This window comes from Shewanella sp. SM71 (assembly GCF_025653905.1).
GTDB lineage: Bacteria > Pseudomonadota > Gammaproteobacteria > Enterobacterales > Shewanellaceae > Shewanella > Shewanella oncorhynchi.
Window position 1 is genome coordinate 1 of sequence record NZ_JAKKRW010000025.1, and the last position, 57,671, is coordinate 57,671.

Consider the following 57,671-nt stretch of genomic DNA (forward strand, 5'->3'; position numbering starts at 1 on the left):
GAAATCTGTTATTCCAAGGCGCCGCTATAAGAATACAGAAATCTGTTATTCCAAGGCGCCGCTATAAGAATACACCTCAAGAAAGAGTCGATTGGTGCTTATATCGGTATCGACATTTAGTGGAGAATGCTTTTGGAAGAATTAAGCACTATCGAGCAATATCAACAAGATATGACAAGCTAGCAAGAAATTACGCCAGTATGGTGTCACTGGCGTTTATGTTAATGTGGCTGCCGATGTATTGCTGAACAACATTTGTACAGCAAAGATCAACAGACCCTAGTCATTTTATTGATTTTAAATATTAAACGCCTCAACTTAGTTTGGGGCGTTTTTTTTATCATTTTAAGGTAGGTGGGGTTTGGGGTGAATTTAATACTCTGGATTGCCGAGGAAGTTAAGTGATGTGATTTAAGCGTCATTTAACTAAGATAGATTGATATTCATAGAGTTAGTTTGCATTCATTTTTAAATGCTAAAAATGTTGTACATTTTTACTCACAGAGTTATGCACATTGGTTAAGCCTGCGCTATATTTTGAAGTTCCCGTAGATGGTTTTGAAGCGTTTTACTGCGTTAATTGGCATGATTCATGTCTTTTATGAGGTTAAGTTGTTGTATATCGGTATTTATGGGCTGGGTTTGCTGTGTATCGATATGGCTTAATTGGATGCAGTGAAAGCGTTGAAAACCTGACTCGCACCTGCGAGTATCAAGCAGTTTGATTGACTTGCTAGCTCTCGTTAATCAGCCATCATTACCTCGGTCAGCTGTCGTCAAAGCTGCCGAGGTCAAGTTAAGTCGACCCCAGTCAATCTCCAATAGTGATTTGTTCTTGTTATGGTTATTTCTCAACCTATCTTTGATTATCGAGTAAGATATCCTTGGTGTTTCCTTTATTCTCGTAGCATGATCAGCTTGCAACTTGCGTAAAGCTTTAGAATATTTTCTGTAAGCCTAGGTTGCCTCAAAGAATCCTTGCAATGGGATGGCTTGACTGGATAGATGAGAAACAAGAAATGAGAGTGTGTGGATGAGATGGTATAAATGACGGCCCCTTTATATGCGATGCGAGATCATGTCAGGCGTCCAAGTGTCAATAAGTCGAGTGACCCAGCACCTCAGAGACGAAAGCGTGGTTTTCGTCGTTTATTGTCTTGGTTATTTAAGGGATTAGTTTGGGCATTTATTTGCTCAATTTTATTAGTGATCCTACTACGATTCGTCGATCCTCCTATGTGGACTTGGCGTATCGAGCGTGCCTTATTTCCACCTGCACCTATCGGTGAGATCAGGCATCAATGGCGCGATTTAGCGCAAATTTCTCCCGAATTACAATTGGCTGTGATTGCAGCGGAAGATCAACGTTTTGTTGAGCATACTGGATTCGATTTAGCCGCGATAAGTTCGGCACTGAAATACAATCAAAAAGGCACCAAAGTCCGTGGGGCAAGTACCTTAAGTCAGCAGGCGGCGAAAAACCTTTTTATGTGGTCGAGTCGCAGTTTCTTTCGTAAGGGATTGGAAGCTTGGTTTACGTTATTGATGGAGTTGACTTGGGATAAGTCGCGTATTCTTGAAGTGTATTTAAATATTGTAGAATTTGGCCCAGGCATTTATGGCGCCGAAGCGGCATCAAAGCATTATTTTGGAAAGTCAGCGGCAAAACTTACCCAATACGAGGCCTCATTACTCGCAGCCATTTTACCCAATCCTTGGCGCTATAAGGTGTCTCCACCGTCATCCTATGTGCAGCAGCGCTCAGCTTGGATCCGTAAGCAAATGCGTCAGCTAGGTGACGTCACGCTTAAAAAAGTCCACGAAGCACGATGACGCTCTGGTGAGTTAGTTTGAGTGAGATGAGCTTAATTTGTCATTGGGTTCTTTGCTTAATCGTCGATGACTTTGAGATGTTTTATTACCGAATTGAAATAAGATTGGAATCATGTTGAATAAACGTTAGTTCTAATACGTTTTTAATGCTGCGAACTCCTATCCTGTTCGCTTCTGTGTCGGTTTAATGTTAAATTATCGGGAATATTTTATACCTTAGTTTCGCTTAGCCTAAGCATTTTAAACTGGGTTTGTATTGCGTAGGGCTGAGTCGTTGCGTTTTCTGATTTTGCATTATCTGCATAAGGGATATGTAAGAGCGGATAAATATTTAAATACCTAAGGTGAGTTCTTTAGGTATTGTTTTCATAAAATTGAATGTCATTAAATGGAGTTTCTTAAATGAAAAAGATTGTGATTGCCGCGGCAATTATTGCAGCAGGTGCTGGTGGTTATTGGTATATGCAGAATGGCGCGGGTTCTAGTGCCTCTGCTAATCCTTTGCTCGACTATGTGCCTGCCGATACGCCGATATTTTCGGGCCAGTTAAAACCCTTCCCGTTAAAAGCGTATTTACAGTCTATTTCTGGAAATTATCAGCAATATCCAAGTAACACGCTTGATGAACTCGGTGTGCAGGATAGCCCTATGGGCAAGTTCTTCGTTAGCATTTATCAGCAGTATATGGATGGGATGAAAGATCCTGCCTTACTGTTAAAAACCTTCGGTTTCCCCGATGAAGTTAAACCTTATATTTATACTTTAGGTGCTTTGCCAGTATTAAAGATTGATGTTAATCAGGCTGAAGCATTTTGGGCTGTATTAGATAAAGCCGAAAAAGACAGTGGTGTAACCCACGAAATGCGTAAAGTGGGCGATGTTGATTATCGCGCTTATGCACTATCGGATGAAAGCTCAGCAGAGAAAGCTGAACTGCTATTTGCCCAGAAAGATGGCATATTAACGATGACTTTCAGCACCTCTATTACCGAGCCTGAGTTATTAGAAATGGCATTTGGTATTAAGAAGGCGCCGCAGTCATTAGCCGCTTCTGGCATATTAGAAGATATTATTAAGACCCATGGTTTTAAAGATGACAGCATTAGCTTTATTAACCATGTGGAAATTGTAAAGGCATTGACCTCTGCAGATAGCAATATGCTAGCTAAGCAACTGAATCAATTTTTTGCTGATGAAAGTGCAGGTGAAGATCCATTAGCTCAAATCAGAACACCAGAATGTCGTACCGAACTGACTGCGATTGCCGCTAACTGGCCGCGTACCGTTGCTGGTTTAACGGCGTTTTCTGTGACGGAAAAAGAAAGCCATATGGCGGCTTCATTTGTTGTCGAAACGAAGAATCAACCTATTCTTGCGGCAATGCAAAAGATGCGTGGTTTTATTCCATCGCATCTGGCGGATATCGACAGCACTATCTTCTCCATGGGAATAGGTCTAGATATCAATGAAATTACCCCTTCATTAACGGCTATTTGGGATGATCTGCAAAAGCCACAACTGACCTGTACACCATTGGCTGAGTTGCAGGCTGAGTTGAGCCAACAGAGCCCAGCTATGCTAGGCATGTTCACTGGTATGGCTAACGGTGTGAAAGGCATGAGCGTTTCATTGCTCGACTTTAAAATGAGCACACAAGATCAAGAGCCTAAGTTAGAAAGCTTAGATGCTTTAGTCAGCCTCAGCGCCGAAAACCCATCCATGTTGTTTAATATGGTCAAACCTTTCGCCCCTATGCTGGCTGAAGTGCAATTAGCCGATAACGGCGATGCTACTGATTTATCTCCAATATTGATGTTGCCTCCAGAGTTAGGTGTTAAGCCAATGCTGGCGATTAAAGGTCAACATTTAGTGGTGTATAGCGGTGATAAAGGCTTAGCTTTAGCCAACAAATTAGCAGGCGAGAAACTGTCAGCGAATGGCATGTACAGCTTGTCTGCTGATTACGGCAAGATGTTTACGCCAGTGCTAACACTGTTAGAAATGAGTGGTGAGCCGATCCCTGAAGAAATGCAAATGCTTAAAGATTACAACATGCGAGTTCAAATGAGCTTTGATGTGAATAAGCAAGGCTTGGTCATAGGTTCAGTCGCCAATTCTAAAGCGACTGAAAAGAAGTAATGCGTTAGTAAACTCATATTTGTTTAAAATGAGCCAGCAGATTGCTGGCTCTTTTTTTGGCTTAATTTAGCTTAGCTTGAGCCAACTTAGTGTGCTGTGCTGGCAGAACAAGTTGCGCTTTGGGCTTGGCGGAGCGCATTAAACTAACGAGCCCTTGCCATTGAATATCACTGTTCTGAGGGAGCAAAATATCCGGCTCAGTCCCGACACCCGACAGGAGTCTCCCCTGTGCATCATAGGTTAACGAACTGCTGAATCTTATGTTTAATCCACTGTTTGGCAGTTTGAAATGATACTGACGTGCAAAGTCGCCTGAGGTTTTTTCACCAATCAAATTTGCCCTAGACCAAGATTTAGTACGATAGGCAATCCACTCGCATTCTTGGCGACAATGGGGACTCACGAGTAGTGCTAAGCGATTTCGCCCTTCAGGAGCCACCGCAGGCTTAGTGCGAACATACCAAGGGCTGAATTTCTCTTTATCGACAGAGGGTAAGTTACGGGTGAGAGATTTGAGCCTAGGAGGACTGTACTCTAACGCATCCAGAGGCATAAAATTGAGCGGCTGTAGATAGTCATTTCTCAGCTCTGGTGAGCGGCGATAGTGCGCAAATCCCATCACGTTAGGTGTTAAAGTGTTATTTAAATCCGCATCTTGATATCGCGACAGCATAGTCAATAATTTCGGACTAAAACCACTGGCATCACGTAAATCAATGATTAGTAAGGGATGTGTCATGCCTTTGAGCAGTTCTTGCTGTTGTTCTTTATCTAATTCAAAGGCGTAGAGATCGCTGATCTTAAGTTTGACCGTCGTATTGTTGACCGTCTCTAATTGATTTGGCATGTCTTGAAATTCGGTGCGCTCAAATTGAGATAATTGGTTAATAAATTCGAGCACATTAATATCTTGAGTCTCGTCTTTTTCACTGATAGTTGCTAATTGAACTTGCGGTTTATGGCTTGGCAGGGCGAGAGTCACCTGCTGGCTTTGTAGGTCATCATTAATTAGCGTAATGACCACATAGGGCTTTATGCTGAGTCCTAAGTCTTCGCGCAGTAGGTTAAGTTTTTTCAGCCAAGGTAACTGCATTTCTTGACTCTGTTTTGCCGGCTCAGGTAAGTAGGCTTGGCTGGTCGCTACCCATTTGCTCATAGGTAAACCATCGATATGAGTGATAAAGGGGAAGTCGTTGTTGACTGGATTATTACCGTTATCCAAGGCTAACCATTGGTCGTTGACTGGCCTTAGCGTTAACGGGAGATCGCCGCTTTGATCATCGAAGTTATGCACTTGAGCGCCTGGATCTTTGAGGGTATTGAGTAATTTAGTGACTTCAGCAGCAAAGCGATCATTGGGAGTAATATCTTGATACTGTTCAACAATAAGGCTAGCCATAAATTTAAGCTGCGGGTTGGCTTTGTCGGCCGTTAAGGCATAAAACGCTGAGTGTTGCTCGATTTGATCCAATAAGGCATAGAGATCTTGGCGTACCTCTTGTGCATTTAGCACTGGTGCAGCGCTATCTTTTGGCACAGCGAAAAACGCGAGCTTAAGTAAGCTCGCGAAAATAATGACACTGAGTAGCATGACTATGCTGCGGTAGCTAAAACTCATATTCCTCCATGATGTTAAGGCGCGGCTTCAGGGCACAAAAAGGTGTGCGACTATCGGCTTAAATGCCATTCGGATCAATGTAAATCGTCCCGCTGAGCCATAAACCCAGGTCCATCTGAGCAATTTAGCAGCAGGTTTGGTAGATTAGCAGCAAATTATGGTCGATTTTTGTACTTAGTCACTTTATATACCCAAACAATCTTAAATAGCGGGATCAAGTGGGTATATCTTTCTTAAAGAATATCGTTGAGTGAAATTCCGATACCAATACGTTGATTGTGATAGTTGTAATCGATTAGGCTTTCGCCATAACCATTAAAGTATTGAGTATAAAAGCGTAAGTTGCCGACGATAGGATGACTCCAAGTCAGTTCTGCTGAGCCTCTGTCGATATCTTCTAGATTCGTTTTAACGGTTAAAGTGAATCTATGTTCATCGATACCATAAACGCCAATAAACTCTGCTTTACCTATATAGTCATCAATATTAGGGTTATCGTCGCCGCTGGCTTTATATGGATCTGTCTTTTCATCTTCAGGAATACGCCACCACACTTTGGTGGAGAAGGCGAGTGGGCCTGCATCAAAAATCATAGTGGCATAGAGTCGATTCCAACTGCGGGAAAGTGGCCCTGCTTTACCATTCGATTGATGTACGGCACCAAATCCCCAAAAGGAATTGGTCACACTGCCAATTTTCCAATCGTTATTAAACAGCATAAAGACTTCAGGTTCGTGATTGGTTTCCCTAAAAGGCGACGAAGTGTCTTTGTTATAAACCTGCCAATAGGATTGATTGGTGTAAGCAAAAAATAAATGGCCATTATCACCAAACACATTGTACCAAATAGGAAATTTAAAACTGATTTGGAACTTAGCCTCAAACTCATCTAAAGAATAGGGGTTGAGTATTGCATCTTCGGTGAAAGGTGCCATGTTGGGATCTGGGCTGTAGGTGACTGGTAAAAGGTAATTCACTTTATGTGGCGTAATCACAAAAGGTAGATCCGCCGTGGCAAGTTCATCTTTTACTCTTCCTTTGACTAATGATTCTTCGGCATTTACGTCCGTACAGGCTAATAGCCCTGCCAATGCAATACCTGAGTAAAGTGGTTTCATCTGCCCTCCTTGATGTGTTTATTTATTTGTCAGTCGTACTCAACAAAGATAGTTATTTCCAGCTTAACATTAGAAAGTGAATTTATGGTTATGGAAAAATCCTGTGTCACTTAATGACAAATCTTGTAGTCAGCCATTTTTAGTCCCATAGAGACATGTTTAGGTAGAATTTTTGGCAATAACATAGTGCCAAAATCATGCACTTAGCGGACAGAAATTATTTTGATGCAATTCGCTTAATCTTATTAAGTCATTTTTATTTCAATAGGTTAACCTGGATTTAGGGCATTTTTGATTTTGAAACCCAAGGTTTTCCCCACTTTAAGTGAGTGGTCACTCATTCTTTTATATCTAAATGATATAAAAACTAATAATTATCTATTTATTATGGAATATAAGACGCGCTATATTTCTACAGACTAAAGTGATCTTGGGGATTCTGATGGAAATTTTCTCTTTACCGGGCCAAGCGGCCAAAGGCAAAGTCTGGCTGGTGGGTGCCGGCCCCGGCGACGTTGAGTTATTGACGTTAAAGGCATGGCGCATCCTTAAAGCTGCTGATGCAGTGCTATACGACGCTTTAGTCAGCCAAGATATCCTCGATCTTATTCCCAAAGACGCTGAGAAGATTGCCGTAGGTAAACGTGCGGGCAAGCATAGCGCCGCACAGGACGAGATTAATCAGTTACTTGTCACTAAAGCCTACACCCGTAAAAATGTGGTGCGTCTTAAAGGTGGCGATCCTTTTATTTTCGGCCGCGGGGGCGAAGAGTTACAAACCTTAGTCGAAGCTGGGGTTGAGTTTGAAGTTGTTCCCGGCATTACTGCTGCCAGCGGCACGTCAGCCTATGCGGGAATTCCCCTAACCCACAGAGATCATGCCCAAGGCGTCACTTTTATCACTGGCCATTGTCAGTTAGAGAGTCGCCCTATGGATTGGCAAGGTTATGCTAATCCTAACAATACCTTAGTCGTGTATATGGGGATTCTGAACGCAGGCATTATTCGCCAAGGTCTAGTCGATGCGGGCCGAAGCCCTGAAACACCCGTGGCGATAGTGTCAAAGGCAACCACTAAAGAGCAACGTCGTTTTATCGGCCGTTTAGGTGAGCTTGAACAGCTTGCCGCCGATCCAGAATTACAAATGCCAGCTTTGATGATCATAGGTGAAGTCGTCACGCTGAGTGACACCTTGCATTGGTTCAAACCTGAAGCGATTGAATCGACTCAGGTCAGCGATGAACAGACTCAATCGGTTAGAGTCTCGGCCGTCGCGTCGATAAGCTAAGCCGCAAACAGTTAAAGCTATTAAGCAGTTAAACAAATTAAGCTAATCCATGCTGTGGTAACACGGCGAATTTAAGGTAACGGAGAATAGTATGGCCGGGCGTGAACTAAGCCACTTACAACAACTGGAAGCTGAGAGCATCCAGATCATTCGTGAAGTTGCAGCCGAATTCGATAATCCTGTGATGTTGTATTCCATCGGGAAAGATTCTTCCGTTATGTTGCACTTAGCGCGTAAAGCCTTTTATCCAGGCAAGATCCCATTCCCGCTGTTGCATGTCGATACAGGTTGGAAATTCAAAGAGATGATCGCGTTCCGTGATGCGCAGGCAAAGAAATTTGGCTTCGAGTTACTGACGCACATCAACCCAGAAGGGTTGGCGCAGGGAATTAACCCCTTCGACCATGGTAGTGCGAAACACACTGACATAATGAAAACCCAAGGTTTAAAGCAAGCACTTAACCAATATGGTTTCGATGCGGCTTTCGGTGGGGCTCGCCGCGATGAAGAAAAATCCCGCGCCAAAGAGCGCGTGTATTCCTTCCGCGACCGTCACCACAGATGGGACCCTAAAAACCAACGTCCAGAATTATGGCGCACCTATAACGGTGCAGTGAACAAGGGCGAAAGTATTCGCGTGTTCCCATTATCTAACTGGACTGAGCTGGATATTTGGCAATATATTTATCAAGAAAACATTGAGTTAGTGCCTTTGTACTTTGCAGCTAAACGCCAAGTGGTTGAGCGCGGTGGTCAGTTAATCATGGCCGATGACGAGCGGATGAAGTTAGCCGAGGGCGAGCAGATTAAAGAAGAAGTGGTGCGTTTTAGAACCTTAGGTTGCTACCCACTCACTGCCGCCATGTATTCTGAGGCCGACAGTCTAGAAAAGATTATTGAAGAAATGCTGTTAACCCGTTCGAGCGAACGTCAGGGCCGATTGATCGACTCAGATCAAAGTGCCTCTATGGAGCAGAAGAAGCGTCAAGGCTACTTCTAATCTCTACAGGGTTAACCCTATTTCGCGAAAGTGGCGCTAATCAGCGCGACCTTCAGCCAAGCAGATCAAGAGTGAGAATAAGATGGACAAAGCGGTCAATAAAACCAATCTCATGGCGGCAGAAATTACCCTCCATGGTGTGAAAGAATATCTAGCCCTGCAGCAGCACAAAGGCTTACTGCGCTTTTTAACCTGTGGCAGTGTCGACGATGGTAAAAGTACCTTAATCGGCCGTCTGTTACACGACAGCGCGCAGATCTATGAAGATCAATTAGCGAGCCTCAAGAGCGACAGCGCCAAGATGGGCACCACAGGTGAAACGATTGACTTAGCCTTGCTGGTGGATGGCCTACAAGCTGAGCGCGAGCAGGGCATCACTATCGATGTGGCTTATCGTTATTTTTCAAGTGATAAGCGCAAGTTCATCATCGCCGATACGCCAGGGCATGAGCAGTACACTCGCAACATGGCAACGGGTGCATCAACCTGTGATTTAGCGGTGATTTTAGTCGATGCCCGCTACGGCGTGCAGACTCAGACTAAGCGCCATGCGTTTATCGCGTCATTACTGGGTATTCGTCACTTTGTTGTGGCCGTGAATAAGATGGATTTGCTTGGGTTTGACGAGCAAGTATTCAACCGTATTCGTGCCGATTTTACGGATTTCGTTAAAGATTTCGGCAACCTCGATATCCACTTTGTGCCGTTATCGGCGCTTAATGGTGACAACGTGGTTGAGCGCAGCACCCAAAGCCCATGGTATCAAGGCGGTACACTGCTTGAACTGCTAGAAACCATTGATACTCAGCGTGAACTCAGCTCATTGCCTGTGCGTTTTCCTGTGCAATATGTGTCGCGCCCTCACTTAGATTTTCGCGGTTTTGCAGGCACTTTAGCCTCTGGCATCATCAATGTCGGCGACGAGTTAGTCGCTTTGCCATCGGGCAAACGCAGCAAGGTTGAACGTATTGTGACCTTCGATGGTGACATACAAGAAGCGGTTGCAGGCCAAGCTGTGACTATCACGCTGGAAGATGAAATTGATATTTCCCGTGGCGATTTACTGGCAAGACCGGATTCTGCCCCAGCCGTTGCTAACGTGATCAGCGCTGATATAGTGTGGATGGATGAAAAGCCATTACAACTCGGTCAGTTATACGACATCAAAGTGGCCGGTAAGAAGACGCAAGCTTCTGTGACTGCTATCGATTATGTGGTTGACGTTAATACCTTAGCACGCAGTGCGACGGACACTCTTGGGTTAAACGCCATTGCGCGTGTGACCTTAGAACTGACCGAAGACATAGTGTTTGATGCATATTCGTTAGTACGCGATACCGGCGGAATGATCTTAATCGACCGCCTGAGTAATGCGACGGTTGCCGCGGTTATGGTGGTGTCGGGTCAACATGTTAACAAGCAAACAGCGTCACAATTTAGTGCCTTTGAAGTCGAGTTTAATGCCTTAGTGCGTAAACACTTCCCCCATTGGCAAGCGATAGATATCACTAAGCTTGGAGCTTAATTTGTGAGTGACTTGTGGCTATTAGCGATTATTTTGTTAGGGCTTGTGGCTGGCTTAATTAGTGGCCGTATCAATCCAGCGGTATTGTTTTTATTTGCATTTTTGCTCTGTTATTTGCTTGGCATGGTTGCGCTCGATACCGCATTAACAAGCTTTACCAATATTGGCTTAGTCACGCTGGTCCTCTTGGTGTTGGCCGCGACTGCGTTAGAAAAAACGTCCCTGCTGGGAAAGTTGAGTCAAGTCATAGGTAATAATTCTTTGCCTATGACAATGGCAAAGCTCGGTTTTTCGACGGCTTTGCTGTCGTCATTTACCAATAACACTGCGGTCGTGGCATCACTGATTGGTGTTGTGCGCCGCAATCAGGCTCACGCGCCGGCTAAGTTATTATTGCCGTTAAATTATGCGGCAATTTTAGGTGGCACACTGACCCTGATTGGTACCTCGACTAACTTGATTGTGAACTCCTTTGTAGAAAACGCCGGCTTACCCGCCTTAGGGTTCTTCGAGTTTACGCCAGTTGCAGTGGTGATCGTTGTCGCGGGTATATTGTTACTGACCTTACTGGCGAACATTCTGCCCGACAGACGGGAAGAATCAGGTGAAGAAGCGCTGCCATATTTGCTCGAAGCCCATGTGGCGAAAGGTTCGTCCTTGGTCGGTCGCAGTGTGGTGGATAATAAACTTAGGGCGCTGAAAAAGTTATATCTGGTTGAATTAGAACGCAGTGGCATTTGTATTTGCCCTGTGCCGCCCCAGTTAGTGTTGCAAGCGGACGACGTGCTGCGCTTTAGTGGCGCGGTGGAATCGGTTGAGTTATTGCACCAATTCGATGGTTTAGATTGGTTTGGTAAACATCAAGCCAAAGGACAAAATTTAGTTGAAGCTGTACTCGCACCGTCGTCCAGTTTAGTGGGCAGTTCATTGAAAGCATCGCGTTTTCGTGAGCAATTTGATGCGGCTGTGATGGCCATTCGCCGCGGAAATCATCCGCTGAAGGGGGGACTCGGTGACATTATTCTGCAACCCGGTGATGTGTTGTTATTGACGCCAGGTGATGGTTTTAGCAATAGCGCAAAGCTGAGTTCAGAGTTTGCAGCGATCAGTGGTTTAGATTTGAATGTGCGTCTAGACAGTCGTCGTGGTCGTTGGGTATTGCTGGGCTTTGCGGCAACGATCATCCTGAGTGTCACTGGCATATTACCCTTGGCTAAAGGTTTAGTGATATTGCTGCTCAGTTATTTTGCCATAGGCGCAGTCACGCTAGCTGAGCTTAAACGCCGTTTCCCATTGGAATTAGTGGTGATCGTGGGGAGTGCATTAGGGCTTGCCAACTTGATGATGAGTACAGGCCTTGCGAACAGTTTAGCCCAAGGATTACTCTCAGTTATTAACGGTTATGGGGTATTTGGCGCTTTTGTCGGCGTGTATTTAATGACTTTATTGCTGACTGAACTGGTGACCAATAACGCAGCGGCGGCGCTGGCGTTCCCTATCGCTTACGCGATTGCGCTTAATTACGGTGTCGATGCAAGGCCCTTTATTATGGCCGTTGTCTTTGGTGCCAGCGCGAGCTTTATTTCACCCTACGGCTATCAGACCAATCTGATGGTGTTTAATGCGGGTAATTATCGCTTCAGTGACTTTGTCCGCCTTGGATTGCCGTTATCTGTGCTGTATTCCCTGATAGTGATATTTATGGTGCCGATCATCTTTCCATTTTAGTGATTAGCTTGAGTTTATTGTCCTTATGTTAGCGGTTAGTCAACATGGGGATTGAGGAGTTTTTATGACAAATATCGTGTGGCATCAACATCCTGTAGACCAAGCCGCCAGAGCCGAGCAGAAAGGCCAAAACCCAGTACTACTTTGGTTTACCGGACTTTCTGGCGCGGGCAAGTCAACACTGGCGGGGGCATTAGAGCGGGCGTTATTTGAGGCGGGATTCCACACTTATTTGCTCGATGGTGATAATGTGCGCCATGGCCTGTGTAAAGATTTAGGGTTTACGGTTGAAGACCGTGATGAGAACCTGCGTCGTGTGGGCGAAGTGGCTAAATTGATGGTGGATGCGGGGCTTGTGGTGTTATCGGCCTTTATTTCACCGACCCGTGAAGAACGTGATGGTATTCGTGCCCGTTTTCCTGCGGGGCAGTTTATTGAAGTGCATGTCGCTACGCCTTTGAGTGTGTGCGAGCAGCGTGACCCTAAGGGGTTGTATGTGAAAGCGCGCAGTGGCGAAATTAGCAATTTCACTGGTATTTCATCACCTTATGAAGCGCCATTAGCCGCTGAGTTAACCATAGATACCAGCAAAGGCGATTTAGTGACTCAAGTGCGTGCATTAATCGATTATTTAACGGCGATCAATGTTATTAATGCCGATAAGGCAAAAGCGCTAGCTTAACATTTAGCCCTTATCTTGCTTAAAAGGAGCCTTTAGGCTCCTTTGTTATTTCTGGGTTTTACTGCTTATACCATTGATTCATAATTTTTTATGGCGTGAGCATTATTCTATTTTAAAGTCTTTAGCAAATAAGAGCTGCAGAGCCTTCAAGTATTCTTGATCCGGCTTAGGCTGTACTAGTTGGGCGAGTTCATCACCAATCGGTGTTAAGCGATAATAGCTAAAAAGCAGATTACCGCTCTTGGGCGTAAGCTTCATTTGTATGCCTTGCAGGGCAAATTGAATCGGTGTTTTGTTATTGAGTAGGCCGGTTTCGAACTCACTGCTGTGAAGTATTCCCGCATCGACTAAGGTCAAAATACTGGAATAAGGTAGCCCAAACTGGGATAAGCCTAAATTGACTGAGGTGGTTTTACGGAAATACTGGCCAATCCCACCTGACAAGCGGTAGCCACTGATGAGTTTTAGGCGCTGCTCGTTATTTACCTTAGCCGCCATGCCAAGGGCTTTTTCAAGAATTTGTGCTTCCCTGTGAGTCAGTTGCTTGAGCAGCGCTAGGGTACGTAGACTGAAGTTTCCCGGATTCACTATCTCGCTCGACAATATCCGAGCCCATAAATCTTGCATCTTACGGTTATGGATTTGTTCCGCCATCAAGAAAAATTGATGGCTCCAATCGGGATCAAGATCGACCCCAGTGACATCTGAGTGGGTATAACTGAGGGCTAAGGCAAAAATGGTTTCCACATTGGCCTGATATTCGCTCGATAACTTGCGTGCTCTATGTTGAGCTCGCTCGGCTATTGAGGCGTTCGCAGGGCGATATTCTTGCTCACTGGCGAGCCCTAATTGGCGACCAAGTAGCAGGGCTTTTTTGCGAGCGGATACCTCGGATGCTGACTCGCCTTCTTCTGCCAACAGTAAAATATCTGAATCCTTCATCGCGTTATTTATCCTTGAGCCTGCACTGTGGTTGAGGTGTGGGCTTAGTGAACTCTTACATTCGGTTGTAGCTCACTTTAGATGATCATCTCTTTAGTTTGAGCATCTCGTTAAGCCAATTCTTTGGTTCGTTATTATGCCGTTTTATTTAACGACTTTAGCGATTGATTTCGCACTTTTAGTTGGCCAAGACCATAAGGTTTCATTACCCGGTTCAGGATGGCGCGGAACATTCAGCGCTAGTATTAACGAACATACGGCAAAGCCCGCCCCTATGTAAAATACAAAGGCGGGATCGGTTAACCATAATAAGCCCAAAAGCACAGGAATAATCACAGCCGCTATGTGGTTTATGGTGAAACTGACTGACATAGTGGCGGCAATATCTTTGCTGTCGGCGATTTTTTGAAAATAGGTTTTCATCGCAATTGCCATCGCAAAAAGTAAATGATCGATAACGTAGAGTGCTGCCGCCATATGGGCTTGTTCGACTAGGGCATAGCTGATAAAGACTAAGATGAGTCCGATATATTCCACAGTAAGCGCATTACGCTCACCAATACGTCCAATCAAACGACCAATAGCAGGCGCAAAAAGTAGATTAACGGCATAGTTGATTAAGAACAGCGCAGTGATTTCACTGACGCTATAACCAAACTTTTCAACCATCATAAAGCCCGCAAATACCATAAAGATTTGCCGCCTTGCACCTGAAAAAAAGGTGAGCAGGTAATAGAGCCAATAGCGTTTACGCAGTATGATTTTTTTGTGTTGTATTTCCGTTGTCTCAAACTTGGGGTAATACCATGTTATGGTTAGCACAATGATGAGACCTAATACGCCTATAATCAAATACATATGCAGGTAGTCTAGCTTCAACCAAGTCATTACTAGCCAAATGCTGGCATAACCGACTAAAGCGGCCGCCGAACGCCACGCCAGTGCTTTACCCATAAATCCAGCTGCGTCTTTTTTATCGACCCATTGCAGCGTTAGCGATTGGTTGATGGTTTCAAAATAGTGAAACCCGACAGACATCAACACAGTCGTTAGATATAGGCCTATGACCTGAGGAAAGAAACCTGTTACCGCTACGCCGATACATAAAATGGCGAGCGAGAGCAGGGCGAAGGCTTGTTCTCGAATGAGCAGCAGCACAAAAATTGCCGTAAAAGCCAAGAAGCCGGGGATTTCGCGCAGGCTTTGTAACATGCCGATTTCAGCACCAGTGAATTGGGCTTTCTCAATCACGAAGTTGTTGAGCAATGCCTGCCAAACGGCAAACACGAGCGACATAACAAAGGTCATCCACAGCAAGAGTGCTTTAGGATCTTTTGCTTGAATAGCTTTCATGGATAAGGGACTCAGGCGATAAGTGTTCAAATGCTAATGCTTTTTCCTTAGGTTGGCTATATAAGGTGTGACTTATCCCTTTCAATTTTGTAACAATGTTTAGGCGAATTAACTCCCTAGGTTACAAAGACGCTAAAGCGAGGATATACCTAAAGCGTTATTTTTGTGAGGCAGTTAAAACTACCGCATATACTTGGGGTGTTTGGCGCTAAGCCCGTGATCTATTTCATGTAAATTGGCGGGTAAATCACCTAGTATGAAATATCTTAATTGTCATTTTACTTTTGCATACCAAGTTAAATTCCACTGGAATGCCAATGACTCTGGGTGTCCATTGCTACTTTTAGCGCATTTAGTCTGAGCGTTGTGATGTCATTTGATATGCCAAACGGGCATAGAGAGTCGAAATTAAGTCGCCTGCACCGTCTTTTCTAGGCCGCTTATTGTTATTTTGCTTGGGATTAATCGAGGCTAAATTGAAAAGAATTCTTATCATTTACTCTAGTGTTCACGGCCAGACTCAAAAGATTGCTAAAAAGCTTGAACAGCAGTTAATGGCTTTGGGTAATGAAGTGGTTACTGCCGATATCAAGGCCGCTCCAGAGCTCACTGAGTTCGACAAAATCATCATAGGCGCCAGTATTCGCCATGGTAAACATAACCCAAGTTTGTACGAGTTTATTGAAAAGCATCAAGCCGTATTGACGGATAAGGTCAGTGGTTTTTTCTCTGTCAGTTTAGTGGCACGTAAACCCGAGAAAAACACCCCAGAGACCAATCCTTACATGCAGGCATTTTTAAGTAAAACCACTTGGCGGCCACAATTGTTGCGCGTTTTTGGGGGTAACTTGAATTACCAAGGCTATAACGCTTTAGATAGAAATATTATCCGTTTCATTATGTGGTTAACGAAAGGACCTACGGACCCTGTTACCAATGTTGAATACACGGATTGGCAGAAAGTGACTGAGTTTGGTGAGCAGATCCACAGCGCTTAAGCTTGATATCAAATTTCGGTGCTTCATTTAGCCCTATTCTATTCGCGCCCTGAAAGCTGTATGTATGCCTTAGTCACAAGGGCAAAGGAGCATTAAATATGATCAGTATGATGACTAAACTTCGCTCCTTGTGCCGAGTCATTATGGCGCAACTGCATGTGTGGATTGTCGTGTCGACTATTTTACTCGTGTGTTCCAGTCCGTGGATTTTTATGGGCCGACGGATACCCGATAACGCCAGTTTTTGGGATTATTTGCATGTATATTTAGGTTTAGCGTGCACTGTGCTTGGGATTCTTTTTTTACTCAGCAATACCTTGCGTGGCAAGTGGCACCAATACTTTGGCTGGTTGGCGGGCGATTGGGCACAGTTAAAGCAAGATATTGTTGGACTTGCTAAAAACAAATTCCCCGTCGCTGGTGGCAAAGGGCTGTTTAGTGCCATAGAAGGTATCGGCATGCTGTTGCTAGTGGCTACAGGGGTTACGGGCCTCGTTTGGTTTATCGTTCAAGGGACGCCAACGGCACTGACATGGCGTGGTTATCATCAAGTCTTTGCGCAGGCTTTTATTGGTTTCTTGATCCTACATCTCGTCTTGGCAGCGAGCCATATTCTTGATTTTATTCGGCAATAAACTGCAGAACCCATATTGAGCGCTTATATCGATAGCTTGGATTGAACACGCATAAAAATGGCCTCCTAATTTGGAGGCCATTTTTTATTTCAACGATTGTTTTAAATTAGCTAAGACGTTGCTGACGGGTCACACCAATTGCGGCGGCGAAGACTAGAAATAACCAGCCTAGACTGCCACCCGATGAGGTTTTAGCGGGGGCGGCATCTTTCTCAACAGCAAGGTAGTTAATTAACCCAATTAACTCATCTAAGGTTTTGATGCTGTTTAAATTTACCGCATATTTATCGTTCACGATAAAGGCGGGTACGCTGTCGATTTTGAATTCATTCTGCTGGGTGCGCCACAGGGAAAGCTTTTCATTAGTGCTTTTGCTATCGGCTAATTCATCGTATTTAGCAGCATCGACACCAAATTGGGCGAAGACTTTTTTGATGTCATCACGGCTGTTAATTTGCGGCTCATGCTGATGGCCAGGTGCACTGTGATCGTGGCCGTTTGCGCCCTCTGCGCCTTGGATTGCGGTAAACATGGCATGGGTTAAGGCGTCTTTGTTATCCACGCTTTGGATCACGGCTAATGAACGCATCACTTCGGTGCCAATGTCGCTATTCATAAAGTCGACATGCTTATTGTCGAAACTTATCTGTTTGTTGAGGTTTGCCTTGATATCAGGCAAATAGTTGGTTTCCATATTGAAGCAGTTATGGCAATAAAATGAATAGAATTCAGTCAGTTTTGGTTCGCTGCTAGGCGCTTTGGTCGAGATTTGAGTGTAATGTGTGCCTTCAACAAAATTGGCGGCAAAGGTGCTCAATGGTGCAATCGCTAAGGTTACAGCCAAGGCTAATTGTTTAATCATAGTTTCCTCAAATTCGGTGGGATTGAATTCACAATGTCAGTCGTTGTTATCGTTGACATTCAACGGTCAACATAAGAGATAGAGTGAGCTTCAACCTAGGAGTTAAGCTAGCCAAAATGCCAGCGTTGACACATAGGTTCAGGTTAAATGGAAAGGCTTAATTATGACTGAATTGGCATGAAGCTAGTAGGCTAAATCTGTGATCTCAATGGAAGTTTTACCTTAGATTTGGCAGGACTGTAGGCAGGATCGCATCGCTAAGTCGGTCCATGTTGATTAAAGCCCCTTTCTGCATCATCACTGACTAAATTCTTACGCAATATCCCTAAGCGACTGCCAAGCTTCGCACACCTCGCGAAAACGCGCCGCATCGCCATCGGGTCTGTCTGGGTGCCATTTGAGCGCTAAACGACGCCATTGCTTGCGGATATCACGGGCGGTAGCACTCTCGTCTAATTCGAAAACTCGCAGCGCGTTACCTTTGTTCATCAGATTGATATTTAAGCCAATATAGCTCTTATAATTGCTCCAGAATGCCTCAAGTAATTCTCGTACTACGTTTTCGCTGGTGTCGTAGTTATTCCAATCGAGGTAATACTCACGCAGGGAAGTATCTTGCATTATCAGCAGGTTAACGTTTGATGGTACTAAGCGGAAGATTTGAATTTCCATGGCTTTGACTTGCAGCCATTGCTTGGGCAGTAATATTTCCTGCAGTTCAAACAGGGCGTTCATCAGTAGGAAGTTACGTTTGAATAAATCGTTACCCGGATTTTCATCAAGCTGGTGGATCAGCCCTTGGGTTTGTAATTCAGTGGCTAAGTGATGGATTTTCCAACTTTGATTTGAGGCTTGTAAAACCGTAAGCAACGGCCAGATCAGTGGGTTATCGCCCTTAGTGTTTGCAACTCGAATCGATTGAGGTTCTTCAGTGAGTGAGGGTTTGGCAAATAACATACTGACTGTCCCATCCTAAATTGTGAGTGTTACCAATGCGCCGATAAAACTGCTGGGCTGCAACAAAGATGACTCGAAAGGCGACGATAAATGATCATTCACTAAGTTGAGCCGCAAACTATGCCACAGAGCCAAAGTGTAGGCAAAGATGAATTTTAGAGCAATACCGTGATGGTTTACTCCTATTTTAGATGGTTTCTCGGCGTAAATAAGCCGTTAACAGCAGTGAGGTTTTAGTGAAAGGCAGTTAAGAGATGGATAGTTTTAGACATGATGCCCTTGTTTATATCACATAAAATCAAGGGCATGATTATTTTCACATAGAGTGAAGGACTAGATCTCGGTGAAGATCACTTCTTGATCTAAGCGAGACTTAGGCAATTTAGCGTTGAAATCATTTTCTGAGTGATAACCCAAGGCGACAACCACGCAGGCACATAGACCTTGTTCTCTTAAGCCTAGGACTTGATTCATTTTAGTGGCATCAAAACCTTCGATCGGACACGCATCAATATCTAATACACTTGCACCGAGCATTAAAGTGCCAAGCGCTAAGTAGACTTGTTTTTCCATCCAATGCTGGGCATCTTTCAGCTCAAATTTATGCATATTAGCGAAGAAAGAACGGCCATTATGTTGGCCTTGCTTGGCTTCTTCATTAGCAAAGCGGCCATCCTTCGCTTCTTGCTCGAGCACTTGCAGTAAGTGTGCTTCATCTAGTTGAGCACGAGCACAGAGTACGAGTACATGGGAAGCATCGAGAATTTTTTGGGTATTAAACGCATAGTTTTCGGTCGCTTGGGCAACTAACGCTTTACCTTCCGCCGTACTCGCTAACACAAAATGCCAAGGCTGTGAGTTAGTCGATGATGGGCTGTACTGCAATAAGGTTTTGATTTCTGCTATTTTATCCGCAGGAATCGTCTTAGTTGGATCAAAGGCCTTAGTGGTGTAGCGCTTTTTGGCGAAGAAACTTAAATCACTCATGTAACGGCTCCAAATCATTAAGGAATACAAATTCAATGGCAGCATTTTAAGCAGGTTTAACTAAAAAACAATGTGATCAAGGCAGGTATTAGTTTCAAAAAAAATTTGAAACTGGGTGCTTATGCGCACTAGACAAAGCTTATGTGTGATGGAGTAGATGGCATGAAGTTTCAGACAATCCCAATTATGCGGATCTTTGATGAAGATAAAGCCAAAGAGTTTTATCTTGGCTTTCTGGGTATGGAATTAGATTGGGAACATCGCTTTGAGGATGGCTACCCGATTTATATACAAGTTTCACTTGGTAATTTTGTTTTGCACTTGAGCGAACATTCAGGCGACTGTACTCCTGGCTGTAAGGTTTTTGTGAATGTGAGTGAACTTGATCAATTATTTGCTCATGTGACTTCTAAGCCATATAAATACAACAAACCTAGTATTGAAGATGCGCCTTGGGGCGATCGTTGCTTTACTGTAACAGATCCGTTTTCAAACAGGATTTTGTTTAATGAAGCAGCAGACACATAACAGAGTGAGGCATTCGAGGCCTGCGGCATTCACAAGTTTACGCGCATGGGCACTGCGTTATGCTTTCAGGAGAAAAAATGAGTTCAGTTGAATTGTGGAAATGCTTTGTTGACGAGTTTGCTCAGTTACATGATGGAGTATTTGAAAAATGGGTCTTGCAAGAAGGGAGCTATCCAAACAGGCAGGAAAATTCAGAAATAAATGAGTTCTTAAAGTCACTAACTGTCCAGCAAAGAGAGATTCTCGTCAAGATGCTTATTAATGCTAGACGTGGTGGTATTCATGATGCCTTAGTACGACTTAATGACAGAATGGACTGCGAAAATGGTCAGTATTACGAAAACGGCATTGAGATGGAATTTCAGCCCTTTGGTTCCACCCTTTACTATGACTATGTTTGTCGCCGAGAAGGGGATAATTGGGAGCAAGAATAGGTATTATCGGAATATCTTGCTTCCAGTGATCAATCTGCATATAGCCTAGCACACAGCTGAATGATTTCAGTTACTTAACAAAGTCATCGCTGGTTGAAGGCAAGCCAAAAGTGCATTATGTTGTTGGTTTAAAATGGATGGCTTGATTTATTATTCGCTAACGCGGATCCGCTTATACCCAACGTTATGTGTAGGGGAATCTTAATGATCGAAAGACCCAAAGTAATAAACCTCACAGAAGCCAGAACGATTCGCAAAGTCCATTGCGGAGAGTGTAACTGGGAGCAGGAAATTGCTGCTATCACTGAAGCTGAGATAAAATGTTGCCCTTGGTGCGGCTGGAGCGATCTGGAAATAAGTACTTTAAAAGCAGAAGGTGGCTTCCAAGAAATAGAATGTCAAAAGCACGGTAGAGTTACGGTTCTACTACCTAGCTCCAATATTGATCCACTAGACTTCATGAACAACTTATTTTGTCCATTCTGTGAGTAACACATAACAATGCAAACCAGCCTGATGGCTTTTTCGTTCCTTGTTTTGCTACGCTACCGCAAAACAATCCAATACAAAGCAGCTGTTTGCGGCTATGCGTGAAGAGAGAGCGGATATATAAATGGAAAAAGCATTAATAGATATTAGGTATTACGCTAGCGACTCCCTATATGAGACAGGTAAGAGTCTACCTTCGAGTTGTTCTAGATTTTTCAAATTTCCTAAGCTGCTTCATTACTGGGGTGCTCGCATAGCCACAATACTTGGTGAAAATGGATTATCCCTCGGAGAATTCGATCACCTATATGTAAACTACACAAATGCTATTCCAGAAGGCACGATGGTTTTTTCCGATAGAACACCAGAAAAGTGGCTTAGGTATATAGACTGTGGTGTAAATTTTGAGAAATTAAAATCATTAAATGAGTCCGAACTTGAACAATTTGTAATTCGCAGTACCTTTGAGTGTCTTGAGCACCTTTGTAAGTTGAGCATAGAAAAAACCGAAAAAATCAAGCTTGCTTCAAACGAGGTGGAAAGATTTGGTTCTGCGGTCGAGCTTCCGGTTAAGGCAAAACATACTAAGTCATATTCGGTTCTGGTTTCATATAAATTGCGCCCAAATGGCGAAGCATCTCATGGGCTTGTAAAATACATTAACCACAAAACAGGTACTACTTTCACTAAAAGGTTTGTTGATCTTAAGGGGCCATCGGATATATTTCCTCTGGTCGGTACAATTTCAGTAAAAGATGGAAAAGTCTTGATCACGCCGAGGGCATCATTTAAAGCTAGCCTTTACACAAATTCATATCAGATTCCAATGGAGATTGATTTAAGTGAAGCGGCAAGCGCATAACAAGGCGCTCTGTGACAAATCTACGCTGCGCTTCGGTTTGTCCTAGAGCGCGGCGTTAATCCATAGAAAATTTAATCCGAAAATCATAGATTAGAGCAAGAATTCTAACCCATTTATGTCTACTAGCTTTTTACGTATATATAGCAAAACTGGTAGTTAAAATTGGCATTGGGGCACCAGTGACCGTTGGCGACATGGATGTCGCCGTCGAGCCTATAAGGACATATTCACGGCGTGTCGCTGGAGACACAATGACAATAAACTCCCTGAACAGATAAACGGCTATTTAGCTTTTGTTCAATACCTATTAATTCAAAGGCATAATTTTTATGGTGTTGTGAAAGATGATTGTATCCTGACTTGTTTAATTTAGTCTTTGTCATAAACGTTGAATGTTAGGATCCTAATTTGAATCATTTACTCACTGCAGGCACTTATTAAAGTCACTGCAGTGAGCATGAGGGAAAGGACTTAAGCTGCTTAAGCTAGCGCAGTACCTTGCTTAAAAACGCTTGGGTACGGGCTTCTTTCGGGTGAGTGAATAGCTCATCGGGTGGGCTAGATTCGACCACATAACCGCCGTCCATAAAGATCACTCGATCGGATACATCCCGTGCGAACCCCATTTCGTGGGTGACAATGACCATGGTCATGCCCTTTAGCGCTAAATCTTTCATCACGTCTAATACATCACCGACCATTTCAGGATCGAGTGCCGATGTTGGCTCATCGAACAGCATCAAGTCTGGTTCCATGGCCAATGCGCGGGCAATGGCGACCCTTTGCTTTTGGCCGCCTGATAAACTGGCGGGGTAGGCATTGGCTTTGTCACTTAAACCAACCTGTGCCAGTAGGTCGAGGGCTTTGGTCTCGGCTTGAGCTGGCGTCATCAGTTTTAGGCTGATGGGCGCTAAGGTGATGTTTTGGATGACGGTTTTATGGGGGAACAAGTTAAAGTTTTGGAACACCATGCCCACTTTTTGCCGCAGTTTATCTACGCAGGCGTTTGGCGCTGTGATCAATTGACCTTCAATCTCGATATCGCCTTGGCTTGGCTGCTCTAACAGATTAATACAACGTAAAAAGGTACTCTTGCCACTGCCACTTGGGCCGATCACGCTCACCACTTCACCCTGACGAATATGCTCGCTAATGCCCTTGAGCACTTGGTTATCGCCGAAGTTTTTATGCAGGTTGGTTATTTTAATCACTTTGTTTCAACCTCTTTTCAAATTTCGACAGCACAAATGTGAAGCTGTAGGTCAGGAATAGGTAAATAAGGGCGCAGGTAAATAAGGGCACACTGTCCTCGAAGGTACGGCTACGGATGATTTCACCGGCGCGCATAAGGTCAACACCACCGATAAAGCCAATGACGGCGGTTTCCTTGAGGAGCACGATAAATTCATTACCAAGTGCGGGCAGAATATTCTTAATCGCTTGGGGCAGAATAATCGACTTCATGGTCATTGCTTGGGACAAGCCAAGTGAACGTGCCGCTTCGGTTTGACCTTTATCAACGGCTTGAATCCCCGCGCGGATTATCTCAGAAATATACGCGCCGCTATTGAGACCAAAAGCGATAATAGCGGCGGTGATCTTATCGACATCTAAGGCTGAAAGCACGATGAAGTAAAGGATCACTAATTGCACAACTACTGGGGTGCCACGGATCACACCGACATAAAGATTGGCGGGGAAGCGGATATACCACCTAGACGACATCTTCATAAAGGTGGTGCCAATGCCTAACACTGCGCCTAATAACATGGCGAAGAAAGTGACGATTAATGTCACTTTCAAACCATTTAATATCAGCAGTATGCCTATCATGCCATCTTCGCCAATCGGGCTAAACAGCGAGGTATTAATTGCGTCTATCATGCTGATATCACTTTATATGGGCAGAAACGAGCGTCTGATATTGGCCGTCAGCTTTCATGTTAGCCAGTGTTTTATTGATGCTCGCCAACAGTTCAGGCTGCTCTTTCGACACGGCGAAACCATAAAACTCAGCAGGAAAATCCAGTTTGATCATCTTTAATTCAGGATTTTTAGCCAGATAGTTAGCGGCAGGTTCGCTGTCGAATAACACTAAATCTACCTTTGAATTTTTAAGCTCCATAATGGCTTCGAAACCCGTATTAAAGGCGGTGATATTTTGGGTGTATTTTTTCGACATAATGTCAGCGGTGGTGCCTAACTGCACCGCAAAGTGTTTGCCTTTAATATCTTCAAGCGTATGAATACTATCGTTATCTTTGTTGACTAGTACGACTTGAGTCGCTTCGTAGTAAGGCTCAGAGAAGTTTACGTTTGCTTGACGTTCAGCGGTAATCGTCATGCCTGAGGCGATAAAATCAATCTTGCCTGAGTTGAGTGCGACGATCAGTGAATCGAACTTCATATTTTCGACTTTCAGCGTCTTGCCCGCATCTTTAGCGATTTGCTTGGCCAGATCGATATCAAAGCCTTTGATTTCATCGCCACTTTGGCCGCCAACATATTCAAAAGGAGGGAAGGCGGCATTAGTACCAACGACTAACACGTCATCGCTTTTTCCGCATCCAGCTAACAACAAGGTGGCAGTTAAGGTCAGGCCGCCTAATAACATGGACTTTTTCATTTAAGACTCTCTTGTTCGATTTCACTATCAGTGTGGCGACTATAGGCAGATGAGCATTAAGTGTCAATAATTATGCTGTTAAATTGATTAAAAATTCATTTCTATTTTGCGGTTTTCAGTTGCAAGATTGAGGCCCGCTGCTTTCCTGTACAAATTTGTGTGTAAGTTGTTTTTTCTGGGTTGAATTATTGTGCTTTGGTCTATAACTATTGTTACTGTTAGGTTTTTGGCTATCTATACTTCTGTGGTGTTTATTAGCGGCTTCTCAATGAGAGTGTCATAATTTGAACTATCGCCTATTATTCTTTGATTAAATTGGCTAGTTTAGCCGCTCTTTAACGGCAACCTTAGTTGGTGTTATTCCTATTTTATGCAGTTTAATCCTCTGGCTGATTTGATTATCAAGCTAGAAACGATGTTTCAGGAGTCAAAAGTGAACTATCTCAACTCAGCATTAGTGTGTTTAGCCCTGTGCTTATCGAGTGCACTGCAGGCCGAAGAGCAAACTCAGTGGCATTACAGCTTAGGCAGCCATGATTTTGTGGTCGAGGATTCTCACACCTTAGGGGTAAATGCGAGTCTATTGTTAGAACATAAAACCCAAAGCGATATTTTGCTGACGGCGGCGCTGGATGCCTATATAGACGTAGATGTCGATAAACTCGACCCTGACCATATCCCTGTGTGGTTTAAGTCTGCCTATGCCGCGAGGGGTGAACTTTATCGTGTTAATCCCGCGTTTTCATTCGGTTGGCAGTTCGATTTACAGGGAAAGCGTAATACCGTTAGCTCGGTTGAGAAACAAGCTAAGGTATTTCCTGGGCTGACAGCTAACTTTGATGGGCAAGCATTACAGGCTCAGTTCAATGCGGGTGCGGGTTATTACTATCTCGAAATCGATGATGATGTGCCTAGAACTCGAGGTTACGATCGTGGCGATTTTGGCAATGGTACGTTTGCTTATACCTTTATGGGAAGTGTAGGGGCAAATGTGACGCCTAAGCTACATATGCAAGTGGCCGCACAAACCTGGCAAGACGAAGACCAATGGTTAGAGAATCAATATCGCTTTGAGCTGAGTTACCAAACCGATTTTTGGCGGCCCAATAGCGTGTTAATGCTGAGCGCCGAGCATACTAAATACAATTTAGACCACTATGCTAAAGTCGATGTTAACTCGGCTGAGTATTTGCCTATTCTGCCATGGGATAGTGATACGCTAGTGCGTTTAAGCTTAGTGGTTCCTTGGTAAGAATAGGGTTATTTATGGGTTAAGTGCTTCTCGACTAAGGCGATCATGGCTTGAGCCGCGAAGGATAAGACTTGGTCTTTGCGCCAAAAGAGGGATAACTCCCAGCGCAGCTCGTCACTCGCCAGCGGGATATTTACGACGCCGGGTACGCTGTAGCGCCGCGCGATGGAGCGCGGTAATACCATAACCCCTGTGCCCGCGGCGACTAAGGCAATACCGAAATCGGCTTGGCTAACGCGGGTAATGTTTTTAGGGACAAATCCTGCCTGTCGGCAGGCATTGAGCACTAATTGATAGAGAGTGTATTCGGTTTCGAACATCACCTGAGGGTCGGCACTAAGATCACTAAACGATAATATCTGTCGGGTGGATAACGGATTTTCCTTAGGCAGTACCACTACCATAGGATCGCTAAACACGCGTATGCCGTCATAGCCCTCATCAAAATCAATAATCCCAGTGGCCAGTTCAATTTCGCCCTTTTGGATTGCCGCGGTTTGCTCTACACCGCCACGGACGAGTAAGTGCATCTCTATCTGCGGATATTGCTGGCGATATTTGGCAATAATTGGGGCAAAAATTTCGGCACTACCTAGAGGAGCCAATCCGAGATTGAGTTCGCCCGCGGTTAAGCTGCGTTGGGCCGTGAGTTCAGCGAGCATGCGTTGTCGGCCAGCGAGTAACTCTTTGCCATGTCGATAAACAACTTCGCCCGCGGGCGTGAGTTTGACTTGGGTGCCGCGTTTACCGCGTTCGAGTAAGATGAGGTCTAGCTCCTCTTCCAATTGGCGTACGGCCTTTGATAGTGCAGGTTGGGTGAGATGGACTTTTTCGCTGGCTTTACCGAAGCCTCCAGCATCGACGATTTCGATAAAATAGCGGATAACTTTGAGGTCCATTAAGGTTCACCTTTAAATGTATTCTTAAAATTCATGCATTACATTCTTAATATTCATTTTTTTTATCAAATAGGCAAGCCTAGAATAGCCCTATAGAAAACTTTGTTCTAACCGAGAAAATCATGTCATTCCCACAAGCCGCAATACGTCAGTGTCGACATTGGGCTTTGTTATTAAGCCAAATCGGCCTCTTCTGTTTACTGTCCTTCGCATGTCACTGGTTCGCCACTTGGGCACATTCTCCTATTCCAGGGAGTGTGATTGGCTTAGGCATACTCTTATTTTTATTAGGTTTTAAACTCATTCCTGAAAATGCAGTGCAACTGGGCGCCGCTTGGTTGATTGGTGAGTTATTGCTGTTTTTCATCCCACCAGTGATATCCGTTATTAAGTACGAAGGTTTGTTTGAGCAATACGGCACCAATATATTGTTCACTTTAGTGATGGGCAGTGTGTGTGTGATGTTTGGTACAGGCTTTGTGGTCGATAGAGTGTTTCGTTTTGAGCGCCAACTGAACATCAAAAAGCAAGCCCGTCGCCACGCTAAGGCGGCTTAATGATGACAGACTCAAAAGTGGTGGATTTTGTGTTGTCGCAGACCGGATTAGCCTTATTCAGCTTATTGCTGACCATATTCTGTTACTTCGGTGCCAAGCGTCTCTATAAGTACCATAGAGTCTGGTGGTTAGCGCCCATAGTGTTAGCGCCAATAGTGATTACCTTATTGGTGTTTAATCTTAAGATCCCGCTGCCAACCTATTTTGAGTACACCCATTGGTTGATGGCCATGTTAGCGCCCGCGACTATCGCCTTTGCTTTGCCGATTTATCGTGAGCGTAACTTGATCCGCCAGTATCCGCTGACGATTGGTTTAGGTGTGACGGCGGGATTGTTTTTGGGGATGATGTCTTCTTGGCTGCTGGTGAAGTTTGTGCCTTTACCGTTGGAATTGTCTAAGAGTTTGCTGGTGCGTTCGGTGTCGACTCCCTTTGCGATGGAAGCGACCAGTGCCTTTGGCGGCGTGCCTGAGTTGACGGCTATGATGGTGTTAATTACAGGCGTTATTGGCATCTTGGTGTGCGATCCCTTATTTAAATTTATGCGTATTCGTACTTCGTTAGGTAAAGGTGTTGCTCTAGGGGCATCTGCCCATGGTGCTGGCGCCGCAAAAGCCAATGAAATCGGCAAGCAAGAGGGCGTTATCGCCAGTTTGACTATGATTTTTATTGGTATCGCTATGGTATTAGGCGCACCCGTTTTTGCATTGATTTTTATCTAGGCTTTGAATGCTATCGTGTGAGTTTTATGGCTTGAATTTACACACCTCAATTTCGGCAAATTTGCCTCTTCGAGCGCTAACTCCTTCTCGGTTATGCGCTTTTTTTTTGAGCTTACCTTCATAAAATGTGGCATGCTGTACCAAGTTGAAATACATAGTATTAATGGTGATACCTATGTCTAGTAAGTCAGACAAACAACCAAACACGCAATACAGCGTGAGTTTACGCCCGATTATTGAAAGTGATCTTGAAGCTATTTTTGTGCATCAAAGCGATCCCATTGCTAACCAGCTTGCTCAATTTCCTCCTCGGGATCGGGAAGCGTTTTTTAAACATTGGCATCAAAATATTCTTGGACAAGTGAATGTATTACCAAGGGCGATAGTGGTCGATGGCAAGTTTGTGGGCAATATTGGGCATTGGCAAAGTGATGGACAAGCGCTTATAGGGTATTGGATTGACCGTGAATATTGGGGCAAAGGTATCGCGACACAGACCTTAGCGCAATTTTTGCCTTTAGTCAGTTTAAGACCCCTCTTTGCCCATGTGGCTAAACATAATTTAGCTTCACAGCGAGTGCTGCTCAGACACGGCTTTGTGCTGACAGACCAACTGATACAAGAGTGTGAAGATACTGAAGCTTTACTCGAATTTGTCTTACGCTAGCGGATAAGATGCTATAACGCGACATTTTAGGGCGTATGTTAACGCTTTCATTCGCCTAAAATGACGTATTTAGATGCTTGAAACCACTGTTGTATAGGGACTTTTGTTAAAAGTGCAAAAAGTCGCCCATTATTTTCATTTCAAATTATTCTACTGAAAAAAGCCTCTTTCTAAGATTTTGTCTCTACTGTAATTGAAAAGCCTAGATCTAGATGCTTTATTGCTCTGGATTGGTGACAGGTTAAGCTGGTTTTATATAAAAAAATTGAGAAGAAAGTGCTGATCTTACTGATAAAAGTCTAATTGCATTCTATTTCTTTCACTGTAGAACTCCTATACTTAGCCAAAACCTGTGCCATAGCACAATCGATCCCTTATCTATTCAGTGAAATCTATATGAAGATCCGTTTTCTGCTCAGTAGTTTTATTCTTGCGTGCAGCAGTCTCACCGTTGCCACGACAGCGCATTCAGCCGATTCGGCCTCTGTCGCATATAAAAGCACCAAAACTCAATCGACAGCAAAAACGAAGCAAGCACCATTAAAGCAAGAAATTGCAGGACGTAGTGCGATAGTCGTGGACTTAAAAACCAATGAAGTGCTTTATTCCAATAATCCTAATGCAGTAATGTCAATTGCATCTGTCACTAAGTTGATGACAGCTATGGTGGTGCTGGATGCAAAGTTACCTATGGAGCAAAAGCTTGCGGTAAACATCCGTGATACCAAAGAAATGAAAGGTGTTTATTCTCGAGTTCGTATCGGCAGTGAAATCAGCCGTAAAGAAATGTTATTGCTAACCTTAATGTCATCAGAAAACCGTGCAGCTGCAAGTCTTGCACATCATTATCCCGGTGGTCATAAAGCTTTTATTAAGGCGATGAATGCCAAAGCAAAAGCGCTGGGAATGAAAAATACCCGCTATGTTGAACCTACAGGTTTATCCTATAAAAACGTTTCGAGTGCCAGTGATCTGATTGTATTACTCAAGGCCAGTGAAAAGTATCCTATGCTAGGCCAGCTGAGTTCGACCGAGAAGAAGACGGTTACCTTTGCCAACCCAAGATACAGTTTAGATTTTCGTAATACCAATCGTTTGGTTTATAAAGATAACTGGGATATTCATCTAACCAAAACAGGCTTTACGAATGCAGCAGGGCACTGCCTTGTGATGCGTACTGAAATGGCAAAACGCCAAGTGGCATTTGTCGTGCTCGATGCTTACGGCAAATATACTCATATTGCGGATGCTAACCGTTTACGTAACTGGCTAGAGACTGGCAAAGTCACTCCTATTCCTGCTGAAGCTAAGCAATACAAGAAACAACGTAGCCAGCAGCAATTAGCTAAGTTGAGTGAGACCTAGTTTCTCGGTTGCAGCTTTATAAAAGTACAAACATAAAGGCCAGATGAGCAATCAATCTGGCCTTTATGTTTTAACGCTTTGAGTTTCTATTCAATTTTGGTAAATTTATGATGGATTTGAGCGTACCATAGTCGTTATTTTATGTTCTCAAGGATGACATTCGTGTGGATGTATTTTTAAAAAAAATTCAACTTATCTATTTTCCCTTCTTATTTCTCAGCCTGTTATTTGTTTCTGGTTACAGTTTTGTCCATTGGCTGTTGTTGGTTAACCTTGAGTTTTTTAGCCTAGATGAAGATATCGTTAATTTGTGGCTGCCGCAGATACTGTCTTGGGTATTGTCGATCATTTATATCCGGCCTAGGCTAAAACGACTCAAGTTTGTTAAAGATAATTCGCGTTTTTTCTATTTATTGATCGCGGTGCAATTAATGGCTGTTCCTTGCATCGTTGCGCAGGAATATCTCAAGACGACCACGGGGAAGTTAACGCAATTAGCATCGATACAAGAATTGTATCTCCATAAAAATACTCAGTATTATCAGTTGCAGCAATCTTATATTGATAAGACGCAAATTGGTTTGCAGCGAAGACTAGAGGTTACAGGTAAACATAGTAGTCACTTAAATATGGCGCTGTATATCGCTATGCCGATTTTTGCAGAGCGTGCAGACAGTTGGCATGCTAAGGCCCTCGCTTGGTATGGTAAAGTTTATCAGCAGGAGATCAGTAATCGACTTGAACCCAATGAGAAAGAAGCGCAATTCAAAGCATTTGTGGCTAAATCCCTAAATGAGTTCAATGAGTTGGACCCCCAGAGTTTTGTTTACCTTGAACGATTAGCCCCATCCTCACTTCGTTCAGAGTTGCTCAGCGCCGCACAAAAAAGTCCGCTTTATCAAGCTGAACATCAAACGATTTTTATGCCCAAATTTGAACCATTTGAGGCTCGTAATGGCCATAAGTTAGTGTGGATTTTTATCTGGTTTGTTGTTGGCGCTTTAGTTTGGTTTGTACTCTTACTGCGGGTCAATCTGGATGAGAAAAGCGTAAAGCCGAGACGCAAATAAATCACGCTCGGCCTTGGATTTAATAAAGTTTAGGCATGTTCGAACATTAAGAACAAGTAAACGATAAACAAGACTATATGAGTCGCGCCGTGCAGTGCATTGGTGCGACCGCTGCTAAAGCTTACCTTACAGACCATTAAACTGGTGATTAACAGCACCATGTCGGCGGGTGACAGGCCTAAATGGACTTCTTGATCTATCACGCTGCCAATAATTAATACCGCGGGGACTGTGAGTGCAATCGTCGCGAGTACTGAACCAAAATACAGATTCATCGCCCGCTGTAATTGATTGTTTAACGCGGCCTTAAAGCCTCCCACAGCTTCGGGAGATAAAATCAAGCAGGCCACAATAAAGCCCCCTAATGCCTGTGGAGCGCCTAGGGTTGCTACGCTGTAATTGATGGGCATAGCTAAGGTTTTTGCCAGCAAAATGACCACGAGTAAGTAGCCAATTAATAGAATGGTATGGTAAGCATTACTGCGTAGTATGCCGTGGTGTTCCTCATGGTCTTCATGATCGGCATCGACAAAGAAATGGCTGTGGCTCTTCGTTTGTACCACTAAAAAGACGCCATAGAGCAGAATCGAAATAATGATCAGCATCCAAGACATGGCTTTAGACATGCCGCCAATAGTGCCACCTTCGGTAAAATTGGGCAGTACTAAACAGAGTAGGGCGAGGGGAATAATCGCCACGAGATAGGATTTTACGCCATCTAAATTGAAATGCTGGGTATGGTAACGCCAGCCGCCAAGTAATAATGTAAAGCCCACTAAGCCATTGATGATCAACATGACTACGGCGAACATAGTGTCGCGCGCCATGACAGGGTTAGGTTCTCCGGTCAGCATCACGGAGGAGATCATCACCACTTCGAGTGAAATGACCGATAAAGTTAAGATTAAGGTGCCATAGGGATCGCCAAGCTTAATCGCTAGTGCATCTGAGTGGCGTACCACAGAGAAAATAGCCCAAGTCACTACACCCAATAGGGCGAGTGAAACGGGAATATAGGTCGAGAGGGCGGTGCCATCGGCGAGTAAGCTATCGCCACCGGTTTTAAAGAATACTAAGGTCAGTATTCCCAGTAGCAGGGCTAACTCGTCTTTCATAAATGTCTTCATAGGCAATTTGTCCTAAACGAAAAAAAAGGCCGTTAGTATAGACACTGGTTATGGCACACTTTGCATGAAACTTCCTTTAGATTTGGAGTTAAGGATAAATGTTTGAACTAGATCGCTTTTTAATCTAAAACCCCATTTTTAAGCTAGCCATGGTGTTCTGTTTTAATCAGCTTACCGAGTTGATCATAATGATTCCAATCACCTGATTCTCGATCGCTGAGATAACTGCCTTCAGTGCGTTTTTCACCATTAGGCCAAAAACTTTGCCATAGGCCTTCCCTGCGATCCCTAAGATAAGTGCCTTGTTCGGCTAACTTGCCATTGTTGTGGTAATAGCTGGCATCGCCTTCTTTTTGGCCTTTCACCCAAGTTTCAACGAGTTCTGGCTTACCGTTCTGGTGATATTGTTTAACTTGACCATCAAGCGAACCCTTAGCATAAATTGCCTCTAATTTGAGTTGGCCGTTACTGTAATATTCTTTTGTTTGGCCATGGCTTTGACCATCTAAAAACTCAGTGCTAGCAGCTTGCATCCCGTCCTCAAACCAGCTTTCCCACAGTCCAGTTTGATTACCTTTATCCATAGCCCCGCTGAGTTTTAGCTGGCCATTGTTGGGATAGTACTCGGCATACGGGCCTGTTTTGTCATTTTTATCATAGGTTTCTGAGCGGTAAACTACTTGCTTAACGCTGTAAAACTCCCTAATTCCGTGGCGCTTGTTTTTCTGCCAATGGCTTTTTTGCTGGATATTCCCCTCGGGGATTGTGCCATAGGTAGGGTCTTTTTCTTCGTAGCGATAATCCGTCCATAGACCGGTTTTTTGGTCGTCCAGATACTCCCCTGTCACACGGCGGCGTCCGTGGTAATACTCTGCATAGTTACCATTAAGTTTGCCATTGGCGAGGGTTTGCTCCCGTTGTTTCAGGCCTTCGCTGTACTGTATCCATAGGCCTTCTTTATTGCCGTTTTGATATGTGCCTTCTTCATTAGGATCACCATTGGCATACCAGCGGGCGAAATGGCCATCAAGAGGGTAACGACTGGCGTTGTCTTTTTTATCCCGTGCGTAGTGAGATACTTCCCGAGGTTTACCGTTATCGTAAAATGACTCATATTTTCCGACCCATTGGCCATCGATACGTTCGCCGCGCTCACTCACTGTGCCGTCGTCAAAATAGGTTTCTGATTTTCCTGTTGGTTTACCTTCAACGTATTGATCTAGCGTCCGCAGTTTGCCATTGTTGTGGTAACGGCGTGATTCACCGTGACGCTGCCCTTGTCGCCATTGCTCGGAGGATTGCAGCTTGCCAGCGTGATAGCGCTCAAATTGGCCATCCTTAATTCCCATATCGTAGTGGCTTTTTTCGAGCAAATTACCTTCGGTGTCATAACGCTCCGATGGTCCATGAAGCGGATATTGGCCATTGTCAGCCTGCTTTGAGTCTTGGTAGTTACGTAATTCTTTAAGTTGGCCGTTGTTGTGGAAATATTTTTGCGTACCGGCGAGTTGATCCTGTTTATAGTTGAGAGCACTGGTGAGAATGCCCTCGGCATTAAAATATTGCTGTGGCCCGTCTAATGCACCATTAACATACTGTTCTTCAACTTGTAATTTACCTGCATCATTAAATTGCTGGCATTTCCCTTGGCGTTGCCCAGCGCTATATTGGCAGCGGCTGGCGAGTTCACCATTGGGGTAAAATGTCCGTTCTTCACCCTCGAGCAGATTGAGATTAAACTGGCTGTTGCTTGATTTAGTCCCGTCATCGAAAAAGGTTTCCCATGCTCCTTGGCGACGGCCTTCTGCATCGAAGCGGCCCGTCACTGTGGCTTGTCCATTGGGATTTTGTTCTAAATAAGAACCTGAGAGTTGGTTGTTCGCATAGCTCTGGCTTTGGGACAAGGTACCGTTTTCATAGAAACTTTCCCATTTCCCGTGGCGCAGGTTATCGAGGTAACTTTCTTGGGCTTGCAGTTTGCCACTGGCATAGAAACGTTTTACTTGCTCCTTTTTACCGTCTTTATAGCGCGTCGTTTGGCTGAGATGGCCGCTGCTGTTGTATTCCTTCCATTCGCCCGTGGGCACGCCTTTGGCAAATTGCTGTTCCTCAGTAACGGCGCCGCTCAAATCGAACATATGCCAAGTGCCATCTTGATAACCCTGCTGATAGTTTCCTTCGACTAGCTTGCTGTTATTGGTATGAAATACTTGCCATTTACCATTAGGGATCCCCTCGGAAAACTGCCCTAAGGTATAGCCTTGGTTATCGCGCACTATGGCGATATCGCCATTTAAGGGCATGCCAGTGGCGAGATTGTAATAGCTGGGAATTCCGTCCTGTTGGCGGATTTCGACCATCATGGAGGAGAGATTTTGCGCTGCTTGTACATGGACACTGGTTAAGCTGGCTCCCGCAATCGCGAGGCTGATAAAGCGAAATGGCGTATTGAACATGCTGATTCCTTGCTCTGTTCGGGGTCTTAAGGCCGCGCGGTTTGCAGCCTATACAAGAATCCTAATTTTTTGCTGTTGAGTTTATTTATCGGGCTGTGCACTTATATACAGTGCACAGCGCCAAGGGTTAAGTTAATCGATTAAGCGAATATGCTTAGGCTAAAAAATAGGGAAAACATGGTCCGAGGTAATCACCGGCGGCGGTATTTCCCGATTTAAAAACTCGCCATGATGGAAGCTATTGATCACTTCTATCCAGCCATTATCCCTAAATTCGTATTGTTTACCATGAAGCCTGCCCTGCTCGTCATAATTCGCTATTTCAAGCACATAGTCTTCGGTATTACGCAGTTCCCAGTGGCCGACTTGTTTACCTTGGTCGAAGCGTCCGTACCAATAGTGTCTCTCAGGATTTGGCCTTGGGTTAAAACCGAACTCGGCATGGGTGTACACCCAATCGCCATCCTGTTGACCATTGCGGTACTCGCCCTTTTCATACAATTGGCCGTTCGTGGCGTAACGTTGCACTAATCCATCGGGGTTGCCATGGTTAAAATTTATTAATTCAAGCAGTTGCCCTGAACTTGTCTCATTACGGAATTCACCATCGAGCTCGCCTTGGGCATCATAGCTAAAGGTGAGGGTGGCATCTTCTTGTTGTTTCTTCCAAGCGCCAACGGGCTTGTCGTTGGCATATTGGCCGCGCTCGGCCACCCACTGTTCCCCTGTCTCATGGTTAATTTTCAGCATTTCGTAGGGGCCTTCGCGCTTGCCCTCTTTAAAATATTCCCGGGTAATGACTTTTAAGGTTTGAGTTCGGTTTAAGGTTTGCAGATATAAACCTGTCAATTGGTTATCGATATGCTCGCTGCGGCTGATTAACTCACCTTGCTCAAATGTTTCGCTGAGGACCCATTTTTTAAGCTTGTCTTCTTCTATGTTAGAGGTAAGTTGACCGTCATTAAAGCGTTGATGCTTACGGTAAACCCAGTTGTTGTCTTGGTGTTTTTCTTCGATTGAACTGAGCATTTCGCCCTTTTCATTGTATTTAACCGCTAACTTCACATTCCATGGCGCCTCTATGATTTCCTTTTGGGCTATCTGGCCATTTTTAAAGTAATCCAGTTGTTCACCGACTTTATAATCATTGTGGTAGCGGTAGTGGCGCTTTACCTTGCCATCGTCGAAATATTCGAAGTAATCCCCGTGTTTCTTACCTTTGACATAAGCTTGGGTCGAAATGATTTTACCAAAGCCCCAATTGGTCTCGTCGCCATGTGTAAGCCCATCCACCATAGGGATTTCGACGTGTAAGTTGCCATTGTCATAGTACTGGGTAACACAAGTACCACTATTACAGACTTTGCCCCTAAGCTTGCCCTCGCTATCAAAAAGCTCGCTTATACCGACCTCTTTGCCATCTTTATAGGTCGTTTTGTACCGGATCTTCCCACCTTCCCAGTAACCCGTTTCAAGGCCTTGTTTAACGCCATTTTCATAGTGCGATTCAACATACAATTGACCCGTGGCGATATATTTTTTGAGCAGGCCATGAAGTTGACCTTGCTCGTTGCGAAAGCCTTGTTCGTAGGGCTTGCCATCCTCAAAGTAGCATTGATAAGCTCCGCGGAATTGTTCGCTTGTGAGGGTTTTGCCAATTTTGTTATCGGCGAGGGCACTGGCGCAGAAAAGCATATCTTTGTTTTTGTAATAAACCTCAGCCTTATAATGGCCGTCGATCACTTCGGTCGATTGTTTTAGATAGTATTGAGCCTGTTTTTCATCTTTGACAACCTTCCAATGGGCATCGAGTAACACCTTTTGTGCATTGGCATGGGTGCTGATAAGTACGAATGCTCCAAGGAGCAGTTTTAATATAAATAGACGCATAACTGCTCCTTATGGCAAAGGCTTAAAGGTGAATTCATAGGGGATGTCGACGGGGTTTTGAGAGAGAGTCATATAACTCACCTTCGCTGCAGGGCCCTCCACACTCAAATAGCGGCCATCGACCAGCGCCTCTTTAATCCGCAGTTCGGTGGTTTCGGGCAGTCGAATCGTTAGGGATTTGCCTTGGGCATCCTCGACTTTAAAGTAGTTCTTAAGATCTTTACTCGGCTCGTCACCATAACCGGTTTTTGTTAGCCAAGCTTGTAAATCGATTAACCAAGGACGTGGGTTAGCTGCCTGCTCTAAGGGTTGCCAACTGATATCACCTTGGCAATGGATTTTTCCTTGGATGTGTTTATCGTAGAAAAACTGCCGCTCGCGGTCGGGCGTCATCAGGGTATAGGCTGGTCCGTTTGGGGCATTATGCTCAAACTGCCAAGTGACTTCGTGTTTCCCCTCTTTAAAACCTTGTTCTATTTCAGGTTTACAGGCACTCGCTAATGCGGCTGACATAGGAATATACAGATTATGGCCATTTTCAGTCTCAGGTTTTATCCCTTGGATCGCACTGATTTCAGCGTTTGATGGTTCAAGATCTTGATAGAGGAAGTTATTGAGGCTCGAATCGCCAAACTCGCTTAGGGGATTGGCCAGATTTTGGTTGTAGTCGGTAAAGGTCACAAAGCGGATGTTCTTGGTTTGGCTTAACTCCGGCTGTGGCTGGTTCTCTACGATTACAACGGTTTTAGGGATTTCATCTAGCTTAAGTAACAGGGCGCGGGTGCTAAGGTGATGAGGATCATCGACACCGATTAATTCCCCCAGTAGTTCCTTATCCGTCACTGTTAACCATTGGGGATAATCACCATCGTGACGGGCTTCGGCCATCTTTCCTTTAAATTGCTGAAAAGGAAGGTTAATGTTTTGAGTGTTACTCTGCTTTGTTACGACTTTAAATAGCTTTGCCTCGGCGTCGAGCACCTGAATGGTGAGGCTCGCATCGCCGAAGGCGTAAGGATTCGCGACCAGTTCATCCCACGACTTTTCGACTATCTTATTGCCTTCGGGGATAAGGGTCAGCTTGGCGGTGATATGGTCTATCTGTTTGAGTTTATTGGCGGTGTTGTCCCAGCCTGTGGCGATAAGATCCACCGAAGACTCAATCGAGCGGTTGAAATTCATCGCCACACCTCTGCTGTGCTGCCAGAAGTGAATGTCTATCGGATTTCCGCTGGCATCAAAGGCGGCTAAGTCTTCATAATTCACATTAGCAACCACATATCGCGGGCTCATATTATGCACAAAGCGCAATTGCAGCACTTCTGGCGCGTCAGCGCCCCATGGGCCAATATTATCAAGAATACCTTGCTGATCAGCTAATAAGGATTTTATAAAGTCCTTATCATGGGCTTTATATTCCCGCGGAACATCACTAATCGGGTAGAGCTCTTTTTGCAGATCATCTACATCACGTTCAGCATCGTAGTTAGCGTCGGCATGCCAAAGCATGTTCATGATATAAGGGCTATCCTTGGGCGCCATGGCGATGCGGCGGGTGAGGGTAATGCCTTTGCTCTCTTCCTGTTGAAAAAACGCCATGCTCTCTAACCAGCCGGTTTTGCGGTTAAGCTCGAACTTTCCATAGGCCTTAAAGTTGTCTTTCTCACCTTGTACTACTGCAAATAACTTATCTTCGGTCACTTGCTCAACCGTCCAAGTTAGGCGTGCATCCATGGGGGCGCTGATGCTATAACCGACCCTAGGCTCAAGTGCTACAGGCAAGGTTGGAGCTTGTTTAAACAAGCTATTAAGATTCACCCAGTGGTCAAATAATTCCTTGATATCTTTTTGATCCATCTTGGCAATGGGAGTCAGTTGGCGGACCTCACCATTGTTAAATTCCACATTAAAGCCATCTTTAACCAACTGAAAGATTTCATTAGAGTTACCTTTAGGGTCGATATTACTCACCGGAATCGGCATGCCATAATCGCTAATTTGCAGCATATTAGGTTGGATAAAAAAACGGGCGTTATGGGTTAACGGCGTTGTTAAGCTGGTCGCCTTACCCTCTGCATTCTGTAATTGGTAATCCAGCAGCAGTCGTGCCTGCAGCACTTTGCGGGTTTCAAAGCCATCATTGAGGTTTATGGTGGAGATAATCTGATATTCACGCTCTGTGGGTATGTTGGTATTAACTGAATTGGAGGGTGACGTTGAGTTATCGCAGGCGGTTAACAAGAGTGTTATACCTGCCATTGTCAGTGTGATTGCGGCGTTAACTGCCTTGTATTTCACTATGGCCATTCGTACTCCTTTGGCTACGCATGTTATTGAAATGTAAACTCATTAATCTTTTTCTGGCGACATTATACACAAAAAATATCTGAGGCATAAAAGAAAACCCAAACCAAGCTTGCTTGATTTGGGTTTGTGTTGATCGCGGTTTTGCTGCGCGAGAGTGGCTAACTTAGTGGTTAACTCAATGGTGAGATGAGTGCCTAAAAAAGCCCAAGCTGATGGATTACAGCGAGAGGATCACGCTGGCAATTGCTGCACTCATCAGGTTGGCAAATACACCCGCGGCAATGGCGCGAAAACCATTACGGGCGATAAATTCGCGGCGTTCTGGCACCATGCTACCTAGTCCACCGATCAAAATTGCCATAGTGGAAATATTAGCGAAACCACACAGGGCGAAAGTCACAACGGCCTGAGAATGGGCGCTCAGTTGGTCTTCGACTTTCATTAACTGGATGAAGGCTACAAATTCATTCACCACGATTTTTTGGCCAATGAGTGAGCCTGCAGTAATGGCCTCATGCCAAGGAATACCCAGCAGCCACGCCATAGGGGCGAACAGATAACCGAGTAAAAATTCGAAGCTTAATTGGTAACCGAACCATTCACCCACAGCGCCTAACATGCCATTCAGTAGGGCGATAACACTGACAAAGGCCAGTAGAGTGGCACCAATCCCGACAGAAATCCGCATGCCAGACATAGCGCCATCGGCTAAGGCTTCAACCACATTGGTGGCGCGTGGCAGTTCGACTGAGGTGATTTCATCGGCACTATTTTTGTCATTGTCGCTAGGCGGCATGAGGATTTTTGCCATCAACAGACCCGCGGGTGCGGACATAAAGGCCGCGGCGATCAAATAGTTGAGATCGACACCTAAAGCGGCATATCCGACTAAGGTACCGCCCGCGACTGAGGCTAAACCACAGCTCATGACCGCGAAGAATTGCGAATCGCTCATGTGCTTTAAATAGGGTTTGATCACCAGCGGCGCTTCAATCATGCCGACGAAGATGTTTGCCGTGGCAGATAAAGACTCGGCGCGGCCCGTGCCCAGTAAACGCTGCAGACCACCACCAATAATGTTGATCACCTTAGGCATTAACCCAATATGGTATAAGGCTGAAATCAGTGCCGAGAAAAAGATGATGATACCTAACACATTGATTGCAAATACGAAGCCGACTTTACCCGTGGCGAGATCCCCAAACAGGAAGCCAATCCCTTCGTTGCCATAGGCTATCACGCTCGACACGCCCGCCGTAACAGACTGTAATACGGCCTTACCCGCAGGGACGTAGAGCACTAACAGGGCAAATATAATTTGTAAGCCTAGGGCTAAAATCACAGTGCGGTAGGGAATATTCTTGCGGTTCACTGACAGTAACCAAGCAAAAAACAAGATACTAATCATGCCTAATATCGCGGTCATAAGGGGTTATTCTTTTGAGTTAAGGAAGAAGCCGCGCATTGTAGGCCGAGTCGCAGTAAGGGCAAGTCGAGGGCGTTACTGGGCTGTTACGATAAAATAGTCGAAAATAGCAACAGTTTAAGTTGCTGTTTATGCAGGAGAATAAAAGCTATTTTAGCTACTGTTGCCCAGAGGAAATAATATTTGTGCCTGTGGCAATAATCGAAATCACGCCACAGACGACTTTAGGCTGGTGTCGTAGTCAGTGCTGGTTTGAAATGCAGCTTAAGTGACTGTTGCTTAAATGACAGTAGCTTAAGTGGCTGCAGTTTAAGTGGTTGCAGTTTAAGTGACTGTCTTACCTAACCAAGGTTTGAGCTTTTTATCCCAGTAGGGCGGGTGGCCGATATGGGACTTTAAACACTCGATTATCACCTTGTACTTAGTCGGTAAATGGCGCCGCCTTGGGTAAACCACATAGACGGGCATCTGTTGTAGTGGTTTCCAATCGGGTAAGAGTTGGATCAGTTTTCTGCTTTGAAACTCATCACTGAGTAAATACGTGGCCACATAGCCTATGCCGCGCCCGGCAATCACCGCATTACGCACGGCTTCGGCTAAGTCGACACGGTAATTTCCCGCCACATGCACGGTTTGTTCTAGGTCATCCTTAGCAAAACTCCAGCGATCATAATTACGGCTCTTGCTTTGATAGATAACGCAATTATGTTGCGCTAACGCCTGTGGATGGTGTGGCACGCCATGCTTGAGTAAATAATCGGGAGAGGCGACCACCACAAAGTTAGTCTCGGCGAGGTGCTGGGCGATATAACCTTCGTTCAGCTGTTCATGGTTAGTGATCCACAGATCTAGGCCTTCTTCTAGCATGTCGGCTTTATGGTCGAACAGGCTTAGCTCAAATCGTAATTCGGGGTATTTTTGCTGCAACACTTCCAGTGCGGGGATGATGTGTAAGGTGCCAAAGGATTGGGAGGAACCGAGGCGAATCGTACCGCTAATGTCATCGCGGGCATCTAGCATAATCGCATCGGCATTTTGCGTCGCTTCAAACACTTGCTCACAGTAATGGGCAAACTGTTGGCCCGCATCGGTTAGCACTAAGGTGCGAGTAGTGCGCTGGACTAACAGCAAGTTCAGCTCGGCTTCCAGTGCGCCAAGCTGCTTGCTGACATAGGAAGTCGAGGTTTTTAACTTGGCCGCCGCTTGGGTAAAACTACCACTGGTCACCAGAGTGTGGAATATCACCATCTGGCTAGCTCTATGTTGTATCACGCTAGGCCCTCTAGAATTTAAATCGCTATTTTAAGCTAGCCTTGCCCTAACCGACAGCCGTTTGTGCCATTTGTTGATAACTGCTTGCATTTACTGATGTAAGTTAACAAAATAGCAACAGCTGCATTATTTGGCGAAAGGAGTCGCTTTAGCATGAATACAAGTGCCTCACTCTCCTAGATAGTTGTATATAAATAATAAAAATGAGGAGTGAGCATGTTGGATCTATTTTTATCATTACTTGGTAATGTCGGTATTATCGTATTAATCGTATTTTTCTTCGAACGTCTTGGTAAGGTTAACGTTAATATCGGTTGGATGGCTTTATCATTTTTCCTCTTTACTGCTTATTTTATTACCGTATTAAAGGGCGGGAATATTATTCCCCTTGATAAGTTAATCCCTGACTTAAATTGGAATTGGGGCGGTAAGGTTGCTTCTATACTTTTGTGGATCGTCAGCTTATTTTTACTTAAGACTTTTGTTAAGGGATTTGAGTTAGCTGATGCGGGTTTTACTTGGAAACAAAACCTAGGCTCCGTTAAACCTGCTGTTATTGTTATTATTTTATTTATAGGCTTGCAGTTGATACTCTCATATTCCTTAGGTAATGGGCCTAACTATGATACCGAGAAACTCTTGTATCAGGCGTTAATGCCAGGGTTTGATGAAGAGCCAATGTTTCGAGGGATATTGCTATACTGTATTTCGTTTGCTGTGGTTTCTCAGCGCTTTAATCTCTTTGGTGCAAAACTCAATACTGCAGGTTTGTTGTTGGTTATCTTATTTGGCCTAGTACATGGACTTATGTATAGCGGCGGTGAGTGGCAGTTCTCGTTTATTTCAATTCTGATTACAGGTTTCTATGGTTTTATTTTACTCTGGTTAAGAGAGCGAACGGGCAGCCTAGTGTTTCCCATTATTGCTCATAATCTAGTGAACTTAGCGGGTCAGTTTGTCTAATGTAAATGCACAATGAATTGGTGCTGATAGGCCATTTGGGTCTGAGTATTTCGCACTCTTTGCTAGCTTGGTAAATGGAGGATAAGTTAATGACACAGCAAGATATAGTGACAATGGAGGTGGAGCCGTCGCAACCGATACCGCAGGAAGCCTTTGACTGGTATGACGAATATGCCCACGGCATTATCGATCGCCGTGAGTTTATGACGCGGCTCGCAGGACTGGTGGCGCTAGGTTTCACCATGACAACGCTCACGGGCGCACTCTTGCCGAACTATGCCCTCGCCGAGCAAGTCTCCTTTAACGACCCGAGTATTCAAGCCAGCTATGTTAAGTTTCCCTCGCCAAATGGTTACGGTGAAGGGCGCGGCTACTTAGTCATGCCCGATGAGTTATTGCTCGCGGGCAGTGCCGCAGGAGAGCCGAAAACCTTAGATCTCAGTAAAAAAGCCGCTGTGGTGTTAGTGGTGCATGAGAATCGTGGCCTTAATCCCTATATCGAAGATGTGGCTCGCCGCTTAGCCGCGCTGGGTTATATCGCCTTCGCCCCCGATGCGCTGTATTCCCTCGGTGGTTATCCGGGTAATGATGATGCGGGCCGCGCCATGCAAAGCAGTTTAGACAGAGCCAAAATCGAGCAAGACTTTATTGCCGCCGCGCAGTTTTTAAAAGCCCATCCCCAGAGCAATGGCAAACTCGGTGCCGTAGGTTTCTGTTTTGGCGGCTATATAGTCAATATGCTCGCCGCGACCATTCCCGATGAGCTTAATGCTGGCGTACCTTTCTATGGCACGCCTGCCGCTGCAGAGCTGCGTAGCCGCGTGAAAGGGCCGCTAATGTTGCAGTTTGCTGGGCTCGATCAGCGGGTGAACGACACTTGGGCCGAGTACGAAATCCAACTGAAAACCAATAAAGCCGATTATGTCGCCTATCTTTACCCGAATGTGAATCACGGTTTCCATAACGACTCAACAGGACGATACGATAAAGCCACCGCCGAGCTCGCATGGGCGCGCAGCTTAGCCTTCTTTGATACTCGACTGCGTGGTTAGCACTTAGAGTTGAGAGCCGCGCGATTAGCACTGTATAGATAAGCGACAGGTTAAGCGTGATAGCCAATAGTTCGCGCTATTGGCTATCGATAATATGTTTTTGTCAGCAGCTTAGCTGCTCTACAAGTTATCGACCCATTGAACGTATTGGCGTTATTGCACTTACTAAAACAGTATTCGCCATTGTCACTGAGTCCTACTCTTGATGACCCCATCCTACATTCTGCTCGCAGAGTAATGTTCGCACTTTACCGAACAAGCTAAAGCTCGATTTTTATTCAATATCTCAGTATTCAACATCCCTGTATTCAACCCAAATCACTCAAAGCACAGACCCTATTGAGTCACTTTTGATGTATTTTAATGGTAATCATTTTGTTGTGGATATGTTTATTATTGCGAACTATCTTATATATTAGTTAGCAGTGAACTACATGGGTTTCAATGTCTTGCACCTGCAGTACGTCGTACGTTGTTTTCCCTCGTTTCCATAACTGCTATTGCTTCGTTGTAACTGGCATGTCGTTATTGATGACACTTAATCTTTTCTTGCTTCTTGTAACCGCTTAGCTGCGTCACACAGACAAGGACAGCTTTCCTAATAAGGATTATTAATATGTTGTTTACGAGCAAAAAGAGAAATAGTGATATCAAAATGGTCGATGCTGATCACTTTAAGTATTTAACATCAATTGAAGACGAGTTAAATGCGGTTAAGGCCAATACTGCCTACATTAGTTTTAGTGCCGATGGCATTATTTTGGACGCTAACGATCTGTTTTTGTCGGCTGTGGGTTATACATTGGCTGATATTCTGGGTAAACATCACCGTATTTTCTGCGATAAGAGTTATACCCTATCATCTGAGTATCAGCAGTTCTGGCGCGATCTCGCCGCAGGTAAATCTATCCGCGGTACTTTCTTACGCTTCAAACAAGATAAACAACCCATCTACATAGAGGCGAGCTATTTCCCGATTGTTGATGGCAGCGGTAAAGTCACTAAAGTGCTGAAAATTGCCAACGACATTACCTTGATGCAAGACGCCCTTAAGAATAAAAATGCTGTGTTGACCGCTCTCGATAAGTCATTGGCAGTGATTGAATTTACGCCCACTGGCATAGTGCTTTCGGCGAATCAGAATTTTCTCGACACTATGGGCTATAGCGAGCATGAGATAGTCGGGAAACATCACAAACAATTTTGTGAAGCGGCTTATTATCGCGATAATCCTCATTTTTGGGCTTCATTATCCCAAGGCAAGCATTTATCTGGGCGCTTTAAGCGCATTAACGGTCATGGACAGGTCGTGTGGTTAGAGGCGACCTATAATCCCATTTTTGATGAAAATGGCGCTGTCTATAAAGTGATTAAATTCGCCTCGGATATTACAGAGCGCGTCACTGCGGCGCTTAATGCCGTGGATCAGGCGGCCGTGACTTCAGAGCAAACCAGCCAAGTGACCAGTAACGCGGTGCAAATTTTAAATGATGCCGTGCAAACATCCTGTGATATTGCCGCTAAGGTGAATAGTGCCACTCAGACGGGTGAGGAACTTAAAGCGCAGTCAAAGAATATTACCGACATAGTCGTGACGATTCGCTCCATTGCCGACCAAACCAACTTATTGGCATTGAATGCGGCGATTGAAGCCGCGCGTGCAGGCGATGCGGGACGAGGATTTTCTGTGGTGGCCGATGAAGTGCGTAAATTAGCGAATAACACCTCAGTTGCGACCACTGAAATCGCGCGCGTCGTCGAAACCAACCACATTCTTATCAATCAGATGGGCGACGTTCTAGGCTCAGTTTCGGGGATTGCTCTGCATGGGCAAGAGAGTATTAGTGAGGTATCGAGGGGCTTAAGTGAGATCACCCAAGGGGTAGCACGATTTGTCGAAATGGTCGACACCATGAAGCCATAACATGCTTCTTTAGCTCGCCGATTCACACAAATAGCTGATTTAGACCGATAGATCAAACAGATAGCTAACTCGTACCGATATTTATATGCATTTAAGCAAAAGCCGACGCTAGAGTCGGCTTTTATCTTAAATCTCCCACATACTTATGCGGCTTTTATCTTAAATCTCCCACATATCTATGTGGGTTAGTCGTGCTCGAGGATCACTTCTTTTAAGCTTTGGATGGTCTTCACATCGAGATTACCAGCTTGTGTGCTCCAGGTGAGTCTTAGGTAATTGGCTAAGTCTTTAATCTGCTCGTCGCTTAACTCATCAGCATATCCCGGCATAGCATAAAAGCTGGTGGTGGCGTTGTAATGCTGGCTCTTAATGCCTTTTAGTATCACGGCGACGATATTATGAGGACTCGCTTTATCTAAGGTGGCGTTACCTGCCATCGCAGGGGCGACATTAGGACGACCTTCACCATTTTGACCATGGCAACCGGCGCAGTAACCTTTGTAGAGCGTATAGCCTGGCAGTTCAGGTTTATGGCCGTTAAAGGTGAGCGGATCCGGTTTAAGATCATCGTCGGTATCGAGCAGATAACTGCTCACCGCGCGCATATCATCATCGGTCAAGTGGCTAAAGCTGTGATACACCACGGGATACATGCCGCCAAAGACGGTGCCTTTACGGGAGTAGCCTTCGGTAAACAGCGACTTAAGATCCTCATGGGTCCAGTTTTGCCTGTTAAGCTCAGCGGGGCGAATGTCCGATGCTTCAAGCCCTTCGATAATCGCGCCCTCAAAGTGCTTGTCCTGCTCCATGGCAAACAGCGTGTCTCTTGGGGTGTGGCATTCACCGCAATGCCCTAGGGCATTGACTAAGTAATTGCCGCGGTTCCAATGTTCGCTTTTTTCCTTGCTCGGGGTAAATTCCTTAGCATCGTGGGCGACTAAGTTCCAGGCTTTTAAGCCAAAACGTAGATTAAACGGAAAGTAAACATCATTGTCGCGATTGGCTTGTTTGATGGGTTTAGTACTCATCAAATAGGCATAAATCGCCTGAGTGTCTGCGTCCGTGAGCAAACTGTAGGAAGTGTAAGGCATAGCAGGATAGAGGTTGCCGTTGACGCCAACACCGTGGTGCATGGCGTCAAAAAACTCTTCGTAACTGTATTTGCCAATCCCGGTTTCTTTGTCTGAGGTGATATTGGTCGAGTACACAGCGCCAAAGGGGGTTTCGAACGGCAAACCGCCCGTGAGTTCACGCCCGCCCACCGCAGTATGGCATGCCACGCAATCGCCTATCTTCATCAGATACGCGCCGCGTGCGATGTCGTTATTCGTATTGCCGCCTTCATCGGCAACGCTGCTGGAACAGGCGAGCAAACCTAGCCCTAAACTCAGGAGTAGATTGTGACTCAACAGATTTTTTATCCTGTTAAGATACGAGAAATGGCGCGGTAAATGGCGCAGATTGGCTGATGTCATCACAGGGTTAGCCCCTTAGTTTTGAGGATCAGATCTTTGACCGCCGCATAGTATTTTACATAGCCAGTACAGCGGCATACGTGTTCACTCAAGGCATCTTCAACGACTTTTTCAACTTGATCTTTAGCGATAGGTTGTCGCTCTAATCGCTCAAGCAGTGCGGTCGATTCGTTGACAAAGCCCGAGGTACACCAGCCACATTGAAACGAGAAGTGCTCCAAAAAAGCTTCTTGCACTGGGCTCAGGGCGGTGATTTCGCCAAGGGAGTTTTGTCTAGCATGACCTTCAACAGTGCGGACGCGTTTACCATTAAAACGCTCGACGCCATTGATGCAGGTACGCACCACTTCGCTCATGCCTTGCTCGTCGTCGACGATCACTGTACAGGCGTGGCATACGCCTGCGCCACAACCAAACTTAGTGCCTGTGAGGTTTAAGTATTCATGTAGAAACTCAATCATCATCACACCATCGGCGACTTCAATCGGGCCTACGGCTTGGTTATTAATGGTCAGTTTAATAGACTGGCTCATGCCATGGCCTCCTTAATTTTTTTCGCTGTCATAGGTAAATCGTAAAAGCGGACATGGGTTGCTTGATACACGGCTTCAATCAGCGCCGCGACCACAGGGATCATCACCACTTCGGCGATACCACGGCTGGGATCGTTATCAGATAACTGTGGCAATATGGTATGACGTTGATCCCACACGCCCACATGCCGCGCTAACGGCACCTGATAGCGATTGAGGTTCCACGTACCATTGCCAGCGCCGGCTTCAAATGGCGGTAAGCCTTCATGCAGTGCATGGCCAATCCCCATCGCAAGGCCACCTTGAATTTGCCCTTCGACCAACTCTTTAACAATCACTTTGCCCGCTTCTAACCAAGTATGAGAACTCAGCAGCGTGACTTCGCCATTGCCTTCGTTTACGGCCACTTCAACCAAAGTGGCGCAGGGGGCGTAGTAAGTCACCATGGCATTGTTCAGTTCGGCTCTGGGATAACTCATGGCTTGACGATCGATCAAGTGATAGCCGTTAGACTTCATGCTGGCTTGGCGCGCTTTGATACTCATAGTCGTGTCGGAGGTGGCCGCAAACGTCGCATTGCCTTCGCCGTATTGCAGCGCTAGCGCATCGAGTGCTAAACGCTCTTTAGTGCCAAGAATGTCGAAATCGGCTTCAGCCCAAGCCCAGCGATTAAAGGCATGGCCCATCACGCCGACCACTAAACCCATGTCGTGGGCGCGTTTAGCGAGAATATCCAGCGACAATGGCGGAAAGCCCAAGGCAGTTAGCTTGCCATCGACCCAGCGACCATCCCGTGAGTTATGCAAATTAGTCGAGCCCATCGGAGTGTTAAAATACAACTCGTTCCAAATTGATACCGCCGCAGGCCACAGGCCGTGACGATAGATAATATCGGCGGCGATGCGGCTGACATGGCTTTGATAATAGGCCGACATAGATGCCGACGATGCCATGGCTTTAACGGGCGTCCAGCGTGGATTAGCCGCCATTTCATCTTGGCGTTGCTGCGAAATAATATAAGGATTATCGGTTTGCACTAATTGCATTGCATCCCAAATATCCACTTCGGCGAGTTTTACTTCATCGGCAAAGTTGCCAAGGGCATCGCTGACCACAACGGCTTGGGAGGTTTGCGTGCCTGTGCCCATTTCGATAAAGCCGATTTCTAGGGTGATTTTACCGTCTTTAGCTAGGCGAACCGCCGCACTTGGCGCCGCTGCGCCCGTACCATAATCTTTGGTGGCGATACCAAAACCGACGCCGTAACGCATCCCCGGATGTTTGGCCTCATAGTCCTTTTTATTCACCGCGCGGTTTTGCCACACGGGAGCTTGCTCGGCCATCTCGAGCATTTCGCGGTAACGTAAAGTACCGTTAGGAATCGCACCTTGAGTATTGCGCTGGCCGGATTCCATCACGTTGGCGGCGCGCAGTTTAAAGGGATCAACCTTTAGCTCGTCGGCTATCTCGTGGATCATACATTCCATCGCCGTCATCGATTGCAGCGTGCCATAACCGCGCATCGAACCCGCATCTGGATTACGCGACGCATAGGCGGTGGCGATAATATCGTTGCGCGGCGTGTAGTAAATGCTTTGCATCGCTGTCGCACCAACCGAGGTCACAGACGGGGTAAAGTTGACTCGTCCGCCGCCATCGACTGTCATCTGTGAAGTTAAGGCTTGGATTTTTAAGGTCGATTTATCCACCGCTAAGCGGCTTTTCATGATGAACGGATGACGTTTAAGGCCAGATTGGAATTGTTCGAATCTGTCATTGGCGAGTCGGATTGGCCCCTTGGCATAAACAGCCGCGATCACGCCGTAATAAGGAAATATCGAATGGTCTTTCGCGCCAAATCCACCGCCGATATAAGGCGAGTGCACCACAAGATGTTTTACCTTGCCTGCCAGTGGGCTAGATAACAGCATGTGCACTGCCATCTCTTGAAAGTCCTGCGGCGACTGCGAGGTAATAACCGTATGAAAGGTTTGGCTAGTTGCGTCATACCAGCCGTTAAAGGCTTCGGGTTCCATCATCATAGGATCGATGATCTGGGTGCGATATTCCCGCTCTAACACTTGCCATTGTTGATTGGCTTGGGCGCTAGCAATCTGCTTATCTATCTCACCCGCATAATAAAGCCCGCGCTCAGACACTGTCCCTTTGGCATTCGGATTACCTAACCATTCAGGCTTGCGATCTTTTACGCTGGGGAAAAACAGCCCATCGTGGAGTGGGCTATATAAATCTTCCCGTGCGCCATTTTCACCTTCAACTCGAATAAGGCGCCAGCTGGCGTACGGGTCTTTCGAGTCCGACACAAACGGCGTTTGCTCACCAAAGCGCAGTAAGGTCTGGTCAAATTGCAGCAAAGACTTAGCTTGCTTAAAGGCGGGGAAACTGTCGAACAACAATATCGCCACCGCATGACCTAAGTAGTCGGCGGTTTGCCCCTCGGCCAGTAACATGTTGTCACCGTAAAAATCGGGCAGCTTAATTTTATCACGGGCCAGATCGGCCGCAGTGATCACTTTATAGGGCTTAGCCGACGCGGGCAGGTGGTCGAGGGAAAAGCCTTGATAAACATGGGAGGCATCGGCGGCGCGAAGTATAAAAGCGTAACCTTGCTGCTTGGGCCAGCCCTCCATGTCCATAGCACGGTAATCACGGCCATAGACCTTTTGGCCTGTGACCTTAGCTATGCCGTCGTTACGAAACTTAGGTTTGGATTGACCATTAACCTGAGTTTGCCATTGGGCTGCCAGTTCAGGTGAGGCAATCGCCGCATTAGCGCGACTCATTTCCCACAACAAAGGGGCCGAATATACGGCAACCCCGCCAATCACACATTGCTTGATAAAGGTCCGGCGTGACGTATTAGATGGTTCCATATCTCAACCTCAGTTGTGCTTCCGTGTAATATCAGCCGCGCTGCATGGTATCGCCCGATATAAGCGTGTTGTCGATCGACTTTTTATTGATTGTTGCGACATAGCTTTGATAAACACTGAATGTAAATTTACATTAGCCACGTTAGCATGTAGGGCCGAAAATGCAAATTTAGGCGGTTAATCGTTGCAGTTTTGACCAAGCTAAATCAGAGTGTAAAACCCGTGTTATCAGGCTTCTACAGTGATGTTCGTACTGTGATTCAACTCAGTTACGTTATGGCTGAATTTTGTTCAGTGCCCTTTGCTCAGAGCCACTTGGGCAATGCGCTCAATTGGGGCTTATTTGCGCGCCAAAATTAGGTCGCATGTAATAGTGAGTTAATACGGCCTAGCGGCCGAGGTGAATCAAAGTCGTGGGGCTTCACCCCACACCCGACCAAAAGGGAAAAAACGCCTATTCCCCTTTTGGAAATCCCCCGGCGTCCCTAGCGAAGTTACATGCATTGATTAGTGGCTTCGTGCTTATTCGAAAATAGCTAACGCTTCCGATGGGGCGTCCCTTCCCCCCGAAAGCTACACAGACGTCCTGTCTGCGTCACGCGATTTTCTTCAACGCCCTTCAGCAACTTCGCAGGGGAAGGTGTATTCCTTCGACTAAGGAGTTGTTGGCCAGTACCAATAAGGCTAATTCACAAATTAGTCATCACTTAACTATCTAATTTGTAATGCTAAAGTTATAGACAAGTGTACGCTATGTCGCTATCTTAGGTTTTTAACAAGGATGAGCTTTAATCGCGTACCCGCGATTCGAGTCACTTGCATCAGGACGATGTGTCTTTTCTCTTTCTTAGATACCCAACTCCTCCTGCAAATTCGTGAATATGCTTTGGCACTTATTTTCTTGTTGCTCTGTGTTTGTAGCACTGTACTGAGTGTTATGGGTTAACCGTTTCGCGTTGAGTTCGTTGAGTTAGTGCGGCCTAACGGCCGAGGTGAATCAAGGTCGTGGGTCTTCAACCCACACCCGACCAAGGAGGACTGCTCGTCCTATCCTCCTTGGATGCTCCAAGACGCCCCCAACGGAGTTGAAAGCCCCTTGTGCTCATTGGCAAATTTGCTATCGCTTCCGAAGGATGCGTCCCTGCACCTGCGAAAGCTAGCTCGCCATCCATGGCGAGACTCACGCAATTTGCCTATTCGCCCTGCGGCAACTCCGAGGGGATGGTGTATTCCTTCGACTCGGGAGTTATTGGTCGATTGTTAAGGCATGAAATTGTGCCTATCTGATCTTTTGTTACGCAAAGTCCTGCATTCCGAAGGAGTACTGGACTCTGTGACATCGTTTTTTGAAGAAAGTATGCCGCCCTAGAAAGTTTTTATATTCAGAATCATATGGTTATGCTTTCGAGATATATGTCCCTCCTTTTTTAAGGTTTTATTAAATGAAAATAACTTCTTTCGCTTTGAAAAATTATCGGCGGCTAGCCAACGTGACGTTGGTCCTTGATGATAAAACAACAGTTCTTGTTGGTGCTAATAATAGTGGGAAAACGTCCTGTATTGGAGCGCTGCACACATTCCTAAAAAGTCCTGACAATCTAAAAGTACGAGATATATCAAAGCTGAATTGGAAGGTCATCAATAAGCTAGGTGAAAAGGTCGAGCAGAAATTTCCTTCTATCGAGGAAATGGAGGTGTTATCTGTCGATTTAGCTAGTTTATTGCCGAGTTTAGACATTGAGATTAATGCGATGGCTAATGAGGCTTATAAGGTTCGCGACATTTTGCCTGATCTGGAATGGCGTGGAGGAGCTATATGCGTACGAATAGCTTATGAAGCAATCGATATTTCCAAACTTGTTCGAGAGTTTGTTGATACACGGAATGTAGTACTCAAGCACAAAGGCGTAAGTCTTTGGCCTAAAGATTTATGTGATTTTTTGGAGAAAGGTCGAAACCTCAGTAAGTTTATTAAACCAAAGCACTATATATTGAGTAAAAGAGCGGGGCCTTCAGTTGTCGAAGTTTTACAGCCTGTTAAATCTGATGCTCTAAAAAAGTTAATTCGAGTTGATGTGATATCTGAGCAACGTGGTTTAGGGGCTGAAGATAATACTGAGCAAAAAGGCCCCTATTCAGAGAAGCAGCGGCTTAATAAATTACTCCGTGAATATTACGACCGTATTTTAAATCCAGAAGATTTTCCTGAGGAGCAAGATCTCGAAGTATTAGGGCAACAGCAAGCGCTAGAGAAAGGTTTTACTGACAGATTGAATAAACAGTTTAATAGCCCTTTCAATGAGTTAAAGGCTATGGGGTATCCAGGTATTGGTGGTAATCCAACAGTTGAGATCGCTGCAAAAATGAGTGGTATGGATGCTTTGCAAAAATCATCATCAGTTCGCTATCGATTTGATAAAGAAGATGAAGAATTTCTGCCCGAAAGTTACTTAGGGCTTGGGTACCAAAATCTTATATATTTAACCTTCAGACTTCTAGAGTTTCGCGACAAATGGATGCGCGTCGGCAAATCGGCCTCTTCAGGTGACAACGTCGAAGAACAGATTGAACCGATTCACTTAGTTTTACTCGAAGAGCCAGAAGTCAATTTACACGCGCAAGTCCAACGAGTATTCGTATCGAAAGCTTACGATACTTTGCGAAACCATATCGATTTACAAGATAAGGAAACTAAGAAAGATAAGTCTGAATACCAATCACAGCTCGTTATTAGCACGCACTCCAGTCATATTATTGATGATATTGACTTCAAAGATTTACGTTACTTCCGGCGAAATAATGCAAATACATCCATCGCAATGGACCATACTTCAATTGCAAATATGTCAGAGCTTTTTACGGCGGCGAAAGATGAACTTTTGTTTGTAAAGAAACATTTGAAGCTTACTCATTGTGATATTTTCTTTGCTGACGGCGTTATATTTGTTGAAGGGCAAGCCGAGCGTCTTTTGGTACCAGAGTTCATTTCTAATCGTTTTCCGGGATTGTCAAATAGATATATTTCAATGCTTGAAGTGAACGGAGCGCACACGCATAAATACAGAGATTTAGTTGAGAAACTTGGTGTTGCAACACTAGTGCTGACAGATCTTGATTCTGTTAATAGCGAAGGGAAGTCATGTTTTCCTCAAAAGGATTCAGAACAAAAAACCAACAATGACACCTTGAAAAAATGGCATCCAAAGAAAGAAGAGTTAGATGATTTGGTAGCCTTACCCCAAGCGGAGCATGCTATAAAAAGCGGAAGTGCACCGCTTTATGTTGCCTATCAAAAGCCTACCCTGATTTCTGGGCAAGAGATTTTATCTCGAACTTTTGAAGATTCCTTGATTTTGGCAAATTTTGAGAATGACTACTTCCTGGAAATAAAAAAACTCAAAGATGCAAAAACTAATTTTGAAAGCGGCACTGAATCGTTGTCGAAATCACTTTATGACTATGTGCAAGATTTAAAGAAGGGAGACTTTGCTTTCAATTGCCTCTTCCATCTCGCAGAAAATGAGGCAAACAGTTTCAATCCCCCCGAATACATGAGTGATGGCCTTAAGTGGCTGGAAACTCAACTTTCGCCCAAAGGTTAGGGGGAATTATGTCAGAGAAATTTTACTTGGCGGACACAAAACCTATTGATCATGACGATACAGTTGATAAAGGTATCGAAGAATGTCTTCGTATAGGTTCCGGTAAAAGCTTTATCACATTTGCGGGGGCAGGATCAGGCAAAACCTATTCTTTAAAAAAGGCTCTCGAATTTTTGAAATCTCAATATTCGGATGACTTTTCTCGTCAGGGAAGGCAAATTGCGGTAGTGACCTTTACGAACAACGCAGCCGAAGAAATAGTGGATCGGATTGAACAAAATCCAATTTTTTCAGTTTCGACGATTCATAGTTTTTGTTGGTCTGCTATTGCAGGCTTTAATGAGGATATCCGGAAGTGGTTTTTGGAAAAGATCCCTTACGATTTAAAAGATCTTGAGGAGAAGCAGCAGAAAGGCCGCGCAGGAAAGGCTGCTGATGCGCGAAAAAGGGCTATTATCCGGCTTAAAGAAAAAATTGAATGGTTAGCGGAACCACGCTCGTTCATTTATGATCCAAACGGTGTCAACTCCTCCCCAAATGCGCTGTCGCATGCAGATGTCTTGAAAATTTTCTCCAACTTTTTGACCATCAAACCTATGATGGCTGAAGTTATCATAAACAAGTTCCCATTCATATTTATCGACGAAAGTCAGGATACTAACAAAGATGTAGTCAGTTCTTTCTTTGAGCTACAAGCTACAAAATCGGATAAAGTTGTCATCGGTTTGTTTGGAGATACGATGCAACGCATCTTTGGGGGAGGGGAGCCTGAGTTGGGCAAGACTAAGCCAAACGGTTGGACTACTTTCAATAAAGAAATGAATCATCGCTCAGCGCGACGCATCGTCGGTTTGGGTAATCAAGTTCGTAGTGAAGATGATAAGCGTCAACAGCATGCCCGAGATGGCGCTGATGAAGGTTTCGTTCGATTTTTCCTACTGCCGCATAGTTTATCAGGTAAAGACGATGTCGAATTGAACATTCGGGCGATTATGGCGGAAGTTACGGGTGATACTGACTGGACAGATACTCAATCCAAAGAAACCGCTATCTTACTTTTGGAACATAAGATGGCTGGACGTCGGCTTGGCTTTGATGCTCTTTGGGACAAACTTTCAACATCAGACAAAATTAAAGATCGGATTTCTGAAGGTGAAAATACAGAGCTGAATTTTTTCTCTCACATCATTTTTCCTATGGTGGAGGCGAGCTTAAAGGAAAACCGAGCCGAGTTGATGTCTATCTTGCGAGAGAGTAAGTCTCCGCTTTTGGAGGCTGATGTGCTTGACGCTAACAAGGACGATCCGCTCGGGCTTGCCCGAGCCGCAGAACATGCGTTTAGAAATGTGGTTTCAAATGAAAAGGTCAGTTTTCGCCTAGTTCTTGAAGTGCTCGCAGAGCATAATTTGCTGAGAATTCCAGCAAAATTACAGTCGTTTGTAGCGGCTACCGAAGAAAATGAGGCTGAATTAGAGCCTGATCAAATTGGAACTCTAGTGGAGGTCGAAGTAGAACCTGAAGATCGGGATGACAGCGAGATTGCTGCTTGGGCTGAAGCATTGGAAACTGATTTCTTTCAAATTCGGAATTACAAGGATTACATCGATGGGAACTCAATATTTCGAACCCATCAAGGTGTAAAAGGAAACGAATTCGAGCGTGTTATGGTTGTCATGGATGATGATGAAGCTGGCGGGTTCTTATTTTCTTACGAGCAGTATTTTGGCGTGAAGAAGCTTTCTCCAGACAGTCAAAAAAAACGGGATGCGGGCGAAGAAACGGGTTTAGACCGTACTCGGCGATTGTTCTATGTCACTTCCACACGGGCGAAGAATAGTCTCGCTCATGTGATTTATACATCCGATGTGGCTAAGATAAAGGGAAGTCTTATTGATAAAAAATTTGCTCGAGAAGAAGAAATTATTGAGTTTTAAAAGATAGTGAATCAGAGAGTGAACTGTCATTACTCTTTCAATGCGAAAAGTGAATTCTAATGCCACAGAAGTTCACCGATCCCCGGCGAAGTTGTCGAAATACGCAGATAAAAATGCCGTGGCGACATCATGGATGATGGCGCAGGCTCGGGGGCACATGGATGTGCCATCTGAGCCGTTAGGCGATTTTTATTGGAGTATGAGACAGGTAACTAATGCATGTAACTTCGTTAGGGGCGGCAGGGGGAGATGCAAGAGGGGGATTGCTGTTGATCCCCTTCTTGCCCTGGTGTGGAATGGAATTCCACGACTTTGATTTTAAATTTAAAAATTAAAACCAAAAATTAAGGGGTGATGACTCAGCCCCTTAATTCTACGTTTTACCTAATTCCCCAAGTGAAACTTGGGCATTAACGAGTACCAATGACTACTCTGGGTCACTCCCTACTCAGGGTCATAATCCAACACTGGCGCCAGCCATTTCTCCGTTTCCGCAATACTCATCCCTTTACGCTTCGCATAATCTTCCACTTGATCGCGGCCTATGTTACTCACGCCAAAGTAGCGGGATTTCGGGTGGGCGAAATACCAGCCCGATACTGCCGCTGTGGGGAACATGGCGTAGCTTTCGGTGATGTTCAAGTCGATGGTTTCATCGGGCTTGAGCAAGTCCCATAACAAACCTTTTTCTGTGTGGTCTGGGCAAGCTGGGTAGCCCGGTGCGGGGCGTATACCTTTGTATTTCTCGCGGATTAAGGCTTCGTTGCTTAACTGCTCATCGGCCGCATAACCCCAAAACTCTTTACGTACCCGTTCGTGCATCCGCTCGGCAAAGGCTTCGGCCAAACGGTCGGCTAAGCATTTGAGCATGATGGCGTTGTAGTCGTCGTGGTTGGCTTCAAAACGTGCCACATGTTCGTCTATGCCATGGCCTGTGGTCACCGCAAAGCCGCCCATGTAATCGGCGACGCCTGAGTCTTTTGGCGCAACAAAGTCGGATAGGCAGAAGTTGTCATTGCCGACACGCTCAAGCTGCATCCGCAGGTGATGTGTGGTCATTTCGACTGTGGTGCGCGACTCATCTGTGTAGAGTTCAATGTCGTCGTAATTGACGGTATTGGCAGGGAATAAGCCGATAACGGCTTTCGCCGTGAGCCACTTTTCTTCGATGATTTGTTTGAGCATGGCCTGACCATCGGCGAACAGCTTTTGCGCCTCGACGCCGACCACTTTATCGGTGAGGATTTCAGGGTAATGGCCATGCAGTTCCCACGAGCGGAAAAACGGTGTCCAGTCGATACGCTCGACTAAATCTTCTAACGGATAATTATCAAACACTTGGCGACCGAGCACGTTTGGCGTGAACGGGGTGTAATTGGCCCAATCGTGTTGGCAGCGGTTTTCACGGGCCGCTTCGAGTGAGACTATCTCTTTGCGCTTGGCTTGGGATAGGCGCTTAGTGCGCATGTCGTCGTATTCGGCATAGGTTTCGTCTATGGTCGCTTGGCGAGTCTCGTTGTTGATGAGCTTACTCACCATAGGCACGGCGCGGGACGCATCGGCGATATAAATGGCGCCATGGGGATAATGGGGCGCAATCTTCACCGCAGTGTGGATTTTCGAGCAAGTGGCGCCGCCGATAATCGCCGGAATGGTTAAGCCTTCACGGTGGAAGGTTTT

At 45.2% G+C, this 57,671-nt stretch carries 47 protein-coding genes (1 of these 47 running past the window's edge); 26 read left to right on the top strand and 21 right to left on the bottom strand.

From position 1 onward, the window contains the following. The 3 genes from L5L97_RS19820 to L5L97_RS19830 form a co-directional block, all read left to right on the top strand. On the top strand, window positions 1-248 hold a 248-nt coding region (locus tag L5L97_RS19820; protein WP_263187178.1), incomplete at its 5' end, for a transposase. A gap of 799 nt (window positions 249-1,047) precedes the next feature. Continuing rightward, window positions 1,048-1,833 carry a monofunctional biosynthetic peptidoglycan transglycosylase gene (mtgA, locus tag L5L97_RS19825; RefSeq protein ID WP_105251581.1) on the top strand — a complete coding sequence of 262 codons (786 nt, stop codon included), beginning with the start codon at window positions 1,048-1,050 and terminating at the stop codon, window positions 1,831-1,833. 402 nt (window positions 1,834-2,235) lie between these two features. Then, the gene (locus tag L5L97_RS19830) at window positions 2,236-3,972 is read left to right on the top strand and encodes a hypothetical protein (protein ID WP_263183626.1); all 1,737 of its coding nucleotides are present in this window, start codon (window positions 2,236-2,238) and stop codon (window positions 3,970-3,972) included. 61 nt (window positions 3,973-4,033) lie between these two features. Here L5L97_RS19830 and L5L97_RS19835 read toward each other — a convergent pair whose 3' ends face one another. Further along, window positions 4,034-5,590: a S41 family peptidase gene (locus tag L5L97_RS19835; protein ID WP_263183628.1), complete on the bottom strand. Its 1,557-nt coding sequence runs from the start codon at window positions 5,588-5,590 to the stop codon at window positions 4,034-4,036. Between the two features lie 233 nt (window positions 5,591-5,823). Further along, on the bottom strand, window positions 5,824-6,708 hold the full coding sequence (locus L5L97_RS19840; RefSeq protein WP_219233807.1) for a phospholipase A: 885 nt from the start codon (window positions 6,706-6,708) through the stop codon (window positions 5,824-5,826). A gap of 442 nt (window positions 6,709-7,150) precedes the next feature. Here L5L97_RS19840 and cobA point away from each other — a divergent pair, with 442 nt between their 5' ends. From cobA to cysC, 5 genes are all read left to right on the top strand, one after another. Continuing rightward, complete coding sequence (gene cobA / locus L5L97_RS19845; protein ID WP_219233806.1) at window positions 7,151-7,996, top strand: uroporphyrinogen-III C-methyltransferase; 846 nt, start codon at window positions 7,151-7,153, stop codon at window positions 7,994-7,996. 91 nt (window positions 7,997-8,087) lie between these two features. Further along, on the top strand, window positions 8,088-8,996 hold the full coding sequence (gene cysD, locus L5L97_RS19850) for a sulfate adenylyltransferase subunit CysD (RefSeq protein ID WP_168822611.1): 909 nt from the start codon (window positions 8,088-8,090) through the stop codon (window positions 8,994-8,996). Window positions 8,997-9,078: 82 nt separating this feature from the next. After that, the gene (gene cysN, locus L5L97_RS19855; RefSeq protein WP_263183630.1) at window positions 9,079-10,521 is read left to right on the top strand and encodes a sulfate adenylyltransferase subunit CysN; all 1,443 of its coding nucleotides are present in this window, start codon (window positions 9,079-9,081) and stop codon (window positions 10,519-10,521) included. Window positions 10,522-10,524: 3 nt separating this feature from the next. Then, window positions 10,525-12,249, top strand: coding sequence for an SLC13 family permease (locus L5L97_RS19860; RefSeq protein ID WP_263183631.1), 1,725 nt, complete (start codon window positions 10,525-10,527; stop codon window positions 12,247-12,249). Window positions 12,250-12,313: 64 nt separating this feature from the next. Beyond that, window positions 12,314-12,931, top strand: coding sequence for an adenylyl-sulfate kinase (gene cysC, locus L5L97_RS19865; RefSeq protein WP_105251589.1), 618 nt, complete (start codon window positions 12,314-12,316; stop codon window positions 12,929-12,931). A gap of 102 nt (window positions 12,932-13,033) precedes the next feature. Here cysC and L5L97_RS19870 read toward each other — a convergent pair whose 3' ends face one another. Next, window positions 13,034-13,873, bottom strand: a complete 840-nt coding sequence (locus L5L97_RS19870) for a TIGR03899 family protein (protein ID WP_028761753.1) — start codon at window positions 13,871-13,873, stop codon at window positions 13,034-13,036. 144 nt (window positions 13,874-14,017) lie between these two features. Then, a complete protein-coding gene (locus L5L97_RS19875) occupies window positions 14,018-15,226 on the bottom strand; it encodes an MFS transporter (RefSeq protein WP_168822615.1) in 1,209 nt (402 codons plus the stop codon). A 476-nt stretch (window positions 15,227-15,702) separates the two neighbouring features. Here L5L97_RS19875 and hemG point away from each other — a divergent pair, with 476 nt between their 5' ends. Both hemG and L5L97_RS19885 read left to right on the top strand, forming a co-directional pair. Beyond that, window positions 15,703-16,224, top strand: coding sequence for a menaquinone-dependent protoporphyrinogen IX dehydrogenase (gene hemG, locus L5L97_RS19880; RefSeq protein ID WP_263183632.1), 522 nt, complete (start codon window positions 15,703-15,705; stop codon window positions 16,222-16,224). Between the two features lie 107 nt (window positions 16,225-16,331). Further along, entirely contained in the window at window positions 16,332-16,859 is a 528-nt protein-coding gene (locus tag L5L97_RS19885) for a cytochrome b/b6 domain-containing protein (RefSeq protein ID WP_263183684.1), read from the top strand. A gap of 106 nt (window positions 16,860-16,965) precedes the next feature. Here L5L97_RS19885 and L5L97_RS19890 read toward each other — a convergent pair whose 3' ends face one another. The 3 genes from L5L97_RS19890 to L5L97_RS19900 form a co-directional block, all read right to left on the bottom strand. Beyond that, window positions 16,966-17,721: a DsbA family protein gene (locus tag L5L97_RS19890; RefSeq protein WP_105251591.1), complete on the bottom strand. Its 756-nt coding sequence runs from the start codon at window positions 17,719-17,721 to the stop codon at window positions 16,966-16,968. A gap of 312 nt (window positions 17,722-18,033) precedes the next feature. Further along, window positions 18,034-18,678, bottom strand: coding sequence for a DNA-J related domain-containing protein (locus L5L97_RS19895; RefSeq protein WP_006082872.1), 645 nt, complete (start codon window positions 18,676-18,678; stop codon window positions 18,034-18,036). 333 nt (window positions 18,679-19,011) lie between these two features. Further along, window positions 19,012-19,665, bottom strand: coding sequence for an oxygen-insensitive NAD(P)H-dependent nitroreductase NfsB (locus tag L5L97_RS19900; RefSeq protein ID WP_028761757.1), 654 nt, complete (start codon window positions 19,663-19,665; stop codon window positions 19,012-19,014). A 162-nt stretch (window positions 19,666-19,827) separates the two neighbouring features. Between L5L97_RS19900 and L5L97_RS19905 the strand changes: the two genes are divergently transcribed. From L5L97_RS19905 to L5L97_RS19920, 4 genes are all read left to right on the top strand, one after another. After that, window positions 19,828-20,193 carry a glyoxalase superfamily protein gene (locus L5L97_RS19905; protein ID WP_105251592.1) on the top strand — a complete coding sequence of 122 codons (366 nt, stop codon included), beginning with the start codon at window positions 19,828-19,830 and terminating at the stop codon, window positions 20,191-20,193. A 77-nt stretch (window positions 20,194-20,270) separates the two neighbouring features. Next, window positions 20,271-20,627, top strand: a complete 357-nt coding sequence (locus tag L5L97_RS19910) for a DUF6547 family protein (RefSeq protein WP_232790874.1) — start codon at window positions 20,271-20,273, stop codon at window positions 20,625-20,627. Window positions 20,628-20,831: 204 nt separating this feature from the next. Continuing rightward, entirely contained in the window at window positions 20,832-21,119 is a 288-nt protein-coding gene (locus tag L5L97_RS19915; RefSeq protein WP_105251593.1) for a hypothetical protein, read from the top strand. A gap of 121 nt (window positions 21,120-21,240) precedes the next feature. Beyond that, complete coding sequence (locus L5L97_RS19920; protein WP_263146406.1) at window positions 21,241-21,978, top strand: hypothetical protein; 738 nt, start codon at window positions 21,241-21,243, stop codon at window positions 21,976-21,978. A gap of 485 nt (window positions 21,979-22,463) precedes the next feature. On the opposite strand, the gene L5L97_RS19925 is transcribed toward L5L97_RS19920, so the two are convergent. Genes L5L97_RS19925 through L5L97_RS19935 form a run of 3 tightly spaced genes read right to left on the bottom strand, consistent with a single transcriptional unit; the run spans window position 22,464 to window position 24,604 of the window. After that, window positions 22,464-23,189, bottom strand: a complete 726-nt coding sequence (locus L5L97_RS19925) for an amino acid ABC transporter ATP-binding protein (RefSeq protein ID WP_106649618.1) — start codon at window positions 23,187-23,189, stop codon at window positions 22,464-22,466. After that, window positions 23,182-23,862, bottom strand: a complete 681-nt coding sequence (locus L5L97_RS19930) for an amino acid ABC transporter permease (protein WP_263146404.1) — start codon at window positions 23,860-23,862, stop codon at window positions 23,182-23,184. The genes L5L97_RS19925 and L5L97_RS19930 overlap by 8 nt, the downstream gene beginning before the upstream one ends. Before the next feature lie 7 nt (window positions 23,863-23,869). Continuing rightward, window positions 23,870-24,604, bottom strand: coding sequence for a basic amino acid ABC transporter substrate-binding protein (locus L5L97_RS19935; RefSeq protein ID WP_011847627.1), 735 nt, complete (start codon window positions 24,602-24,604; stop codon window positions 23,870-23,872). Between the two features lie 433 nt (window positions 24,605-25,037). On the opposite strand from L5L97_RS19935, the gene L5L97_RS19940 reads away from it, so the two are divergent. Beyond that, a complete protein-coding gene (locus L5L97_RS19940; RefSeq protein WP_263183636.1) occupies window positions 25,038-25,856 on the top strand; it encodes a hypothetical protein in 819 nt (272 codons plus the stop codon). A gap of 8 nt (window positions 25,857-25,864) precedes the next feature. Here the strand turns inward: L5L97_RS19940 and L5L97_RS19945 are convergent, their stop codons facing one another. Continuing rightward, on the bottom strand, window positions 25,865-26,755 hold the full coding sequence (locus L5L97_RS19945; protein ID WP_219251114.1) for a LysR family transcriptional regulator: 891 nt from the start codon (window positions 26,753-26,755) through the stop codon (window positions 25,865-25,867). A 122-nt stretch (window positions 26,756-26,877) separates the two neighbouring features. Between L5L97_RS19945 and L5L97_RS19950 the strand changes: the two genes are divergently transcribed. The 5 genes from L5L97_RS19950 (at window position 26,878) to L5L97_RS19970 (ending at window position 31,136) form a co-directional block, all read left to right on the top strand. Continuing rightward, window positions 26,878-27,312, top strand: coding sequence for a CidA/LrgA family protein (locus L5L97_RS19950; protein WP_028761649.1), 435 nt, complete (start codon window positions 26,878-26,880; stop codon window positions 27,310-27,312). Between the two features lie 2 nt (window positions 27,313-27,314). Beyond that, window positions 27,315-28,034, top strand: coding sequence for an LrgB family protein (locus L5L97_RS19955; protein ID WP_263183685.1), 720 nt, complete (start codon window positions 27,315-27,317; stop codon window positions 28,032-28,034). A gap of 175 nt (window positions 28,035-28,209) precedes the next feature. Next, the gene (locus tag L5L97_RS19960; protein ID WP_198571830.1) at window positions 28,210-28,701 is read left to right on the top strand and encodes a GNAT family N-acetyltransferase; all 492 of its coding nucleotides are present in this window, start codon (window positions 28,210-28,212) and stop codon (window positions 28,699-28,701) included. Window positions 28,702-29,097: 396 nt separating this feature from the next. Next, a complete protein-coding gene (pbpG, locus tag L5L97_RS19965; RefSeq protein WP_105251600.1) occupies window positions 29,098-30,066 on the top strand; it encodes a D-alanyl-D-alanine endopeptidase in 969 nt (322 codons plus the stop codon). A gap of 164 nt (window positions 30,067-30,230) precedes the next feature. Continuing rightward, window positions 30,231-31,136 carry a hypothetical protein gene (locus L5L97_RS19970; protein WP_263183640.1) on the top strand — a complete coding sequence of 302 codons (906 nt, stop codon included), beginning with the start codon at window positions 30,231-30,233 and terminating at the stop codon, window positions 31,134-31,136. 29 nt (window positions 31,137-31,165) lie between these two features. Here L5L97_RS19970 and L5L97_RS19975 read toward each other — a convergent pair whose 3' ends face one another. The 5 genes from L5L97_RS19975 to L5L97_RS19995 form a co-directional block, all read right to left on the bottom strand. Beyond that, the gene (locus L5L97_RS19975; RefSeq protein ID WP_025008445.1) at window positions 31,166-32,263 is read right to left on the bottom strand and encodes a calcium:proton antiporter; all 1,098 of its coding nucleotides are present in this window, start codon (window positions 32,261-32,263) and stop codon (window positions 31,166-31,168) included. 143 nt (window positions 32,264-32,406) lie between these two features. Beyond that, a complete protein-coding gene (locus tag L5L97_RS19980; protein WP_263183642.1) occupies window positions 32,407-34,719 on the bottom strand; it encodes a toxin-antitoxin system YwqK family antitoxin in 2,313 nt (770 codons plus the stop codon). 159 nt (window positions 34,720-34,878) lie between these two features. Continuing rightward, on the bottom strand, window positions 34,879-36,609 hold the full coding sequence (locus L5L97_RS19985; RefSeq protein WP_263183644.1) for a toxin-antitoxin system YwqK family antitoxin: 1,731 nt from the start codon (window positions 36,607-36,609) through the stop codon (window positions 34,879-34,881). 9 nt (window positions 36,610-36,618) lie between these two features. Next, window positions 36,619-38,916, bottom strand: coding sequence for a hypothetical protein (locus L5L97_RS19990; RefSeq protein ID WP_263183647.1), 2,298 nt, complete (start codon window positions 38,914-38,916; stop codon window positions 36,619-36,621). A gap of 217 nt (window positions 38,917-39,133) precedes the next feature. Next, window positions 39,134-40,342, bottom strand: coding sequence for a NupC/NupG family nucleoside CNT transporter (locus L5L97_RS19995; protein ID WP_105251603.1), 1,209 nt, complete (start codon window positions 40,340-40,342; stop codon window positions 39,134-39,136). A 252-nt stretch (window positions 40,343-40,594) separates the two neighbouring features. Between L5L97_RS19995 and L5L97_RS23000 the strand changes: the two genes are divergently transcribed. Next, window positions 40,595-40,687 carry a pentapeptide repeat-containing protein gene (locus L5L97_RS23000; RefSeq protein ID WP_219254016.1) on the top strand — a complete coding sequence of 31 codons (93 nt, stop codon included), beginning with the start codon at window positions 40,595-40,597 and terminating at the stop codon, window positions 40,685-40,687. Here the strand turns inward: L5L97_RS23000 and L5L97_RS20000 are convergent. Beyond that, window positions 40,667-41,614, bottom strand: coding sequence for a LysR family transcriptional regulator (locus L5L97_RS20000; protein ID WP_263183650.1), 948 nt, complete (start codon window positions 41,612-41,614; stop codon window positions 40,667-40,669). The genes L5L97_RS23000 and L5L97_RS20000 overlap by 21 nt on opposite strands. A 216-nt stretch (window positions 41,615-41,830) precedes the next feature. Between L5L97_RS20000 and L5L97_RS20005 the strand changes: the two genes are divergently transcribed. The 3 genes from L5L97_RS20005 (at window position 41,831) to L5L97_RS20015 (ending at window position 45,553) form a co-directional block, all read left to right on the top strand. After that, entirely contained in the window at window positions 41,831-42,577 is a 747-nt protein-coding gene (locus L5L97_RS20005) for a CPBP family intramembrane glutamic endopeptidase (RefSeq protein WP_263183652.1), read from the top strand. A gap of 89 nt (window positions 42,578-42,666) precedes the next feature. After that, complete coding sequence (locus tag L5L97_RS20010) at window positions 42,667-43,629, top strand: dienelactone hydrolase family protein (protein ID WP_263183653.1); 963 nt, start codon at window positions 42,667-42,669, stop codon at window positions 43,627-43,629. Between the two features lie 616 nt (window positions 43,630-44,245). After that, window positions 44,246-45,553 carry a PAS domain-containing methyl-accepting chemotaxis protein gene (locus L5L97_RS20015; RefSeq protein ID WP_263183655.1) on the top strand — a complete coding sequence of 436 codons (1,308 nt, stop codon included), beginning with the start codon at window positions 44,246-44,248 and terminating at the stop codon, window positions 45,551-45,553. Window positions 45,554-45,738: 185 nt separating this feature from the next. On the opposite strand, the gene L5L97_RS20020 is transcribed toward L5L97_RS20015, so the two are convergent. From L5L97_RS20020 to L5L97_RS20030, 3 genes are read right to left on the bottom strand one after another with little or no spacing between them, the layout of a single operon-like run. After that, window positions 45,739-47,028 carry a cytochrome c gene (locus L5L97_RS20020; RefSeq protein ID WP_263183658.1) on the bottom strand — a complete coding sequence of 430 codons (1,290 nt, stop codon included), beginning with the start codon at window positions 47,026-47,028 and terminating at the stop codon, window positions 45,739-45,741. Continuing rightward, window positions 47,028-47,561: a (2Fe-2S)-binding protein gene (locus L5L97_RS20025; protein ID WP_006082848.1), complete on the bottom strand. Its 534-nt coding sequence runs from the start codon at window positions 47,559-47,561 to the stop codon at window positions 47,028-47,030. The genes L5L97_RS20020 and L5L97_RS20025 overlap by 1 nt, the downstream gene beginning before the upstream one ends. Next, window positions 47,558-50,455, bottom strand: a complete 2,898-nt coding sequence (locus L5L97_RS20030) for a xanthine dehydrogenase family protein molybdopterin-binding subunit (protein WP_263183660.1) — start codon at window positions 50,453-50,455, stop codon at window positions 47,558-47,560. Before L5L97_RS20030 ends, L5L97_RS20025 begins: the two co-directional genes overlap by 4 nt. Before the next feature lie 1,442 nt (window positions 50,456-51,897). On the opposite strand from L5L97_RS20030, the gene L5L97_RS20035 reads away from it, so the two are divergent. Together L5L97_RS20035 and L5L97_RS20040 are read left to right on the top strand one after the other, a co-directional pair. Further along, window positions 51,898-54,057, top strand: a complete 2,160-nt coding sequence (locus tag L5L97_RS20035) for an ATP-dependent nuclease (RefSeq protein WP_263183662.1) — start codon at window positions 51,898-51,900, stop codon at window positions 54,055-54,057. A gap of 8 nt (window positions 54,058-54,065) precedes the next feature. After that, window positions 54,066-55,991, top strand: a complete 1,926-nt coding sequence (locus L5L97_RS20040) for a UvrD-helicase domain-containing protein (protein WP_263183665.1) — start codon at window positions 54,066-54,068, stop codon at window positions 55,989-55,991. A 444-nt stretch (window positions 55,992-56,435) separates the two neighbouring features. On the opposite strand, the gene metH is transcribed toward L5L97_RS20040, so the two are convergent. Next, on the bottom strand, window positions 56,436-57,671 hold the final stretch of the coding sequence (gene metH / locus L5L97_RS20045; RefSeq protein WP_263183667.1) for a methionine synthase. 2,499 nt of this gene lie beyond the right edge of the window; the window shows 1,236 of its 3,735 coding nt (coding positions 2,500-3,735); the start codon falls outside the window, past its right edge; its stop codon occupies window positions 56,436-56,438.

Bases quoted from the DNA above. Each gene is read 5' to 3' on its own strand.
- mtgA (WP_105251581.1), top strand. From the start codon at position 1,048: ATGACGGCCCCTTTATATGCGATGCGAGATCATGTCAGGCGTCCAAGT.
- L5L97_RS19830 (WP_263183626.1), top strand. From the start codon at position 2,236: ATGAAAAAGATTGTGATTGCCGCGGCAATTATTGCAGCAGGTGCTGGT.
- L5L97_RS19835 (WP_263183628.1), bottom strand. From the start codon at position 5,590: ATGAGTTTTAGCTACCGCAGCATAGTCATGCTACTCAGTGTCATTATT.
- L5L97_RS19840 (WP_219233807.1), bottom strand. From the start codon at position 6,708: ATGAAACCACTTTACTCAGGTATTGCATTGGCAGGGCTATTAGCCTGT.
- cobA (WP_219233806.1), top strand. From the start codon at position 7,151: ATGGAAATTTTCTCTTTACCGGGCCAAGCGGCCAAAGGCAAAGTCTGG.
- cysD (WP_168822611.1), top strand. From the start codon at position 8,088: ATGGCCGGGCGTGAACTAAGCCACTTACAACAACTGGAAGCTGAGAGC.
- cysN (WP_263183630.1), top strand. From the start codon at position 9,079: ATGGACAAAGCGGTCAATAAAACCAATCTCATGGCGGCAGAAATTACC.
- cysC (WP_105251589.1), top strand. From the start codon at position 12,314: ATGACAAATATCGTGTGGCATCAACATCCTGTAGACCAAGCCGCCAGA.
- L5L97_RS19870 (WP_028761753.1), bottom strand. From the start codon at position 13,873: ATGAAGGATTCAGATATTTTACTGTTGGCAGAAGAAGGCGAGTCAGCA.
- L5L97_RS19875 (WP_168822615.1), bottom strand. From the start codon at position 15,226: ATGAAAGCTATTCAAGCAAAAGATCCTAAAGCACTCTTGCTGTGGATG.
- L5L97_RS19885 (WP_263183684.1), top strand. From the start codon at position 16,332: ATGATGACTAAACTTCGCTCCTTGTGCCGAGTCATTATGGCGCAACTG.
- L5L97_RS19890 (WP_105251591.1), bottom strand. From the start codon at position 17,721: ATGATTAAACAATTAGCCTTGGCTGTAACCTTAGCGATTGCACCATTG.
- L5L97_RS19895 (WP_006082872.1), bottom strand. From the start codon at position 18,678: ATGTTATTTGCCAAACCCTCACTCACTGAAGAACCTCAATCGATTCGA.
- L5L97_RS19900 (WP_028761757.1), bottom strand. From the start codon at position 19,665: ATGAGTGATTTAAGTTTCTTCGCCAAAAAGCGCTACACCACTAAGGCC.
- L5L97_RS19905 (WP_105251592.1), top strand. From the start codon at position 19,828: ATGAAGTTTCAGACAATCCCAATTATGCGGATCTTTGATGAAGATAAA.
- L5L97_RS19910 (WP_232790874.1), top strand. From the start codon at position 20,271: ATGAGTTCAGTTGAATTGTGGAAATGCTTTGTTGACGAGTTTGCTCAG.
- L5L97_RS19915 (WP_105251593.1), top strand. From the start codon at position 20,832: ATGATCGAAAGACCCAAAGTAATAAACCTCACAGAAGCCAGAACGATT.
- L5L97_RS19920 (WP_263146406.1), top strand. From the start codon at position 21,241: ATGGAAAAAGCATTAATAGATATTAGGTATTACGCTAGCGACTCCCTA.
- L5L97_RS19930 (WP_263146404.1), bottom strand. From the start codon at position 23,862: ATGATAGACGCAATTAATACCTCGCTGTTTAGCCCGATTGGCGAAGAT.
- L5L97_RS19935 (WP_011847627.1), bottom strand. From the start codon at position 24,604: ATGAAAAAGTCCATGTTATTAGGCGGCCTGACCTTAACTGCCACCTTG.
- L5L97_RS19945 (WP_219251114.1), bottom strand. From the start codon at position 26,755: ATGGACCTCAAAGTTATCCGCTATTTTATCGAAATCGTCGATGCTGGA.
- L5L97_RS19950 (WP_028761649.1), top strand. From the start codon at position 26,878: ATGTCATTCCCACAAGCCGCAATACGTCAGTGTCGACATTGGGCTTTG.
- L5L97_RS19955 (WP_263183685.1), top strand. From the start codon at position 27,315: ATGACAGACTCAAAAGTGGTGGATTTTGTGTTGTCGCAGACCGGATTA.
- L5L97_RS19960 (WP_198571830.1), top strand. From the start codon at position 28,210: ATGTCTAGTAAGTCAGACAAACAACCAAACACGCAATACAGCGTGAGT.
- pbpG (WP_105251600.1), top strand. From the start codon at position 29,098: ATGAAGATCCGTTTTCTGCTCAGTAGTTTTATTCTTGCGTGCAGCAGT.
- L5L97_RS19975 (WP_025008445.1), bottom strand. From the start codon at position 32,263: ATGAAGACATTTATGAAAGACGAGTTAGCCCTGCTACTGGGAATACTG.
- L5L97_RS19980 (WP_263183642.1), bottom strand. From the start codon at position 34,719: ATGTTCAATACGCCATTTCGCTTTATCAGCCTCGCGATTGCGGGAGCC.
- L5L97_RS19985 (WP_263183644.1), bottom strand. From the start codon at position 36,609: ATGCGTCTATTTATATTAAAACTGCTCCTTGGAGCATTCGTACTTATC.
- L5L97_RS19990 (WP_263183647.1), bottom strand. From the start codon at position 38,916: ATGGCCATAGTGAAATACAAGGCAGTTAACGCCGCAATCACACTGACA.
- L5L97_RS19995 (WP_105251603.1), bottom strand. From the start codon at position 40,342: ATGACCGCGATATTAGGCATGATTAGTATCTTGTTTTTTGCTTGGTTA.
- L5L97_RS20005 (WP_263183652.1), top strand. From the start codon at position 41,831: ATGTTGGATCTATTTTTATCATTACTTGGTAATGTCGGTATTATCGTA.
- L5L97_RS20010 (WP_263183653.1), top strand. From the start codon at position 42,667: ATGACACAGCAAGATATAGTGACAATGGAGGTGGAGCCGTCGCAACCG.
- L5L97_RS20015 (WP_263183655.1), top strand. From the start codon at position 44,246: ATGTTGTTTACGAGCAAAAAGAGAAATAGTGATATCAAAATGGTCGAT.
- L5L97_RS20020 (WP_263183658.1), bottom strand. From the start codon at position 47,028: ATGACATCAGCCAATCTGCGCCATTTACCGCGCCATTTCTCGTATCTT.
- L5L97_RS20025 (WP_006082848.1), bottom strand. From the start codon at position 47,561: ATGAGCCAGTCTATTAAACTGACCATTAATAACCAAGCCGTAGGCCCG.
- L5L97_RS20030 (WP_263183660.1), bottom strand. From the start codon at position 50,455: ATGGAACCATCTAATACGTCACGCCGGACCTTTATCAAGCAATGTGTG.
- L5L97_RS20035 (WP_263183662.1), top strand. From the start codon at position 51,898: ATGAAAATAACTTCTTTCGCTTTGAAAAATTATCGGCGGCTAGCCAAC.
- L5L97_RS20040 (WP_263183665.1), top strand. From the start codon at position 54,066: ATGTCAGAGAAATTTTACTTGGCGGACACAAAACCTATTGATCATGAC.